Source organism: Mesorhizobium sp. P2_E10 (genome assembly GCF_056404235.1).
Window position 1 is genome coordinate 112809 of the sequence record NZ_JBFUEK010000006.1, and the last position, 56486, is coordinate 169294.

General features: G+C 63.3%; 53 protein-coding genes and 1 riboswitch (2 of these 54 cut by a window edge). Of the genes, 31 read left to right on the top strand and 22 right to left on the bottom strand.

The annotated features are described in order from the left end of the window. The 7 genes from trhA to AC1D0N_RS17750 form a co-directional block, all read right to left on the bottom strand. Positions 1–305, bottom strand: the 5' portion of a protein-coding gene (trhA, locus tag AC1D0N_RS17720; RefSeq protein WP_477246085.1) for a PAQR family membrane homeostasis protein TrhA. Its footprint begins 388 nt before the window's first position; only the first 305 of its 693 coding nucleotides appear in the window; it begins with the start codon at positions 303–305; the stop codon falls past the left edge of the window. A 115-nt stretch (positions 306–420) separates the two neighbouring features. Further along, entirely contained in the window at positions 421–1221 is an 801-nt protein-coding gene (locus tag AC1D0N_RS17725; protein ID WP_477246087.1) for an inositol monophosphatase family protein, read from the bottom strand. Between the two features lie 86 nt (positions 1222–1307). Beyond that, positions 1308–1874: an elongation factor P gene (efp, locus tag AC1D0N_RS17730; protein WP_477246089.1), complete on the bottom strand. Its 567-nt coding sequence runs from the start codon at positions 1872–1874 to the stop codon at positions 1308–1310. A gap of 127 nt (positions 1875–2001) precedes the next feature. Beyond that, positions 2002–3078 (bottom strand): tetratricopeptide repeat protein, encoded by a 1077-nt coding sequence (locus AC1D0N_RS17735; protein ID WP_477246090.1) that lies wholly within the window; start codon positions 3076–3078, stop codon positions 2002–2004. Continuing rightward, positions 3050–3697 (bottom strand): thiamine phosphate synthase, encoded by a 648-nt coding sequence (locus AC1D0N_RS17740; RefSeq protein WP_477246092.1) that lies wholly within the window; start codon positions 3695–3697, stop codon positions 3050–3052. The genes AC1D0N_RS17735 and AC1D0N_RS17740 overlap by 29 nt, the downstream gene beginning before the upstream one ends. Positions 3698–3782: 85 nt before the next feature. Beyond that, complete coding sequence (locus AC1D0N_RS17745) at positions 3783–4358, bottom strand: PH domain-containing protein (RefSeq protein ID WP_477246094.1); 576 nt, start codon at positions 4356–4358, stop codon at positions 3783–3785. Positions 4359–4469: 111 nt separating this feature from the next. After that, positions 4470–5375: a DMT family transporter gene (locus AC1D0N_RS17750; RefSeq protein ID WP_477246096.1), complete on the bottom strand. Its 906-nt coding sequence runs from the start codon at positions 5373–5375 to the stop codon at positions 4470–4472. 130 nt (positions 5376–5505) lie between these two features. On the opposite strand from AC1D0N_RS17750, the gene AC1D0N_RS17755 reads away from it, so the two are divergent. Both AC1D0N_RS17755 and AC1D0N_RS17760 read left to right on the top strand, forming a co-directional pair. Next, positions 5506–5958, top strand: a complete 453-nt coding sequence (locus AC1D0N_RS17755; RefSeq protein ID WP_477246098.1) for an Lrp/AsnC family transcriptional regulator — start codon at positions 5506–5508, stop codon at positions 5956–5958. Between the two features lie 93 nt (positions 5959–6051). Then, on the top strand, positions 6052–6822 hold the full coding sequence (locus AC1D0N_RS17760) for a sulfite exporter TauE/SafE family protein (RefSeq protein ID WP_477246100.1): 771 nt from the start codon (positions 6052–6054) through the stop codon (positions 6820–6822). Between the two features lie 43 nt (positions 6823–6865). Here the strand turns inward: AC1D0N_RS17760 and AC1D0N_RS17765 are convergent, their stop codons facing one another. Next, entirely contained in the window at positions 6866–7417 is a 552-nt protein-coding gene (locus AC1D0N_RS17765; protein ID WP_477246102.1) for a DUF2269 family protein, read from the bottom strand. A 552-nt stretch (positions 7418–7969) separates the two neighbouring features. Here AC1D0N_RS17765 and rcdA point away from each other — a divergent pair. From rcdA to AC1D0N_RS17790, 5 genes are all read left to right on the top strand, one after another. Then, entirely contained in the window at positions 7970–8500 is a 531-nt protein-coding gene (rcdA, locus tag AC1D0N_RS17770; RefSeq protein ID WP_477246104.1) for a protease adaptor protein RcdA, read from the top strand. A gap of 205 nt (positions 8501–8705) precedes the next feature. Continuing rightward, on the top strand, positions 8706–9215 hold the full coding sequence (gene ruvC / locus AC1D0N_RS17775; protein ID WP_477246106.1) for a crossover junction endodeoxyribonuclease RuvC: 510 nt from the start codon (positions 8706–8708) through the stop codon (positions 9213–9215). A 10-nt stretch (positions 9216–9225) separates the two neighbouring features. After that, complete coding sequence (gene ruvA, locus AC1D0N_RS17780) at positions 9226–9846, top strand: Holliday junction branch migration protein RuvA (protein WP_477246108.1); 621 nt, start codon at positions 9226–9228, stop codon at positions 9844–9846. Between the two features lie 43 nt (positions 9847–9889). Further along, a complete protein-coding gene (gene ruvB, locus AC1D0N_RS17785) occupies positions 9890–10927 on the top strand; it encodes a Holliday junction branch migration DNA helicase RuvB (RefSeq protein WP_477246110.1) in 1038 nt (345 codons plus the stop codon). A 134-nt stretch (positions 10928–11061) separates the two neighbouring features. Further along, positions 11062–11973 (top strand): metallophosphoesterase, encoded by a 912-nt coding sequence (locus tag AC1D0N_RS17790; protein ID WP_477246112.1) that lies wholly within the window; start codon positions 11062–11064, stop codon positions 11971–11973. Here AC1D0N_RS17790 and AC1D0N_RS17795 read toward each other — a convergent pair. Then, positions 11970–13220: a glycoside hydrolase family 5 protein gene (locus AC1D0N_RS17795; protein WP_477246114.1), complete on the bottom strand. Its 1251-nt coding sequence runs from the start codon at positions 13218–13220 to the stop codon at positions 11970–11972. The genes AC1D0N_RS17790 and AC1D0N_RS17795 overlap by 4 nt on opposite strands. Before the next feature lie 56 nt (positions 13221–13276). Between AC1D0N_RS17795 and ybgC the strand changes: the two genes are divergently transcribed. The 10 genes from ybgC (at position 13277) to ppk2 (ending at position 24499) form a co-directional block, all read left to right on the top strand. Then, complete coding sequence (gene ybgC, locus AC1D0N_RS17800) at positions 13277–13750, top strand: tol-pal system-associated acyl-CoA thioesterase (RefSeq protein ID WP_477246116.1); 474 nt, start codon at positions 13277–13279, stop codon at positions 13748–13750. A 300-nt stretch (positions 13751–14050) separates the two neighbouring features. Further along, complete coding sequence (tolQ, locus tag AC1D0N_RS17805) at positions 14051–14761, top strand: protein TolQ (protein ID WP_477246118.1); 711 nt, start codon at positions 14051–14053, stop codon at positions 14759–14761. A gap of 9 nt (positions 14762–14770) precedes the next feature. Further along, positions 14771–15226 carry a protein TolR gene (gene tolR, locus AC1D0N_RS17810; RefSeq protein WP_477246120.1) on the top strand — a complete coding sequence of 152 codons (456 nt, stop codon included), beginning with the start codon at positions 14771–14773 and terminating at the stop codon, positions 15224–15226. A gap of 8 nt (positions 15227–15234) precedes the next feature. After that, positions 15235–16389, top strand: a complete 1155-nt coding sequence (locus AC1D0N_RS17815; protein WP_477246122.1) for an energy transducer TonB family protein — start codon at positions 15235–15237, stop codon at positions 16387–16389. Between the two features lie 40 nt (positions 16390–16429). Next, entirely contained in the window at positions 16430–17740 is a 1311-nt protein-coding gene (gene tolB / locus AC1D0N_RS17820; RefSeq protein WP_477246124.1) for a Tol-Pal system beta propeller repeat protein TolB, read from the top strand. Positions 17741–18011: 271 nt separating this feature from the next. Further along, positions 18012–18518, top strand: coding sequence for a peptidoglycan-associated lipoprotein Pal (pal, locus tag AC1D0N_RS17825; RefSeq protein ID WP_477246126.1), 507 nt, complete (start codon positions 18012–18014; stop codon positions 18516–18518). A 280-nt stretch (positions 18519–18798) separates the two neighbouring features. After that, on the top strand, positions 18799–19908 hold the full coding sequence (gene ybgF, locus AC1D0N_RS17830) for a tol-pal system protein YbgF (protein ID WP_477246128.1): 1110 nt from the start codon (positions 18799–18801) through the stop codon (positions 19906–19908). Between the two features lie 57 nt (positions 19909–19965). Further along, positions 19966–21333 carry a tRNA lysidine(34) synthetase TilS gene (gene tilS / locus AC1D0N_RS17835; protein ID WP_477246614.1) on the top strand — a complete coding sequence of 456 codons (1368 nt, stop codon included), beginning with the start codon at positions 19966–19968 and terminating at the stop codon, positions 21331–21333. A 122-nt stretch (positions 21334–21455) separates the two neighbouring features. After that, the gene (gene ftsH / locus AC1D0N_RS17840) at positions 21456–23384 is read left to right on the top strand and encodes an ATP-dependent zinc metalloprotease FtsH (RefSeq protein WP_477246130.1); all 1929 of its coding nucleotides are present in this window, start codon (positions 21456–21458) and stop codon (positions 23382–23384) included. Between the two features lie 182 nt (positions 23385–23566). Further along, positions 23567–24499, top strand: a complete 933-nt coding sequence (gene ppk2, locus AC1D0N_RS17845) for a polyphosphate kinase 2 (protein ID WP_477246132.1) — start codon at positions 23567–23569, stop codon at positions 24497–24499. 52 nt (positions 24500–24551) lie between these two features. Here ppk2 and AC1D0N_RS17850 read toward each other — a convergent pair whose 3' ends face one another. Next, a complete protein-coding gene (locus AC1D0N_RS17850) occupies positions 24552–25004 on the bottom strand; it encodes a hypothetical protein (RefSeq protein ID WP_477246134.1) in 453 nt (150 codons plus the stop codon). Positions 25005–25245: 241 nt separating this feature from the next. Further along, a complete protein-coding gene (locus AC1D0N_RS17855) occupies positions 25246–26253 on the bottom strand; it encodes a hypothetical protein (protein WP_477246136.1) in 1008 nt (335 codons plus the stop codon). A gap of 368 nt (positions 26254–26621) precedes the next feature. Here AC1D0N_RS17855 and glmM point away from each other — a divergent pair, with 368 nt between their 5' ends. The 7 genes from glmM (at position 26622) to AC1D0N_RS17890 (ending at position 36770) form a co-directional block, all read left to right on the top strand. After that, complete coding sequence (gene glmM / locus AC1D0N_RS17860; RefSeq protein ID WP_477246138.1) at positions 26622–27974, top strand: phosphoglucosamine mutase; 1353 nt, start codon at positions 26622–26624, stop codon at positions 27972–27974. A gap of 255 nt (positions 27975–28229) precedes the next feature. Further along, complete coding sequence (locus AC1D0N_RS17865) at positions 28230–29081, top strand: outer membrane protein (protein WP_477246140.1); 852 nt, start codon at positions 28230–28232, stop codon at positions 29079–29081. 187 nt (positions 29082–29268) lie between these two features. After that, entirely contained in the window at positions 29269–30141 is an 873-nt protein-coding gene (locus tag AC1D0N_RS17870) for an outer membrane protein (RefSeq protein ID WP_477246142.1), read from the top strand. Between the two features lie 198 nt (positions 30142–30339). Continuing rightward, positions 30340–31515: a phosphoserine transaminase gene (locus AC1D0N_RS17875; protein WP_477246144.1), complete on the top strand. Its 1176-nt coding sequence runs from the start codon at positions 30340–30342 to the stop codon at positions 31513–31515. Positions 31516–31690: 175 nt separating this feature from the next. Next, positions 31691–33289, top strand: coding sequence for a phosphoglycerate dehydrogenase (gene serA, locus AC1D0N_RS17880; RefSeq protein ID WP_477246146.1), 1599 nt, complete (start codon positions 31691–31693; stop codon positions 33287–33289). Between the two features lie 413 nt (positions 33290–33702). Beyond that, positions 33703–35001 (top strand): adenylosuccinate synthase, encoded by a 1299-nt coding sequence (locus AC1D0N_RS17885; protein WP_477246148.1) that lies wholly within the window; start codon positions 33703–33705, stop codon positions 34999–35001. Positions 35002–35075: 74 nt separating this feature from the next. Continuing rightward, the gene (locus AC1D0N_RS17890) at positions 35076–36770 is read left to right on the top strand and encodes a hypothetical protein (RefSeq protein WP_477246150.1); all 1695 of its coding nucleotides are present in this window, start codon (positions 35076–35078) and stop codon (positions 36768–36770) included. 34 nt (positions 36771–36804) lie between these two features. Here AC1D0N_RS17890 and AC1D0N_RS17895 read toward each other — a convergent pair whose 3' ends face one another. From AC1D0N_RS17895 to AC1D0N_RS17910, 4 genes are read right to left on the bottom strand one after another with little or no spacing between them, the layout of a single operon-like run. Then, positions 36805–37104, bottom strand: coding sequence for a CcdB family protein (locus AC1D0N_RS17895; protein WP_477246152.1), 300 nt, complete (start codon positions 37102–37104; stop codon positions 36805–36807). Further along, on the bottom strand, positions 37104–37346 hold the full coding sequence (locus AC1D0N_RS17900; RefSeq protein ID WP_477246154.1) for a type II toxin-antitoxin system CcdA family antitoxin: 243 nt from the start codon (positions 37344–37346) through the stop codon (positions 37104–37106). The genes AC1D0N_RS17895 and AC1D0N_RS17900 overlap by 1 nt, the downstream gene beginning before the upstream one ends. A 57-nt stretch (positions 37347–37403) precedes the next feature. Continuing rightward, positions 37404–39224: an ABC-F family ATP-binding cassette domain-containing protein gene (locus AC1D0N_RS17905; protein WP_477246156.1), complete on the bottom strand. Its 1821-nt coding sequence runs from the start codon at positions 39222–39224 to the stop codon at positions 37404–37406. A 1-nt stretch (position 39225) separates the two neighbouring features. Further along, positions 39226–39870: a thiamine diphosphokinase gene (locus AC1D0N_RS17910; RefSeq protein WP_477246157.1), complete on the bottom strand. Its 645-nt coding sequence runs from the start codon at positions 39868–39870 to the stop codon at positions 39226–39228. Between the two features lie 87 nt (positions 39871–39957). After that, positions 39958–40072, top strand: a riboswitch (TPP riboswitch). 43 nt (positions 40073–40115) lie between these two features. Between AC1D0N_RS17910 and thiB the strand changes: the two genes are divergently transcribed. The 4 genes from thiB (at position 40116) to AC1D0N_RS17930 (ending at position 45395) form a co-directional block, all read left to right on the top strand. Then, the gene (gene thiB / locus AC1D0N_RS17915; protein WP_477246159.1) at positions 40116–41129 is read left to right on the top strand and encodes a thiamine ABC transporter substrate binding subunit; all 1014 of its coding nucleotides are present in this window, start codon (positions 40116–40118) and stop codon (positions 41127–41129) included. A 193-nt stretch (positions 41130–41322) separates the two neighbouring features. Then, complete coding sequence (gene thiP, locus AC1D0N_RS17920) at positions 41323–42900, top strand: thiamine/thiamine pyrophosphate ABC transporter permease (protein WP_477246616.1); 1578 nt, start codon at positions 41323–41325, stop codon at positions 42898–42900. After that, positions 42897–43676: a thiamine ABC transporter ATP-binding protein gene (thiQ, locus tag AC1D0N_RS17925; RefSeq protein ID WP_477246161.1), complete on the top strand. Its 780-nt coding sequence runs from the start codon at positions 42897–42899 to the stop codon at positions 43674–43676. Before thiP ends, thiQ begins: the two co-directional genes overlap by 4 nt. A gap of 312 nt (positions 43677–43988) precedes the next feature. Continuing rightward, complete coding sequence (locus tag AC1D0N_RS17930) at positions 43989–45395, top strand: M48 family metalloprotease (RefSeq protein WP_477246163.1); 1407 nt, start codon at positions 43989–43991, stop codon at positions 45393–45395. Between the two features lie 96 nt (positions 45396–45491). On the opposite strand, the gene AC1D0N_RS17935 is transcribed toward AC1D0N_RS17930, so the two are convergent. The 3 genes from AC1D0N_RS17935 to AC1D0N_RS17945 form a co-directional block, all read right to left on the bottom strand. Next, complete coding sequence (locus AC1D0N_RS17935; RefSeq protein WP_477246164.1) at positions 45492–47753, bottom strand: caspase family protein; 2262 nt, start codon at positions 47751–47753, stop codon at positions 45492–45494. 209 nt (positions 47754–47962) lie between these two features. Next, positions 47963–48826 carry an RNA polymerase factor sigma-32 gene (locus AC1D0N_RS17940; protein ID WP_477246166.1) on the bottom strand — a complete coding sequence of 288 codons (864 nt, stop codon included), beginning with the start codon at positions 48824–48826 and terminating at the stop codon, positions 47963–47965. Next, a complete protein-coding gene (locus AC1D0N_RS17945; protein WP_477246167.1) occupies positions 48823–49107 on the bottom strand; it encodes a hypothetical protein in 285 nt (94 codons plus the stop codon). The genes AC1D0N_RS17940 and AC1D0N_RS17945 overlap by 4 nt, the downstream gene beginning before the upstream one ends. A gap of 60 nt (positions 49108–49167) precedes the next feature. Between AC1D0N_RS17945 and AC1D0N_RS17950 the strand changes: the two genes are divergently transcribed. The 3 genes from AC1D0N_RS17950 (at position 49168) to AC1D0N_RS17960 (ending at position 51525) form a co-directional block, all read left to right on the top strand. Then, the gene (locus AC1D0N_RS17950; protein ID WP_477246169.1) at positions 49168–49941 is read left to right on the top strand and encodes an amino acid ABC transporter substrate-binding protein; all 774 of its coding nucleotides are present in this window, start codon (positions 49168–49170) and stop codon (positions 49939–49941) included. A 148-nt stretch (positions 49942–50089) separates the two neighbouring features. Further along, the gene (locus AC1D0N_RS17955) at positions 50090–50770 is read left to right on the top strand and encodes an amino acid ABC transporter permease (RefSeq protein ID WP_477246171.1); all 681 of its coding nucleotides are present in this window, start codon (positions 50090–50092) and stop codon (positions 50768–50770) included. After that, positions 50767–51525 (top strand): amino acid ABC transporter ATP-binding protein, encoded by a 759-nt coding sequence (locus tag AC1D0N_RS17960; RefSeq protein ID WP_477246173.1) that lies wholly within the window; start codon positions 50767–50769, stop codon positions 51523–51525. The genes AC1D0N_RS17955 and AC1D0N_RS17960 overlap by 4 nt, the downstream gene beginning before the upstream one ends. Positions 51526–51695: 170 nt before the next feature. Here AC1D0N_RS17960 and AC1D0N_RS17965 read toward each other — a convergent pair whose 3' ends face one another. The 4 genes from AC1D0N_RS17965 to AC1D0N_RS17980 form a co-directional block, all read right to left on the bottom strand. Further along, positions 51696–52277 carry a CarD family transcriptional regulator gene (locus AC1D0N_RS17965; RefSeq protein ID WP_112559634.1) on the bottom strand — a complete coding sequence of 194 codons (582 nt, stop codon included), beginning with the start codon at positions 52275–52277 and terminating at the stop codon, positions 51696–51698. A gap of 371 nt (positions 52278–52648) precedes the next feature. Continuing rightward, positions 52649–52987: a ferredoxin FdxA gene (gene fdxA / locus AC1D0N_RS17970; protein ID WP_258606784.1), complete on the bottom strand. Its 339-nt coding sequence runs from the start codon at positions 52985–52987 to the stop codon at positions 52649–52651. Positions 52988–53136: 149 nt separating this feature from the next. Then, on the bottom strand, positions 53137–53523 hold the full coding sequence (locus AC1D0N_RS17975; protein ID WP_477246175.1) for an RNA-binding S4 domain-containing protein: 387 nt from the start codon (positions 53521–53523) through the stop codon (positions 53137–53139). Between the two features lie 27 nt (positions 53524–53550). Further along, on the bottom strand, positions 53551–56486 hold the 3' portion of the coding sequence (locus AC1D0N_RS17980) for a helicase-related protein (protein ID WP_477246177.1). The gene runs 505 nt beyond the window's last position; 2936 of the gene's 3441 nt are visible here — the last part of the coding sequence; the start codon falls outside the window, past its right edge; it ends in the stop codon at positions 53551–53553.

Genomic DNA, 56486 nt, shown 5'->3' on the forward strand with positions numbered 1-56486 from the left:
AGGTAGATCGCGGCATGGTCGAAGCGCCTCAGGATCCATTTTGCCGGTGACGACACCGGCCACAGATTATAGGCCAGCGACACCGACAGCACGGTCAGCAGCGAAATCACGTAGAAGGCGGCGGCGACATATTCGCCGGGACCGGCATGGAAGGCGGCCAGCGCCAGCAATGCCGAACCGGCCGATATCGCCAGCACGATGCCCACTGCATGGACGATGCCGTCGGCGATCATTTCGGCGCGCGAATAGTGCCAGCGACCCACGAAAGGGATTTCAATCTGGGATTCTGGCCGCGCGTCCGTCATGAATGATCCTGCATCCCCCTTATCTGGGCGCTTGCCGGACAGTATTTCAAGCTTTGGTTGCGGTTTTGCGACCGCGGCGCTTCAGCGCGCCGGGATCCTTTGGGCGCCAAGGTCCTCAGCGCGGCGTGACCGGCTTCTTGATCGTCTTCAACAGCGCGCGGTGGATGACCTCGTTGCCGGCGACGACCGAGCCGGCGTCCAGCATGTCCTGGCCGCCATCCATGTCGGAGACAAAGCCGCCGGCCTCGCGGATCAAAAGAATGGCGGCGGCCATGTCCCAGGCCGACAGGCCAACTTCCCAGAACCCGTCCATGCGGCCGGCGGCAACATAGGCGAGATCGAGCGAGGCGGAGCCGAGGCGACGGATGCCGGAAACCTCGGCCATCACATTGCGCAGCTCGACGAGGAAATTGCCGTGCTGGCCGTGCCCGAGATGCGGCACGCCGCAGCCGATGACGGTGTCGACCAGCTTGGTGCGGCCGGCGACGCGCAGCCGGCGATCGTTCATGAAGGCGCCGCCGCCGCGTTCGGCGGTGTAGAGCTCGTCCATTGCCGGATTGTAGATGACGCCGGCGACGATCTGGCCCTGGCGCTCCAGCGCGATCGAGATCGCAAACTGCGGAATGCCGTGCAGGAAATTGGTGGTGCCGTCGAGCGGATCGACGATCCAGCGGTGCTGGCCGTCGTCGCCTTCGATGGCGCCACGTTCTTCCATCAGGAAGGCGTAACCCGGCCGCGCCTTCGACAGTTCGGCAAACAGGATGTCCTCGGCCTTGCGGTCGGCCTGGCTGACATAGTCGCCCGGCCCCTTCATCGACACTTGCAGGTTCTGCACTTCGCCGAAGTCGCGCGACAGCGAGCGGCCGGCCTTCATGGCGGCCTGGACCATGACGTTGAGAAGTGCGGAGCGTGCCATCGTTGTTCTTCCTGCTGCTGCGCTTTAAGCTTTGTTTCGATGCATGTCGGTGACCCAAAACCGGGGCCACTTTTGGGCGACATGCATCAGTCCGCGCGGCGTACGTAGGTGATTTCGTTGGTGTCGACGATGATGCGCTCGCCCGAACCGATGAAGGGCGGCACCAGCACGCGGATGCCGTTTTCCAGCACCGCCGGCTTGTAGGAGGATGCGGCCGTCTGCCCCTTCACCACCGGGTCGGCCTCGGTGATGGTCAGCGTCACATAGTCGGGCAGCGAAATGCCGATCGGCCTGTCTTCATAGAGCTGAACCGTGACCATCATACCGTCCTGCAGGAACGCAGCACGATCGCCGACGAAGTCCTTGTTCAATTCGAGCTGCTCGTAGCTCTGGGTGTCCATGAACACCAGCGCGTCTTCCTGCGCGTAGAGAAAGGAAAAATCCTTCAGGTCGAGCCGGATCTGTTCGACCGTCTCGGCCGAGCGGAAGCGCTCGTTGAGCTTGGTGCCGTTGATGAGGTTCTTCAGTTCGACCTGGTTGTAGGCGCCGCCCTTGCCGGGCTTGACGGTGTTGGTCCTCACCGCCACCCACAGGCCGCCATCGTGCTCGATGACGTAGCCGGGACGGATTTCGTTGCCATTGATCTTGGCCATGATGATTTTTGATCCGGAATGAGATGTTCGCCGCTGCGAATTTCGGCCTCCAAGACCACAAATCGCCTGAAGAGGCAAGGGAGGCCGCCTAGAGGGGGTAGGTCGGGGGTAGCCCAGGGGGTAGGCGTCAGGGCAGGCGGTTTGCCCTCTGCAACGCCTGCTTGGTCTGGTCGTCGGTCAGCCCTTGCAGGAAATCGTCCATCTCAGGATCGATAAGCCCGGCGCGGCGGGCAACGATGTACCAGGCGCCGGCGAGGATGAGATCCGGATCGGTGCCGATGCCTTGCATATAGAGTTTTGCGACGCGATTCTGGGCGGCGACATTGCCGCCCTCGGCAGCCTGTTTCATCCAGCCGAAGGCGGATTTCAGGTCGCGCGCGCCGCCACGTCCCTCGATCATCCAGGCGGCAAGATCGATCTGCGCGGTGTCGTAATTCTGCCGTGCGGCCTGCGCCAGCAGGCGGCGGGCCTGGGCGTCGTCGCGCGGCCTGCCGCCGGCGCCATTGGCATAGATCTGCGCCATCGCATATTGCGCATCGGCAAGGCCAGTGGCGGCGGCCCGCTCATAGTAGGAGACCGCCTTTGCGATGCCGGCATCACCGGGGTCCTGCTCGACCAGCAACTGTGCGAAATTGAACTGCGCCAGCCGATTGCCGGCCTCGGCGGCAGCCTGCATCAACGCGTAGGCTTCTTTCTCGTCCTTCTTGACGTAGCGGCCGTCGAGCAGCATCAGCGCATACTGGAATTGCGATTCCGGCACGCCCTGCTCCGCCGCAAGCGCATACCACTTGGCGGCCTCCGCCGCGTTGAGCGGCACGCCCAGCCCGCGCGACAGGATCTCGGCCAACAGCGTCTCGGCCGCCGGATCGCCATTTTGCGCGCGGGTCAAAGCGAGGTTGTAGGCCGTCTTGTAAAGCCCGCGCTGAAAGGCGCCGTAGGCCGGGTCCGACGGCTTGGCGCCAAAACGGTCGGGATTGATGGCGTCGGCTGACGGCAGCGGCGCCGGTTCGGCGGTGGTGGCGGGCTGTGGCAGCGGCTTGTCGATGGGTTTGTCGACGTGCACGCCGATGTCTGGCTTGGGCTGCGGTAGCGGAATGGTCTGCGCGGCGGTGGCGGCGCCCTGCATCATCAAGACCGCAATCAGGGCCTGGAGAGGAAGCATTGGCGAGGACATTTCAGTCCTCGAAACGCGGCGCGGTTTCATCGAGAAGCACGTTGGCACCGGCGACAGCTGTCTTCGGGTCGACGCCCTCGGCAAAGACGGCGCTGGACAGCGCCACGAATTCGGCGCCGGTGGCGGCCACCGCTGTCACCGAAGCGAGATCGGACCCGGCCATGACGATGCACGGGATCTGGATCACGTCCGCCCAAAATTGTCCAAGCGACAGGTTGCGGGGGTGGGGCTCCGGCTTGTTGTCGTAGCCGAAGCGGCCGAAGAAGATGTAGTCGGGCCTCAACTCGCCGAGCTCCAGCGCATCGTCGCGGGTCTTGGCGCCGCCGGTGCCGACCATCATCTTTGCCTGGAAATGTCCGATCGTCTCGGCAAGTTCGGCCTTTCCAACCTCGACATGGATGCCGTCGGCCTGGACGCGGCCGGCAATGCGGGTGTCGCCGGCAATGATGACCGCGACGCCAGCCGCTTGCGCAACCGGCACGATCTCTTCGGCCAAGGCCTGGAAGGAGGCTTCGTCCATGCCGTTTTCGGGCAGGATCAGCGAGGCGACGTCGCCGCCTTCGAATGCCGCCGTAATGCTTTGCGCCGACACGCCTGGCGGCGCGATCAGCACGATGCGGCAGCGGTTTGGAGGTGTTGCTTCGTTCATAGGCCTTCGATCCCGGTTTTCGCCTATGCCGGGCGAAGATGGTTGGATTGCGGCATAGAGCAAAGTACAGGGATTGAACAGGCTGCTAGCCAGCAGGGGGCGATCGATGACCGGAGCGGATATCGCTGCTGGCTTTCATTATCAGATCGAACACCTTCGACGGGCTTTCGACCCCGAGAAATTGCGGGACGGGGTCAAGGGCCGGAAACCAGCCGCCCATCCTTGGATATCCGAAGGGAGTTGCCACCGATCCGAAGCGCAAATTCCCTCGTGTCGCTTTCTCACCGGTCAGTTGCACATCGGGAAGGCGCTCCAAATCGAGCGACCTGAAATTGGAAAACGGTGCGGTCCGCATAATGAGAATGCGTCTGTCCGTGACAGCGTAGGAGATCCTGCGTCGCAACCATGCATCGAAGGCAAATCTGCCAAAGACCATGAAGAGCCCGATGCAAACGAACATCGCTCCCCAGGCATAGAAGAAGAATGGCGCACCTTGCCTTGCCGCCGAGACCGTCCAGAAAATAGCAAACCCGCACCAAAGCAGGCTGAACGGAATGAGAAATACATCGCTAGGTACGAACAGCAGACCTTGCGCGGGAGATCCGGTCCACAAGATACGCTCGCGAGGCAATAGCCGATTCTGAAAGGATACGCTGTCCAAGCCGCCACCCGTCGCATGCGCCTGAAACGCTCATCGCATGAGTCAGGGTCCGGCGCAAATCCCGCAGCGTGTCTGCCGCAAGATCACGCGGCTGTGAGGCGGCGTCGTGATTTATCCGCTTGCCTGGGCATTCGCTGTCGGCGACTTCGACTTCCACAGCGTCCAGCCGAGATTCATGCCGGCTGCGGCGATCAGGATGGCGGTGGCGCCGACGATCTGGAGGGGATGCAGCCGATGGCCGAAGGCAACGACGTCGACCAGGATCGCGACCACCGGGTAGATGAAGGACAGCGAGCCTTGCAGGTGCGTCGGCAGCTTCTGGATGGCGCCATACATCAATATGTACATGAAGCCGGTATGGACGACGCCAAGCGTCACCAGCATGGCCCAACTCCACGGATCGGTGGGAAGCTGGGTGAGATTGGCAAAGGGCGCGAGCATGACGACGCCGACGCAAACCTGGATGAGTGCGATCAGGTGTGGTGGCGTGCCCTTGAGCTTCTTGGTGACAATGGCGGCGACCGCCCAGAAGAAGGCCGCCCCCAGCGCCATGGCGATGCCGGTGAAATAGTTGGTGCCGACGTCGCCTGCATCAGGCGTGGCCTGCACAATCAGCAGCATGCCGGCGAAGGCGATGCCAAGCCAGGTCAGCTTTGTGATGGTCAGCCGTTCGGAGAAGAACAGCGCACCGAAGCCGACCAGCATGAAGGGTTGGGTGTTGTAGACCGCCGTGGCGATCGAGATCGAGGCACGCGAAAACGCGCTGAACAGCAACAGCCAGTTGATGACGATGGCTGCGCCGCCGAGAGCGGCGATGCCGATGACGCGCAGCGACAGCCTGCCGCGCAGCAATCCAAGGGCGGCACAGATGACCAGCAGCGTTACCGCACCGAAAGCGCAGCGCCAGAACACCACGTCCATGATCGGCTGGCCGGAGAGCACGACGAACCAGCCGATGGTGCCCAGGATCGCCATTGCGGCGGACATTTCGATCGTGCCGCGTAGCGTGTTGTCCATCAGAAACCTCAACAGTTTGAGGTTTCATATTCTCATGCCTAATCGACCCTTTCTATGGTTCACGAAGGGGCGTATAGGGAAGGTCGCCTTATTATATAAGGGAAATGGCGTTTTCTCCTAAGGAACAGAAGTGCTGGACGAGCTGGACAGGAAGCTTCTCGAGATCCTGGTCAAGGATTCACGAACCTCGTTGAAGGAGCTGGCTGCCCAGGTCGGGTTGTCGTCGCCGAGCGTCTCGGAACGGCTTCGGCGGCTCGAGGAACGCGGCGTCATCCGCGCCTTCACCATCGAGATCGATCCGCAGGCGCTCGGTTTTACGCTGCAGGCGATCGTTCGCATCCGGCCTTTGCCGGGCAAGCTGCACATCGTGCAGAAGCTGATCGAGGAGATTCCGGAATTTGGCGAGTGCGACAAGGTCACCGGCGATGACTGTTTCGTCGCCCGGCTGTTCGTGCGCTCGATCGGCGATCTCGACCAGATTCTCGACCGCATCGCCGACAAGGCCGAGACCAGCACCGCCATCATCAAGGGGCAGCCGATCCGCCGCCGCCCGCCGCCGCTGGCGCCTATGCCGAATATGTGACGGGCGCTGGCGCGCCGCGCGATATTTGCAGTCGCGGCGCGACCATTTCTGGTCTATTCCAGAATTCACGTCTTCCCTCCAACCTCCCTCCCCATGTCAGGTCTGCTCGCCGATCCCTGGTTTTATGCCGCCGCCATTCCGGCGGTCATTCTCGTTGGTCTGTCGAAAGGCGGCTTTGGCGGCGCCGTCGGCTTTGTCGGCGTACCGTTGATGGCGCTGACCATGCCGCCGGTGCAGGCCGCCGCTATCCTGCTGCCGATCCTGTGCCTGATGGACATCGTTTCGGTGTGGACATGGTGGGGCGTCTACGACCGCAAGATGCTGGTCGACATGATGCCGGGCGCGGTGATCGGAATCGGCCTCGGCTGGCTGACGGCAGCCCTCGTCACCGAAGAGATGGTGCGGCTGATTGTCGGCGCGGTGGCGCTGATTTTCGTGCTGCGCTGGCTCTATCTGCAGTTCCGTCACGGTGCCGATCATGCGGCTGCCCCCAACCGCATCGCTGCCGCCTTCTGGGGCACCGTCGCCGGCTTCACCAGCTTCGTCGCCCATGTCGGCGGCCCGCCCTTCCAGGTCTATGCGCTGCCGATCCGGCTCGATCCGAAGGTGCTGTCGGGGACGTCGGCGATCTTCTTTGCCGCCACCAATGCGCTGAAGCTGGTGCCCTATTTCGCGCTCGGCCAATTCGACACCGCCAATCTGACGGCTTCCGCCGTGCTGATGCCGCTGGCGCCGCTGGCGACCATCGCCGGCGCCTGGCTGGTGCGGCGCATGCGCCCGGAGGTCTTTTATCCGTTCACTTACGCGACCGTGGCCGTCGTGGCGGTCAAGCTTCTGTGGGACGGGATCGTGGGGCTTATGTGATGCAAGCGGCTGCCTTGCAGGCCGCTCGCATCATCCGATGGCCTCAGGCTGCGCTCGGCACCAACTGGCGGCTGCCGCTGAAAGCCAGCACCGCGCCCGCCATGATCACCAGCACCATGCCGGCGAGAACGCCGATGTCGTGCGCGGTCGGCTTGAGCACCATGTCGGCGACGATCACCAGCATCACCGCATAGTCGAAGCGCGCCGCGCTCATCATGTGCTGACCGATGGCGAGAACGGCGGGCGTTACGCCATCCTTGGCGATCATGGCGCCCATCCGCTCGCCGGTCGGCTTGAAGATGAACATGCCGATCGAGAAGGTCGTGGCATAGCCGGCGAGACCGATCAGGATCCACAGGTCGGTGAAGCCAACCCAGAAGCTGCACATGACGAGCCCGAAGAGCAGTGTCAGCATCGACATCGGTGCAAAGAAACGACCGCCCAACTGTCCGCTGGCGCGCATCGCCTGCAGCTTGTCCTCGATGTTGCCAGCGCGCTCAGCCATCACTCCGAGCAGGAACAGGACGAAACCGCCACCGACCCACAGGGTCGCCGAAACGATGTGCAGAAACTTGACGATCGAGTACCAGTCCATGGTTCTCTCCTTTGATTTTTTGATTGCGGGCAACGCTGGGGTTGCGCTGCGTGGGTTCGAGGAGCGGGCGTTTAGCGCGGCGCGTGTTTCGCAACGATGTCGCGTGGGCAGCCGGTTTGTTTCGGCGTTCAGCAAGCGTGGCCGAAATGGCAGGGAGTGTGTGAGGGTCCTGACGCGATTCCGGGCACCGGAGCAGCTGTGCTGTTCCGGCACAGAAGGGTGGCGCTCGATCGAAAAATATCCGCTCCGTTAAGGCTTCATTAAGCTTTACGGGCGTTTACTACGTTCATCCAGTTATCTGGATTCTTACCGAGTGGTTGGAGCCACTTCGTTTGACGCCTCCCTGTTAAACTCCTGAGAGCCGCCTTATCCGCGGCTCTTTTTTTGTCCGCTTTTCCGGGGTCGTCCGGCACCGGCGGCGGCGTTAACCGTTTGTTAAACATGTGCTTGCCTTCACCGGTGACGAAGCGCATTTTCAAGCTTCAGTCATTTAGGGTGCAGGCGGGACGGCGATGAAGCCGAATCAGCCAGCGGGTAGCAGGGGCGTCTCCAATGAACGAGCCTTCGAAGGGCGTTGCGAAAACCATCAAACTGGCGGAACGTCGGGTTTTCTCCCAATCCTTCAAGCCGCTCTACCAGGAGGGTATGGGCCTGGTCGAGCAAGCGGCAGAATATCTCGACGGCAAGGGCCGGGCCGAGGCGAAGAAGCTGTCAAGGTTGGCGGCGACGCTCTATGCCGCCGAATCGATGCGGCTGACCACACGGCTGATGCAAGTCGCCTCCTGGCTGCTTTTGCAGCGGGCCGCGAACTCCGGCGAGATGACCCGCGACCAGGTCGCTTCCGAAAAATCCAAGGTGCGTCTCGACACCGCTTCTGCGCATGATGAAGCGGCCGGCTGGAGCGAACTGCCCAAGGATTTCCTTGACCTCGTCACCCGCTCGTTGCGGCTGCAGGCGCTGGTGCGCCGCATGGACGAGGAAATCTACGGCGGCACGATGGTCGACACGCCGCCCATGGGCCGCCGCGCCAATCCGGTTTCCGACCAGATCACGCTGCTCAACACGGCTTTCGCCCGCGGCTGACAGCCTGCTTTATGATTCTACTCTGACGGCCATCTGACGCGGTTTTCTGCGCTTCCGATGCTCACATACTTATGTGCGTTCCGCTTCGGTTTTCGAAAACCGCGCCATCTGTCTCCTCAGAGCGAATTCTCAAACAGCCTGTTCGTTGTTTCTGGTTTGTTCACATTTCGCTGGCATCGCTGTCCGCCGGAGGTAAAGTCGGCGTATGGGGGAAGCGATTCGCATCATCGGCATCGATCCGGGGCTCAGGCGCACCGGCTGGGGCATCGTCGAGAGCCTCGGCAACTCCTTGCGCTTCATCGCCTCCGGCACCGTGCGGTCCGACGACAAGGCGGCGCTGGCGACGCGGCTGTGCCAACTGCATGACGGGCTCGCCGACATCCTGCAGCAGGCCATGCCGCACGAAGCGGCGGTCGAACAGACCTTCGTCAACAAGGACGCGGTGGCGACGCTGAAGCTCGGCCAGGCACGCGGCATTGCCATGCTGGTGCCGGCGCGGGCCGGACTTCTGGTTGCCGAATATGCGCCCAACGCCGTCAAGAAGGCGGTGATCGGCGTCGGCCATGGCGACAAGAAGCAGATCCATATGATGGTGAAGGTGCTGCTGCCAAAAGCCATTTTCGACACCGAGCATGCCGCCGATGCGCTAGCCATCGCCATCTGCCACGCGCACCACCGGCAGAGCGTCGCCTACAGGATGGCGGCGCTGGCATGAGGGATCGCCCATGATCGGCAAGCTCAAAGGCACGCTGGACGAGATCGACGAGGATTTCTGCCTCGTTGACGTGCATGGCGTCGGCTATGTCGCCTATTGCTCGGCGCGCACGCTGGCGGCGTTGCCGGCGCCCGGCGAGGCGGTGGTGCTGTTCATCGAGACCTATGTGCGCGAGGACATGCTGCGGCTCTATGGCTTCCAGTCGGTGCTGGAGCGCGAGTGGTTCCGGTTGCTGATGAGCAATGTGCAAGGCGTCGGCGCCAAGGTGGCGCTGGCCATCCTGTCGACGCTGGCGCCGACCGATCTCGCCAATGCCATCGCGCTGCGCGACATCGCCATGGTCAGCCGTGCGCCCGGCGTCGGCAAGAAGGTGGCCGAGCGCATCGTCACCGAATTGAAGAACAAGGCGCCGGCTTATGCCGGTTCCGCCTCGGGCACCATCGGCCTCAAGCAGGAACTCGGCGAAGGCGTCGCACCGGCGCCGATCACCGATGCCGTCTCGGCGCTGGTCAATCTCGGCTATTCGCGCGACACGGCAGCCAATGCGGTGGCGGCAGCGCTGAAGACCGCCGGCGAGGATGCCGACGCCTCGAAGCTGATCCGCTTCGGGCTGAAGGAACTGGCGCGGTGAGGCGTGGCTTGTCCCGTTCCCAGCGCTATGCGAGGAAGGTCGCATGAGCCTTTCGCCACGCCTCATTGCTCCGGAAAAACGCGGCGAGGATGCCGAGCAGACCCTGCGGCCACAGACGCTTGGCGAGTTTGTCGGCCAGGCGGCGGTGCGGGCCAATCTCAAGGTTTTCATCGAGGCCGCCAAGGGCCGCGGCGAGGCGCTCGACCATGTGCTGTTCGTCGGGCCACCAGGTCTCGGCAAGACGACGCTGGCGCAGATCATGGCGCGCGAACTCGGCGTCAATTTCCGTTCGACCTCCGGGCCGGTCATCGCCAAGGCCGGCGATCTGGCGGCATTGCTGACGAATCTCGAAGACCGCGACGTGCTGTTCATCGACGAGATCCACCGGCTCAATCCTGCTGTAGAGGAAATCCTCTATCCCGCGATGGAGGATTTCCAGCTCGATCTGATCATCGGCGAGGGGCCGGCGGCGCGCTCGGTCAAGATCGATCTCGCCCGTTTTACCCTGGTTGCCGCGACCACGCGGCTCGGGCTTTTGACCAATCCGCTGCGGGATCGTTTCGGCATTCCGGTGCGGCTCAATTTCTATTCGGTCGAGGAATTGGAGCAGATCGTGCGCCGTGGCGCCCGCATCCTGCAAATGCCACTCGGCGACGATGGCGCGCTTGAGATCGCCCGTCGCGCCCGCGGTACGCCGCGCATCGCCGGCCGGCTGCTGCGCCGGGTGCGCGATTTCGCCAGTGTTGCCGGTGACGGCCATGTCGGCCGCCAGATCGCCGACGAGGCGCTGACGCGGCTGGAGGTCGATGCGCTTGGCCTCGATGCGCTCGACCGCCGCTATCTCTCGATGATTGCCCGCAACTTCGGCGGCGGACCGGTCGGCATCGAGACCATCGCCGCCGGCTTGTCGGAGCCGCGCGACGCCATCGAGGACATTATCGAGCCCTATCTGATCCAGCAGGGGTTCATCCAGCGCACGCCGCGTGGCCGCGTGCTGACCGCCAATGCCTGGCGGCATCTCGGCCTCGACGCGCCGAAGGATCTGGCGCAGCAGCAGATCAGCCTGTTCCAGGAAGAGTAACCAATATTTCTGCCGCCGGCTTCGGTCCTGCGCAAAATCTCCTAACCTTCGCCGGCTTGCCGGCGCATTGCTTAGTTTTAACGAGCTTGGCGGTGTCGGTGCGGATTGCGCCAATCAAGTGCCGGAGTTGAGCAATGATCACCAGACGCGGGTTCCTGAAAATCGTCGGGGGTTCGTTCCTGTCGGTCGCTTCGCTCGGCGCCTATGCGGTCGGCATCGAGCCGATGCTTTTGACGCATGTGAAGCGCTATGTCTTGACGCCACCGCACTGGCCTGCCGGGTTGAAGCTGCGCATTGTCGCGCTGGCCGACATCCACGCCTGCCGGCCCTGGATGACACCCGAGCGGATCGCTTCGCTGGTCGAGCGGGCCAATGCGCTGCAGCCAGACCTGATCGTTCTGCTCGGTGACTACATTTCGGGTATGCCGCTGGTGACGGACCAGGTGGAAGCGCCCCAATGGGCCTCCGCCCTGTCCGGCCTCAAGGCTCCGCTCGGCGCGCTGTCGATCCTCGGCAATCACGACTGGTGGTGGGATGTTGCCGCCCAGCAAGCGGGAGTCGGGCCGACAGTGGCGCGCAAGGCGCTGGAGAACGTTGGCATTCCCGTGCTGGAAAACGACGCCGTGCGGCTGGAGAAGGACGGGCAAGACTTCTGGATCGCCGGGCTTGCCGATCAACTCGCCTTGCGACCGGGCAAAGGGCGCAGCGCATTCGAGGGCCTGGACGACCTCGACGGTACGCTGGCGAAGGTGAGCGACCACGCGCCGATTATCCTGCTCGCGCATGAGCCGGACATATTTCCGAACGTGCCATGGCGGGTTTCGCTGACGCTCTCCGGCCATACCCATGGCGGCCAAGTACGGCTGTTCGGCTATTCGCCGGTGGTGCCGTCCCGCTTCGGCAACCGCTTTGCCTACGGCCATGTCGTCGAGCACGACCGCCATCTCATCGTTTCCGGCGGGCTCGGCTTCAGCATCATGCCGGTGCGCTTTGGAATGCGCCCGGAAATCCTGCAGATCGATCTCGGTTCCGCCTTAAACGCTTAGTGAAGGGACTTGATCGCGTCCATCACGTTCGGTTCGGCTTTGTCGCCGTTGAAAGCGTCGACGATGCCGAAGGCGCCGCCGTAGCTCCATACCGACCACGAGAAGCCATGCGCTTCGGCGCGGGCGACCATATCCTTGACATAGGCAGCCCGGTACTCGGCCGGCATCACATAGGCATTGCCGTATTCCTGGCGGATCATGCCGAACTCGCCCAGCGTGATGTTTTCCGGCTTGATGCCGTTGGCCTTTGCCCAGGCTTCAACCAGGGTGAACGGCGCGTCCATCGCCGCGAGCAGCTTTTCTTTCGTATCCAGGGCGGCAACCTGCTCGTCGAGATAAGCAAGCAACCCGCTCCGCCGCGCCCATGGCGCGTCGGCCTTGATCCTGGCGCGGATGGTGTCGAGCGTCACGTCGAGCTGGGCGCGCGGCACCGCTGTCAGCGGATAGGGCAGGCCGGTCACATAGGGAATGAAATCGCCGGCCCAGGTCGCGCCTTGATGGGTGAGCAGGAACGGATCGTAGGAGTGGAAGGTCCAGATGACGTTGTCGTCGGGGATCGTTTTCGGATCGATCTTCGTCAGCGACGCCGCGTTGGAATAGCAGGCGCCGGTCAGGATCAGCGTCAGCCGGGTGGCCGAAGCACGCGTCGCTGCGAACAGTTTTTTCTGCCGATCCGGCCACAGGCTGGTGCCGTCGCTGTCGCAGTCGACGATCGGCTCGTTCATCGGTTCGAAGGCGACTTTCGTGGGATCCTCTGCGGCCAGCGTGTGGGCCATCTTGCGGATAATCTCGACATAGGCGTCGAAGGTTTGCGGATCGTCCATCACCTCGCCCATACCGACCTTGCGGCTGGCGCCGGACGGGATCAGGTGCATGTCGACGATCACCTTCAGCCCCGCACGGTTGATCATGCGTACCGAGTCCAGCACGCTGGCATAGAGGTCGTCGCGCAGCGCCGGCGTCTGGTCGGACAGGAAGGGCGACGGATCGACCGGCATGCGCAGGAAATCGAAGCCAGCGTCTTTCAGTGCCTTGAGGTCGTTCTCGCTGACAAACTTGCGCCATTCGGGATAGGGCAGGATGGCCCCTGGATCGCTCCATTTGTCCTCGCTTGGCCAGGTCGTCCACTGGTCGAGGTTGAGGCCGCGCTTCATCGAAAAGCTCGCGGCGTGGCCCGGCACGACCACACCGGCCAGTAGAAGCAGTGCCGCCATCAAGGTCTTGATCATCGTCGTCAACAGTGCCATCGGGTAGCTGCGCCACCACAAGCAGGTGCCCCGTCAGGGCCAAAAAGGAAAGCGCAATGGACGATCATGGTGAATCGGCGGCGCTCTCGGCCGGTCTTTCCGGCGCGCTGACGGCGTTCGGCCACCGGCTGATGGCACGGGTCTACTATGCCGACACCGATTTCTCCGGCGTCGTCTACCACGCACGCTATCTCGAATTCTTCGAACGCGGCCGTTCCGACTATCTCCGGCTTACCGGCGTCCACCACACCGAGCTTGCCGATGGCAAGCATGGCGAGAAGATCGTCTGGGTGGTGCGGCGCATGGAGATCGATTTCCGTGGACCTGCCCGCATCGACGACATCCTGACCGTCGATACGCGCACCGAGGAGATTTCCGGCGCCCGCATCTTCATGGCCCAGCAGCTGAAGCGGGGCGATGAGGTGCTGGTCGAGGCGCGGGTCGAGGCGGCAATCATCGGCGAGAACGGCAGGCCAAGACGTTTCCCCAGGGAATGGGTGGCAGCATTTCTGCCCAAGCCAAGCGCTTAGAAATCGCTTCTATCGTCATTTCCGGCAATCGAGCGAGGCGAGGCAGACCCTTTGCCTGGCGGCGAGGGCGCGGCAATGCGCCGCGCCTTATTTCCTAACCCATCCTTAACCATAACGGTTCATGAAGAGATTGGTGAAGATTGGAAGAATCCAAGCGCCTTCCTTTCACCAATATTTGCCCTGAAAAGGCCGCCAACGCTGCATTTTGGGGTTATTCCGCGAGCCTCGCGCGAACGGACCACAAGGGATGCCCAGGGGCCAGCCGCCAGCCATGCCCGGAAAATCTTTAAGGACGTAATCATGGAAAACATCGCACTCGCCGAACCGGGCGCGCAATTGTCGATTTGGGCGCTGTTCATGCAGGCCAGCTGGGTGGTCAAGCTGGTGATGATCGGCCTGCTCGGCGCTTCGATCTGGACCTGGGCGATTGTCGTCGACAAGCTTGTCGCCTACGCCCGCATGCGGCTCGCGCTCAACCGTTTCGAGCAGGTGTTCTGGTCGGGACAGTCGCTGGAAGAGCTTTACCGCACGCTCGCCGACCGCAAGACCGCCGGCATGGGCGCGATCTTCGTCGCCGCGATGCGCGAATGGAAGAAGAGCTTCGAGAAGGGCGCCAAATCGCCGCTCGGCCTGCAGACCCGCATCGACAAGGCGATGGATCTGGCCCTGACCCGCGAGATGGAGAAGCTGGAAGGGCGTCTCGGCTTCCTCGCCACGGTCGGCGCGGCCGCGCCGTTCATCGGTCTGTTCGGCACCGTCATCGGCATCATGACGTCGTTCCAGGCGATCGCCGGATCGAAGAACACAAGTCTTGCCGTCGTGGCGCCCGGCATTGCCGAAGCGCTGCTGGCGACCGCCATCGGCCTGCTCGCCGCCATCCCGGCGGTCATCGCCTACAACAAGCTGTCGTCGGACGCGAGCAAGATCGCGGTGCGCATGGAGGGGTTCTCGGATGAGTTCTCCGCCATACTCTCGCGCCAAATCGATGAAAAAGTCGCGCAGAAGGCCTGAGGAACGATCATGGGAATGTCTGTAAGCGCGGGTGGTGGACGCGGCGGACGCGGGCACAGGCGGCGTGGCCGTCATCATGGCCTGATGTCCGAGATCAACGTCACGCCGATGGTCGACGTGATGCTGGTGCTGCTGATCATCTTCATGGTCGCGGCGCCCTTGCTGACGGTCGGCGTGCCGATCGACCTGCCGGACACGCAGGCCAAGGCGATGAACGCCGACACCCAGCCGATCACCGTTTCGATCGATGCGGCCGGCAAGATCTTCCTCCAGGAAACCGAGATTCCGATCGACGAGCTGGTGGCCAAGCTGCAGGCAATCTCGAAAACCGGCTATGAGGAGCGCATCTTCATCCGCGGCGACAAGGCCACCGACTATGGCACGGCGATGAAGGTGATGGCCCGCATCTCGGCCGCCGGTTACAAGAATATCGGCCTCGTCTCGCTCCAGGAACAGGATCAATAGACAAGAAGATGAAGACCGGCCTCACCACATCGGTGATCTTGCATGCTGTCGTGCTCGGCTTCGGTCTGTTCACGCTGTCAGCGCCGGCTGCGCTTCCGACCGCCGCTGAGTCGGTCGCAGTCGACATCGTGCCGATGGAAGCGATGGCGCAAGTCCTGCAAGGCGACAAGAAGGCCGTGATGCACGAAAAGCCGGCGCCGTTGCCGACCCAGCGTCCCGATATCGTGCCGGCCGCCCAGAAGGTTGGCGAGAACAGTGTCGACACCGACAAGCCGGTGACGCCGGAAGCCAAGCCCAAGCCGGTCGACACCACGTCGGCTCCGCCGCCCGCACCGACACCGGTCGAGAAACCGAAGACCGAGGACGTGCCGAAGCCGCAGGAAAAGCCAAAGCCTATTCCGGCGACGGAAGTGGCGCCGGCGCCGCAGCCGAAGGAAGAGGTCAAGCCTGAGCCGGTCAAGCAGACGGACCCCAAGCCGACACCGGCCAAAGAGCCTACGCCGACGCCGCCGGAGGACAAGACCGCCGCGATCGAGCCGACGCCCGAGGTGAAGCCGGATGCGGTGGCTGAAGCCATAGCGCAAGATCCGCCCACCGAGGCGACACAGCTTCCGGATTCCGCGCCTGCGCCGGAAGCGCGGCCGAAGCCGCAGCCGGCGCAGGCCGAAAGCGCCAAGGCGCCGGAGCGCAAGGACGCCGACAAGCCGGTCAAGGAAGCCTCATCGAAGCCGAAATCGGATGACAAGCAGTTCAATGCTGACGAGATTTCCGCCCTCCTCGACAAGCAGAAGCCGTCGGGCGGTGGTGCCAAGCGCTCGACCCAACAGGCGTCGCTCGGCGGTGACAAGGACCAGGGCCAGAAGCTGTCGCAAAGCGAAATGGGCGCACTGTCCGATCAACTTGGCGGTTGCTGGACACTGCCGGTAGGGCTCGAGGGTTCGGAGAACTTCGTCGCGGTGGTCCTCTTCAATCTGGACGCCTCCGGCAAGCTCGATGGCAGGCCGACCGTCGAGAAATCGAGCGGAAACCGTCAGTTCGATGAGAGCGCCGTGCGTGCCGTTCAGAAATGCAACATGGCCGGCCTGCAGGTTCCTCCCGGTAAACAGGATATCTGGGCTCAGGTCCGGGTTACTTTCGATCCGAGGGAGATGCTTGGCCTCTAGGCCTGGCGTCCCCAGAATCAGTTAAGAGAAGCGAGAAGACATGAAATCCATCCTCAAGCCACTCCTGATGATCACAGCGATGGCGCTGGGCATGACTGCGAGCGCCATATTGCCGGCGTGGGCGCTGGTCGAGATCAACGTCAACAAGGGCAATGTCGAGCCGCTGCCGATCGCTATTACTGATTTTCAGGGCGGTGATGCGCTTGGCGCTCAGATTTCCGATATTGTCAGCGCCGATCTGAAACGCTCCGGCCTCTTCGCGCCGATCGACAAGAGCGCCTTCATCGAGAAAATCGCCAATCCGGACGCCGCCCCTCGCTTCGACGACTGGAAGGTCATCAATGCGCAGGCGCTGGTCACCGGCAGTGTCAACAAGGAGGCAGACGGCCGCATCCGCGCCCAATATCGGCTGTGGGATACTTTTGCCGGCCAGCAGATGTCGGGCGAGCAGTTCTTCGCCAACGACGCCAATCAGCGTCGCGTCGCCCATATCATCGCCGACGCCATCTATGAGCGGCTGACCGGCGAGAAGGGCTACTTCGACACGCGGGTCGTCTTCATCGACGAATCGGGCGCCAAGAACGCCCGCAAGAAGCGCCTCGCCATCATGGACCAGGATGGCGCCAATGTCCGCTATCTCTCCGATGGCAAGTCGATCGTGCTGACGCCGCGTTTCTCGCCGAACCGGCAGGAAATCACCTATATGTCCTATGAAAGCGGGCAGCCGCGGGTCTATCTCTTGCAGATCGAGACCGGGCAGCGCGAACTGGTCGGCAATTTTCCAGGCATGACCTTTGCGCCGCGCTTCTCGCCCGACGGCCAGAAGGTGATCATGAGCCTGCTGCGCGATGATGGCAATTCCAACATTTTCGCCATGGATCTGCGAAGCCGCTCGACGACCAGGCTGACCAATTCGACCGCCATCGACACTTCGCCGTCCTACTCGCCGGACGGCAGCCAGGTGGTGTTTACCTCCGACCGTGGCGGCCGTGCGCAGATCTATGTGATGGGTGCCGACGGTTCGGGCCAGAACCGCATCTCCTTCGGCGATGGCGTCTATTCGACACCGGTATGGTCGCCGCGCGGCGACCTCATCGCCTTCACCAAGCAGACCGGCGGCGAATTCCAGATCGGCGTCATGAAGACCGACGGCTCGGGCGAGCGCATCCTGTCTTCCGGTTTCCAGCAGGAAGGGCCGACCTGGGCACCCAACGGCCGGGTGCTGATGTTCTTCCGCGACTCTGCCGGAGGCCCGAAACTGGTTTCGGTCGATCTCACCGGCCGCAACGAACAGTCGATCCCGACCTCGAATTTCGCTTCGGACCCGGCCTGGTCGCCCCTGCTCGAATAAACCATGTTGGGGTTTTTCGGGCGAGCCTCCGCTCGCTTCGTTGCAACTTGGCAACAGTACCTCAAAAGCCCCATTTTGGGGCTTTTTTCACGCCAAAGTCGCGTTTTGGCCGCATTTCCGCCTACGGTCCGCGACCATTGTGACATCAGGTCATTTCGGCTGTGGACGGCAGCCGAAACCAAATCTTAACCGTGTTTGTTGAATGCCGGTTAACCCAAACGTGGTTACTGGGTGATCAATGAAATCACTCGAAATACGAAGGAGAGGCGGCATGGGCCGTATCGCAGCACTTACCAGAAACCCGGTCATGATCGCGCTCGTCGCGATGCTCGCCATCACCGGTTGCGCCTCGAAGAAGACGCCGAACAGCGCCGCCGATCTCGGCCTCAACGGCGCCGGCGCGGCAACGCCCGGCTCGGCGCAGGACTTCACCGTCAACATCGGCGACCGCATCTTCTTCGACACCGACTCGACCGCGATCCGCGCCGACGCGCAGACGACGCTTGCCCGTCAGGCGCAGTGGCTGAACCAGTACAAGCAGTATGCCATCGTCATCGAAGGCCATGCCGACGAGCGCGGCACGCGCGAGTACAATCTGGCGCTCGGCGCCCGCCGCGCCGCCGCCACCCGCGACTTCCTGGTGGCAAAGGGTGTTTCGGCCCAGCGCCTGAAGACGATTTCCTACGGCAAGGAACGCCCGGTCGCGGTTTGCGACGACATCTCCTGCTGGTCGCAGAACCGCCGTGCGGTCACCACGCTCAGCGGCGCCGGTTCCTAGCGCATGATCCCGAAAATCGGTTTCGATTTTCGGAAAGGGATCGTGCGCCAGGTCAAAGTGCTTCAGCGTCCTTTGCGCGTTCGAAAGAACGCGCGGCGCTGAAGTCGGCAAAAATACAACACATCCATGCGAAAGGCGGCCAAATGGCCGCCTTTTTCATATCTGGACCAGCGAAACAAAATTTGGCCGAAGTCTCACGTCCTGCTAAGAGCCGAGGGTGCCTGACCGGTCCACCCCGACCGGAAAGGCGCATACCAACGATTTTCACGGCGAGAGGCACATGCATTTCAGAACGGTCTTGAGCGGCACCCTTGCGCTGCTGCTCGTATCAAGCGTCGCCGCTCCGGCAAGCGGCACCGGGCAACCAGCGGAAAGTGGTTTTTCCTTCCATTTGCCCACCCTCGGCATTTTCGGCGACAATAAGAAACCGGATCAGCAGCAGGTCGCCCAGCAGTCGGACGGCACCACCGCCACGGCGCTCGAGGAGCAGCTGCGGCAGATGAACGGCAAGATCGAGGAGCTTAACTTCCAGGTGCTGCAGATGCAGGAGCAGATCCGCAAGCAGCAGGAAGACAACGAGTTCCGCTTCCAGCAGTTGGAAGGCGGTTCGCAAGGCGCACAGCAGCCTCCGGCACAGAAAAAGTCGGACGCCACGACCACCACCGACGACAGCGTCGCCGAGGCGCCGGCGACGCCGGCGCCGGCGCCGGCCGATGCCGGCACGGCGCCCGCCAGTGATCAATCCGCAGGCGGCCAGAGCGTTCAGGATGTCATCATCGAATCGCCGACCGGCGATCCCGGCACCACGGTGCAGGGCACGCCGCCGAAGACCTTCGGCACCATCACCGTCGACAAGAACGGCAATGTGGTCGACGCCAACGGCAACACGCAGGCCACCGCACCGGCGGAGACTGCCGTTCCCCCGACAGAAGCCCCGGCCGCCGGCGCCAAGGCCGGCAAAACCGCCAAGGCCGATGGCACGGTGGTCGCGGCGCTGCCCTCCACCAACGATCCGGAAGAGCTTTACCGCAATTCCTACCAGTTCATCCTGTCGGGTGACTACAGCACCGCCGAGGAAGGGTTTCGCGACCATATTTCCCGCTTCCCCAAGGACGCCAAGGCGGCGGACGCGCATTACTGGCTGGGCGAGTCGCTGCTCGGCCAGCAGAAGTACCACGACGCGGCCGAGGTTTTCCTTGCCGCCAGCAAGGACTACCCGAAAGCCAAGAAGGCGCCTGACATGCTGTTGAAGCTCGGCGTGTCGCTGGTTGGCCTCAAGCAGAAGGATGTAGCCTGCGCCACCTTCGGCGAGATCGGCAAGCGCTATCCCGACATTTCCGGCGCGCTCAAGGAACGCGTCAAGCAGGAGAAGGCGCTCGCGGCGTGCTAGCCTTTCCCTTGCATGTCGTTGTCCCAAAACCGGGACCACATTTGGGCGACATGCATGATGCTCGATACCGAGCCTGACCTTTCGGATTTTTCGCAGATCGACTTTACCAACGGCGCTGTTGCGGCCGTGTCCGGCGGCAGCGATTCGACCGCCCTTCTCCTTCTCCTCAAGAACCATCTCGAGCGTACCGCACTGGCAACCAAGCTGCTGGCGGTGACGATCGACCACGATTTGCGGCCGGGTTCGGCAGCAGAGGCGCAAGCCGTGGCTGGGCTCTGTGCCGGGCGCGGCATTGCACATCGCACTCTGCTCTGGTCCGGGCCAAAGCCATCGACCGGGCTGCCCGCCGCCGCACGCGAGGCGCGCTACCGGTTGCTGGCACAGGCCGCGCAAGCCGCTGATATCGGCCTGATCCTGACTGGCCACACCGCCGACGACCAGGCCGAGACGGTGCAAATGCGGCACGCGCGGGAGGAGGGCCGAGGGCCTGCTGAAACGGCAGGCCGCGGCCTCGCCGGTATGGCGCCGGCAACCCTCTACGATTGGCGCATCTGGATCTTACGGCCGCTGCTTGGCGTGCGACGGACGGCATTGCGCGCGTTCCTCCAGCGCGAACATGTCGGCTGGATCGAAGACCCGACCAACACTGACAGGCATTTCGAACGGCCGCGCATCCGCGCGGCGCTCGCCGGTGACGATGGGCAGCGGTTTGCGGCGGCGATCGCCTTGGCCAGGCAGGCTGCCACCGAACGCGAACAGCTTGGCCATCGCGCGGCCGGGCTGATCCGTGCCTTCGCCAGCCAGCCGACCCCTGGTCTCATCCGTCTCGACCCCGGCTTTGCCACCGCCAGCGATGGCCTGGCTGCAGTCTACGCCTTGCGCATCCTGCTGGCCGCTTGTGGCGGCGTTTCCTTTCTGCCGGACCTGGCCCGCAGCGAAGCGCTGTTCGACAGCTTAAGGGCCGGGCCGCTTTGCGCCACATTGTCGCGGACGGTGGTAGACGCGCGGCGGGCCGGCATCTTCCTGCACCGTGAAACCCGCGATCTGCCACCCGCGGCACCTGCGGCGAACGCTGCCCTTTGGGACGGTCGCCGGTGGATCACATCGGGTGACATTTCGGATGGATTGTTGATCGCGCCGTTGGGAGCGGCTGCTGCGGCCAGGCGCACTCTCGCCGAAGACGGCACGCCACCGAGCCTTGTCCGCGCCGCGCTCGCCGCTGAGCCAGCGTTTTGGCGCGACGGGGAATGGCTTGGTCTGGCGCAGGACAGCCCGGTGTTGCGGGCAATCGCGGCACATCCGGTCGTTGCGCCTTTTGCCCGCTTCCTGCCGTCCTTCGATCTGGCACCGGCCAGCGCTGTGGCCAAGCTGATCGGCGCGCCCCCCGTTCCGGCCCCGCCTTTCCACGGCCACACTGCCGGTTGATCATGGGCGAAAGCTTAACCCAGACGTGCTGTTATGCTTGGCAAGGGGAAGCGCTCTCCCTATGTTAGGCCTAAGTTTCCTCTCATGACTGTGTCCGCCAGCGGACGCCAACGGGACAATTGATGAATCCGAATTATCGCAATCTCGCGCTCTGGGCGATCATAGCGGTCCTGCTCATCGCACTCTTCAATCTGTTCCAGACGCCGCAGACGCGTGGAGCCTCGAGCGACGTCCCCTATTCGCAGTTCCTGCAGGAAGTCTCGGCGGGCCGGGTCAAGACGGTAACGATCGCCGGCGCCCGTATCTCCGGCACCTACACGGACAGCGCAAGCGGCTTCCAGACCTACTCGCCTGGCGATCCGCAACTGGTGTCGAGGCTGCAGGAGAAGAATGTCACCATCAATGCCCGTCCTGAATCCGACGGTTCGAACACGCTGTTCGGCACCCTGATCGGCTGGCTGCCGATGCTGCTCATCCTCGGCGTCTGGATATTCTTCATGCGCCAGATGCAGTCCGGCTCCGGTCGCGCCATGGGCTTCGGCAAGTCGAAGGCCAAGCTTCTGACCGAGGCGCATGGTCGCGTCACCTTCCAGGACGTCGCCGGTGTCGACGAAGCCAAGGAAGATCTGGAAGAGATCGTCGAGTTCCTGCGCGACCCGCAGAAGTTCCAGCGGCTGGGCGGCAAGATTCCGCGCGGCGTGTTGCTGGTCGGGCCTCCGGGAACCGGCAAGACGCTGCTTGCGCGCTCGGTCGCCGGTGAAGCCAACGTGCCGTTCTTCACCATTTCCGGTTCGGACTTCGTCGAGATGTTCGTCGGTGTCGGGGCATCCCGTGTCCGCGACATGTTCGACCAGGCGAAGAAAAATGCGCCCTGCATCATCTTCATCGACGAAATCGACGCGGTCGGTCGCCATCGCGGCGCCGGTCTTGGCGGCGGCAATGACGAGCGCGAGCAGACGCTGAACCAGTTGCTGGTCGAGATGGACGGCTTCGAGTCCAACGAAAGCATCATCCTGATCGCCGCCACCAACCGGCCCGACGTGCTCGACCCGGCGCTGTTGCGTCCAGGCCGTTTCGACCGCCAGGTCGTGGTGCCGAACCCCGACATCGTCGGCCGTGAGAAGATCCTCAAGGTGCATGTGCGCAACGTGCCGCTGGCGCCCAATGTCGATCTCAAGGTCATCGCGCGCGGCACGCCGGGCTTTTCCGGCGCCGACCTGATGAACCTCGTCAACGAATCCGCCCTGATGGCGGCGCGCCGCAACAAGCGTCTCGTCACCATGGCCGAATTCGAGGACGCCAAGGACAAGATCATGATGGGCGCCGAGCGCCGCTCGTCTGCCATGACGCAGGCCGAGAAGGAGCTGACCGCCTATCACGAGGCCGGCCACGCCATCCTCGCGCTCAATGTGCCGTCGGCCGATCCGCTGCACAAGGCGACGATCATCCCGCGCGGCCGGGCGCTTGGCATGGTCATGCAGTTGCCGGAAGGCGACCGCTACTCGATGAGCTACAAATACATGATCTCGCGCCTCGCCATCATGATGGGTGGCCGCGTTGCCGAGGAGTTCAAGTTCGGCAAGGAGAACATCACCTCGGGCGCCTCCTCCGACATCGAGCAGGCAACCAAGCTGGCGCGCGCCATGGTCACCCGCTGGGGCTTCTCCGACAAGCTCGGCCATGTCGCCTATGGAGACAACCAGGAAGAAGTGTTCCTCGGCCATTCGGTGGCGCGTACGCAAAACGTCTCGGAAGAGACGGCGCAGATCATCGACGCCGAAGTGCGCCGGCTGATCGACGAGGCCTATGTCTCGGCCAAGTCCATCCTGACCAAAAAGAAGAAGGAATGGATCGCGCTGGCGCAAGGCTTGCTCGAATACGAGACGCTGTCGGGCGAGGAGATCAAGCAGTTGATCGCCGGCCACAAGCCAGCCCGCGACCTTGGCGACGACACGCCGCCGAGCCGTGGCTCGGCCGTGCCGAAGTCCGGTGGCCGCCGCAAGAAGGGCCCGGAGCCCGAAGGCGGCATGGAGCCACAGCCGTCAAGTTAGGGTCTGGCCAGGACAGGTTTTTCAAAACGCTGCGGCTCAAACCGCGGCGTTTTCTTTTGGGGCAGGACATTTCCATTCGGGCGTTGCACCCCATCGGCTTGACTCCCCTCACAGTCGGTATTGAATCGATTAGCCGGCTGCCGCCGGATCAACCGGCGCGGCTGCGTGGGAGGTGTGATCAAATGGGCAAGAGGGACAAGCAGGCCAGAAATGCTCCGGTCGGAGGCGATATCCATCTCGACGCGGTCGAGGGCCAGGCAAAGGAAGCAGCCTGGCAATTGCCGAACGGCGATGCCGGCGGGGGCAAGAAAAAGAAGAAGAAGAAGGCCAAGCAGGCCAAGGCCAAAAAACCCTACCGCTATGTCGACGAGCTGGTCCGGCTGCAGTTCGAACTGATCAAGCTGCAGGATTGGGTGCAAAAGGAAGGGCTGAAGGTCGTCGTGATCTTTGAAGGCCGCGACGCTGCTGGCAAGGGCGGTGTCATCAAACGCATCACCGAAAGCCTCAATCCGCGCGTCTGCCGGGTCGTCGCACTGGGCACGCCGACCGAGCGCGAACGCAGCCAATGGTACTTCCAGCGCTATGTCCAGCATCTGCCTGGCAAGGGCGAGATCGTGCTGTTCGACCGCTCCTGGTACAACCGCGCCGGTGTCGAGCGCGTCATGGGCTTCTGCACCGATGACGAATATAGCGAATTCCTGCGCTCATGCCCGCTGTTCGAGGAGATGCTGATCAAGTCCGGTATCACCCTGATCAAATACTGGTTCTCGGTTGGCGATGACGAACAGGAGCGCCGTTTCAAGGAACGTATCGACAATCCGATCAAGCGCTGGAAGCTGTCGCCCATGGACCTGAAGTCGCGCGAACACTGGGTCGAGTATTCGCGGGCCAAGGACATGATGCAGAAATTCACCGACACCGATCAGTCGCCGTGGAACATTGTCGATGCCGACAACAAGAAGAAGGCGCGGCTCAACTGTATCAGCCATCTGCTGACGCGGATTCCGTACAAGGAAATCCGTCCGGCGAAGATAAAGCTCAGCCCGCGTCAGAAGGACGACGGTTATGTCCGTCCACCCAAGACCAGCCAGCACTGGGTACCGACCGTCTACTGATCTTGCACAAAGAAAAACCCCGCGAACCTGGACAGGTCCGCGGGGGCCTGTATCAGCTCTTCAGCTTGGCGTTGCAGAGGCTGTAATAGCCGCCGCCCTTCTGGATCCAGCGAAGGCCGTTCAACGTACCTGCGTCCTTGTTGCCGTGGTAACCCTGCAAGCAGGTCTTCATCCGCGCCTTCGCGGGCTTTTCGGTCTTGAACTCGGCGGCGAGGGTGGTCGGGAATGTCACGCCCGCCGGCGCTACAGTGGGGGCGACCGCCGCGCTGGTTTCCTTCTTCGGCTGCGGCTCGGTTTTGACCGTATCCGCGCTGGCACTCTCCGCAGCTGACGTAGCGCACTTCTCCGTGCGGAAAGCGGTCCAATCCATGCCGTTCAGAGTGCCGCCTTCCTTGGCTGTGCGATAGGCCTCGCCGCATTCCTTCATCGTCAGTGCGCTTGCAGGGGCGACGCTCCAAGCAACCCATGCCGTCACAGCCAATGCCGCCAATTTCAATCTGGACATAAGACCCTCCTGGTTGACAAAAGTTCGATGTCCTTTTGTATACTGTTTGTTCTGCATATGTTCAATTGGAATCTTTGCAAACCACCGATAAGTCTGGCGGTGGGCAGTGTGGGCGAATAGATGACGCCGACAGCTTCCGCGATATGTAGACGCGAGCAAAGCCGGGCGTATTCGAGCGCAACAAAAAGGCCCGCGCATGTTGCAATGCGCGGGCCTTTGTCTGGAGAATATGGCTACGCGATCAGCTCTTCAGCTTGGCGTTGCAGAGACTGTAGAAGCCGCCGCCCTTCTGGATCCAGCGCAGGCCATTCAGCGTGTTAGCATCCTTGTTGGCGTAGTAGAGCTCGAGGCAGGTGTGCATGCGGCCCTTGGCCGGGGTCTCGCTGGCGTATTTCTTCGAGATCGCCGTCGGGAACTTCACACCTTTGGGAGCGGTGACCGAGGGCTTCTCGGGCTCGCTGGTATAGGTCGCCTCGCTCGGAGCCGGCACGGTGTCGTCGTCATCTGCGCCGGCGCCGCATTCGGCCTTGCGGAAGTCGTTCCACTTCTTGCCGCCCAGCGTGTTGGCGGTCTTGGCCGCCTGATACTTGGCGCTGCATTCGGCCATCGTCAGGCCTTTGCCGGCGTCGGCTGCCTTGGTCGTTGCTTTCACGGGTTCAGCCGTGGCCGACGCGCCGGCAGCGCATTCGGTCTTGCGGAAGTCGTTCCACTTCACGCCGCCCAGCGTGCCGGCGGCCTTGGCCGCCTGATACTTGGCGCTGCACTCTTTCGTGGTCAGGCCCTTTGCCTCGTCGGCAGGCGCGGCAGCCGCCTTGGTCGCTTTGGTCGTCGCCTTGGCTGGCTCGGCTGCAGCGGACGCGCCGGCGGCGCATTCGGTCTTGCGGAAGTCGTTCCACTTCATGCCGTTCAGCGTGCCGGCGGCTTTTGCGGCCTGGTATTTGGTGCTGCATTCCTTCGCCGTCAGGCCCGGCGCCGCGTCGGTGGCGGCAGCCTTGGTGTCGGTCTTGGCCGCGTCGGTGGCCTTTGCCGTCTTCTTGGCCGGCTTGGTATCGGTGGTGGTGGCGCTGGCGTCGGTGCCGCATTCAGCCTTGCGGAACTGGTTCCAAGTCGCGCCGTTCAGCGTGCCGGCATCCTTGGCGGTGTTGTACTTGGTGCTACACTCGGCCATGGTCAGCGCATTGGCTGGCGCCGCCAGAAACAAGGTCACGACGGCGAGGCCCGTCAAAGTGGCTAGTCGGTGGATGAGCATAGCGTTTCTCCGTTGCTGCAGCCCATAATATGTCCCTTGCAGATCATTAGCTCTCAACGATCGGTTGCGCCAGATACAACTGGTGCGGATGCAGCCAGAAACTGCACTCCTCCCGATAAGGTGATGAAATTGTTGTGTCCTGCGCCGTCGACGCAAGCTGTTCCTGGGGGAATCTTCACCGGCCGGCACGCCGTGGCCGGGTGTATTTCCGAAACCCCGTATTGCCATGGTAAGCTGTCGAATCATTTTGACAGCCGCCACAATGCTTTTCTAAGGAATCGTAATATATAATCATACAATGTGATGATCGGATGCGGCCCAATTGTGGCACTACGGGCGGCTGAAAAACCGACGGGGATCTGGCAAGCATGGCAGGGCGTTATTTCGGCACGGACGGCATTCGCGGGCGCGCCAACAAGTTTCCGATGACGGCGGAGATCGCCATGCGGGTCGGCATGGCGGCCGGCCTGTCGTTTCAACGCGGCAGCCATCGCCACCGCGTCGTGCTCGGCAAGGATACAAGACTTTCCGGCTATATGATCGAGAACGCGATGGTGTCGGGCCTGTGTGCCGCCGGCATGGACGTGTTCCTGCTTGGCCCCATTCCGACGCCTGCCGTCGCCATGCTGGTGCGATCGCTACGCGCCGACATCGGCGTGATGATCTCGGCCTCACACAATCCCTATTACGACAACGGCATCAAGCTGTTCGGTCCCGATGGCTACAAGCTCTCCGACGAGATCGAGGAGCGGATCGAGGGAATGCTGGACAAGGACATCGAACTGGCGCTCGCCGATTCGGACGGGCTTGGCCGCGCCAAGCGCGTCGATGGCGTGCATGACCGCTATATCGAATTCGCCAAGCGCACTCTGCCTCGCTCGATGTCGCTTTCGGGCCTCAGGATCGTCGTCGACTGCGCCAATGGCGCCGCCTACAAGGTGGCTCCGGCAGCCCTTTGGGAACTGGGCGCCGAGGTCATCGCCATCAATGTCGAGCCCAACGGTCTGAACATCAACAAGGAGTGTGGCTCTACGCATCCGGCCGGGCTGCAGAGAAAGGTGCATGAGGTGCGTGCCGATATCGGCATCGCGCTCGATGGCGATGCCGACCGCGTCGTCATCGTCGACGAAAACGGCGCCATCGTCGATGGCGACCAGATCATGGCGCTGATCGCAGAGTCCTGGCACCAGAGCGGCCGGCTGGCCGGTGGTGGCGTCGTCTCGACGGTGATGTCCAATCTCGGCCTCGAACGCTTCCTCGGCGGCATGAACCTGCAACTGCACCGCACCAAGGTCGGCGACCGCTACGTCGTCGAGCACATGCGCGCGCACGGGCTGAATGTCGGCGGCGAACAGTCGGGCCACATCGTGCTGTCCGATTTCTCGACCACCGGCGATGGCCTGGTCTCGGCGCTGCAGGTGCTGGCCTGCATCAAGCGGCAGAACCGGCCGGTCAGCGAATTGTCGAAGAAGTTCGAGCCGGTGCCGCAACTGCTGAAGAACGTGCATATTTCCGGTGGCAAGCCGCTTGAGGAGGCGCCGGTCAAGGCGGCAATCGAAGAGGCCCGCAATCGCCTCGGCAAGGCCGGGCGACTGGTCATCCGGCCCTCCGGCACGGAGCCGCTTATCCGTGTCATGGCCGAAGGCGACGACCCGCAACTGGTCGAGGCCGTCGTCAACGACATCGTCGAGGTCATTTCGGAAACGCGTAGCGCCGCCTGATCCCGGCGTGTCCAGGGGACGCGCAGCGCTGTCGGTTCGAGACGTTGCAAAGCCCGCCTGAAGGCGGGCTTTTTTTTATCCAGTCGACGCAATGCCGCGCCTTGGGCAGGCAGTGTCTTCCCGCTAAAATTGTATAGATTCGTGGTTAATCGACACGGTTAAACGCCTTTTAACCTTTGCAATTCATTATCCACAACTGAGGTCAATCACATTCGGGCGGGTTCGATGGTCCGAGAGTTCTCAGGGGTGACAAGCATGTTCAATACAGCACGAAAGGCTCTCTTTGCCGCGCTGCTCGCGGGAATGGCCGGACCAGTATTCGCCGCCGATTTGGCGGAGCCGCAGGTCGAAGAGGCCCCGCCGCCGGTTGCCTACGAGCAGCCCGCCGATTTTGGCGGCTGGTACATTCGCGGTGACATCGACTATCACTGGTCGAAGTTCGGTGGCGGCGACTACACCACCTACAATGCGGCACCGCCCCAGCTTCCCGGCAGCTTTGCCACCGGCTCGCTGAAGAGCGCTTTCTCGGCCGGCGCCGGTGTCGGTTATCAGATCAACCAGCATTTCCGCACCGATCTGACGGCGGACTGGATGTCCAGTTCGAAATTCCGCGGCTCGACCAGCGGCTTCTGTAATACGCCCGCTCCCGGCACGCCTTGCGTTTCGACCGACACCTCGTCCTATTCGGCGCTGCTGCTTCTCGCCAACGCCTATGTCGATATCGGCACATGGCACGGTGTGACGCCCTATGTCGGCGCCGGCATCGGCGGCGCCTGGGTCAAGTGGGACACGCTGCACAACAGCGATGCCGACGGCGATTTCTTCCATAGCGGTGGAAAGGGCTGGCGCTTTGCCTATGCCGCCATGGTCGGCGCTTCCTACTGCCTGACCGACCGGGTCAAGCTCGATGTCGGCTACCGCTACAGCCACATCAATGGCGGCAAGATGTTCGAATACGCCGCCGACAGCAATGTCGGTCCGGGCTACGACCGCGGCATCAGCGTCCACGAAGTGCGCGGCGGCCTGCGCTACCAGTTCGGCAGATCGGATTGTGCCCCGGCGCCGGAGCCCTACGTCCCAGAGCCGCAGCCGATCTACACCAAGTAGTCGCTTCGAAATCCTCAAGCTTGCGAACCGCCCGGCCTTGCCGGGCGGTTTTCGTTTGAGCCGAAAGCTCATCGAAATCAATTCGGTAACTCTCCGTTATCCTTAACCGGCACTTAACCACTATGGTTAACAATGCTCTCAAACGGCGCTCGTGATTGCGATGCGCCAACTTCGGGAGCCGAGGACCATGACCTTTAGATCGCGTATCGCATTGATGCTTGCCGCAATCGTCCTTATGCCGCTGGCGCCCGTGCATGCCGCCGACTACGACCCGCCGATCTATGTCGATCAGGCACCGGACTATCAACCGGTCGAGGTCGGCTCCGGATGGTATCTGCGCGGCGATCTCGGCTATTCCTTCAGCCATCCGTTCACCGACGAAAGCAACGCGCTCGGCGTCACCAACTTCTCCCAGAGCAGCAGCCTTTTCACCGGCAGTGTCGGCATTGGCTACCATCTCAACGACTATCTTCGGCTCGAGCTGAATGGTGGAATCCTGCCGAGCAACGAGTTCGGCGACCATGCATTGGTGCCAAACGGGTGCGCCGGAACGACAAACAGTCTGTTCCCTGACGGGAGTGGCGGGTTCATCATCGTTCCGGTGGCTGCGACCCAGGACTGTATGGCATCGAACTACGGTACCAACAAAGGCTACAGCGTCATGGCCAATGGCTATGCGGACCTCGGCACCTATGTTGGTATCACTCCGTACATCGGTGGCGGCGTCGGCATCGCCTACAACAGGTATTTCAAGACCCAGGGCGAGCGCGATTGCGTTGAAATCGCCCCTGATGCGACGTCGGGCGCTGGCGGCTTCGCGTGTAACGATCCGGCCGGATACAAAGGGTCGGAAGACTCCCAGGCCAAATTCAACCTCGCCTATTCGATCGGTGCCGGCCTGTCCTATCAGGTGTCCAAGAATGTCTCGCTCGACCTCGGCTACGAGTACTTTTCGATCCCGAGCGGTAAATATGTCGCTTATGACGGCGGCGCCTTCAACATCCACAAAGGCATCAGCTATCAGACGGTCAAGCTCGGCCTGCGCTACGACCTCTGGTAGGTGCGGCGAAGCTGAAGAATCAGAACGGCGGGTCTTGCGGCCCGCCGTTTGCTTATGCGGCCGGCATTTCGTCGCATGCGGCCAGTATCCTGGCCGCGACAAAAACTTTCCTCTTGACGCCTGAAGTCTGAACGCATATCGCCGTCCGTGGGCCACCCCTCCCCAACGAGGGGCCACTATCTGGAAGGATAGACCACGATGACGACGCATACGAAGCCTGGACTCCGTCCGGCAAACCCCAATTTTTCCTCAGGTCCCTGCGCAAAACGCCCCGGCTGGTCGGTCGAGGCGCTGAGAAATGCTGCGCTCGGTCGCTCCCACCGCGCCAAGATCGGCAAGACCAAGCTCGAACAGGCGATCGAGCTGACGCGCGAAATTCTCCAGGTCCCGGCAGATTATCGCATCGGCATCGTGCCGGCGTCGGATACCGGCGCCGTCGAGATGGCACTGTGGTCGCTGCTCGGCGAGCGCGGCGTCGACATGGTCGCCTGGGAGAGTTTTGGCTCCGGCTGGGTCACTGATGTGGTCAAGCAGTTGAAGCTCGCCGACGTGCGCAAGATCGAGGCTGGCTACGGCGAACTGCCTGACCTGAAAAAGATCGATTTCGACCGCGATGTCGTCTTCACCTGGAACGGCACCACGTCTGGCGTGCGCGTGCCGAACGGCAATTTCATCCCGGCCGATCGCAAGGGCCTGACCATATGCGACGCCACCTCGGCGGCGTTCGCACAAAGGCTCGATTTCCAGAAGCTGGATGTCGTCACCTTCTCCTGGCAGAAGGTGCTGGGCGGCGAGGGCGCGCACGGCATGCTGATCCTGTCGCCGCGCGCCGTCGAGCGGCTGGAGAGCTACAAGCCTGCATGGCCGCTGCCGAAAATCTTCCGCCTGACATCGGGTGGCAAGCTGATCGAAGGCATCTTCAAGGGCGAAACCATCAACACGCCTTCGATGCTGTGCGTCGAGGATTATCTCGATGCGCTTGCCTGGGCAAAGTCGATCGGCGGCCTCGAGGCCCTGATTGCTCGCGCCGACGCCAATGCCGCCGTGCTTGACGGCTTCGTCGAGAAGTCTTCGTGGCTCGGCCATCTTGCCGTCGAGCCGGCCACGCGCTCGAACACTTCGGTCTGCCTGTCCTTCACCGACCCGGATATCGCGGCACTCGATGCCGACGGCCAGGCGGCTTTTGCCAAGGGGCTGGTTTCGGTGCTCGATAAGGAAGGCGTTGCCTATGACATCGGCGCCTATCGCGACGCACCGCCCGGCCTGCGCATCTGGTGCGGCGCGACGGTCGAGACGTCCGACCTCGAAGCGCTGCTGCCTTGGCTCGACTGGGCCTTTGCCGCGCAGAAGGCGTCGCTGAAAGCGGCGGCCTAATCCCTCCCCCTTGAGGGGAGGGTGGCCCGAAGGGCCGGGTGGGGTCGTCTCCACCTGGCTCCACATCCCACCGAAAGAAGATTTGGCCGAGTCCGGCCGTACCGACCCCACCCCGGCGCTACGCGCCGACCTTCCCCTCAAGGGGGAGGGACGTCAATCGCAAAGGATCACGCCAATGCCCCGCGTTCTCGTCTCAGACAAACTCTCCACCACCGCCGTGCAGATATTCAAAGACCGCGGCATCGAGGTCGACTATCTGCCCGATCTCGGCAAGGACAAGGAAAAGCTGCTCGAAGTCATCGACCAGTATGACGGTCTTGCTATCCGCTCGGCGACCAAGGTCACTGAAAAGCTGATCAACGCCGCCACCAGGCTGAAGGTCGTCGGCCGCGCCGGCATCGGTGTCGACAATGTCGACATCCCGGCGGCAAGCCGCAAGGGTATCATCGTGATGAACACGCCCTTCGGCAATTCGATCACCACCGCCGAGCATGCGGTGGCGATGATCTTCGCGCTGGCCCGCCAGATCCCGGAAGCCAACGCTTCGACCCATGCCGGCAGATGGGAAAAGAACCGCTTCATGGGGGTCGAGATCACCGGCAAGACGCTGGGTGTCATCGGCTGCGGCAATATCGGCTCGATCGTCGCCACGCGCGGCGTCGGCTTAAAGATGCATGTCGTCGCCTTCGATCCATTCCTGTCCGACAAACGCGCCGAGGAGCTTGGCGTCGACAAGGTCGAACTGGACGAGCTGTTTGCCCGCGCCGACTTCATCACCTTGCACACGCCTTTGACCGACAAGACGCGCAACATCATCGATGCCGCGGCAATCGCCAAGATGAAGACAGGCGTGCGCATCATCAACTGCGCGCGTGGCGGGCTGGTCGTCGAGGCCGATCTGGTCGCGGCGCTGAAGAGCGGCAAGGTTGCCGGCGCCGGCATCGATGTGTTCGAGGTAGAACCGGCGGACAAGAATGAACTGTTCGGCATGGAAAACGTCGTGGCGACACCGCATCTCGGCGCTTCGACCGCCGAGGCGCAGGAGAATGTGGCGCTGCAGGTCGCCGAGCAGATGGCCGACTATCTGATCAAGGGCGCGGTCTCCAACGCCATCAACATGCCGTCGATCACCGCCGAGGAAGCGCCGCGGCTAAAACCCTTCGTCAAGCTCGCCGAAGTGCTCGGCGCCTTTGTCGGCCAGGTCACCGAGGACCCGATCACGGAGGTCGAGATTCTGTTCGACGGCTCGACCGCGACGATGAACACGCGCGCGCTGATCAGCGCCACGCTTGCCGGTCTGATCCGGCCGCAGGTCTCCGACGTCAACATGGTGTCGGCGCCGATCATGGTGAAGGAACGCGGCATCATCGTTGCCGAGGTCAAGCGCGACAAGTCGGGCGTGTTCGACGGCTATATCAAGCTGACGGTCAAGACCGAGCACAAGACGCGTTCGATCGCCGGCACCTGCTTCTCCGACGGCAAGCCGCGCTTCATCCAGATCAAGGGCATCAATCTCGACGCCGAGGTCGGCCAGCACATGCTCTACACCACCAATGCCGACGCACCCGGCATCATCGGCTTGCTCGGTACGGTCTGTGGTGAGAACGGCGTCAACATCGCCAACTTCCAGCTCGGCCGCAACCGGCCCGGCGGCGACGCCATCGCGCTGCTCTATCTTGATGCACCATTCCCGGAGAATGTGCTGGAACAGGTGCGGGCGCACAAATCGATCGACTCGGCCAAGCGGCTGCAATTCGATGTCGGCGGCGTATAGGCCGGATTTGCCATGAAGGATGGAAGGGCGCGAACCCGTTTCGCGCCTTTTCGTTTTCTAGACCCTCGTTGGAGCTGCCGATGCTTCACCGCCCTGCGGCCGCTATTTTCGGCAAGGCCGATGCCGCCCAACACCAGCGCCAGCGCCGCCCCACAGCAAGGTGGTGAACAGCAGGAACAGATAGGCGTTTCGATGCATGGCGAAATCCAGCCGGAGGAAGGCATGGCGAGGGTCGCTGCCGACCTATTGCGGCTGCTCAGCCAAGTAAATGATGCGAATAGCGAAAATTGTTGTGCCTCAGGGCGTTTTCGGCTGCAAAGAATGGTCGCGCCCGCCGGGTCTTGACGTTATAGAGGCCTGTCGTTTCGAACCGTCTTCAAGCCGCCATGGCGGCATCTCAAGGGAAAAGAAACATGGCCAATGTGGTGGTCGTCGGCTCGCAGTGGGGCGACGAGGGCAAGGGCAAGATCGTCGACTGGCTTTCGGAACGCGCCGACGTTGTCGTGCGCTTCCAGGGCGGCCACAATGCCGGCCATACGCTGGTCGTCGACGGCAAGGTCTACAAACTGTCGCTGCTGCCGTCCGGCGTGGTGCGACCAGGCAAGCTGTCGATCATCGGCAATGGTGTCGTCTTCGATCCGCACGCTTTCGTCGCGGAGGTGGCGAAACTGAAGGCGCAAGGCGTCGAGGTGACACCGGACCGCCTGAAAATAGCCGAAAACACCGCGCTTATCCTGTCACTGCACCGAGAGCTGGACGGATTCCGCGAGGACGCCGCTTCCAATTCCGGGACGAAGATTGGCACGACCCGTCGCGGCATCGGCCCCGCCTATGAAGACAAGGTGGGCCGGCGCGCGGTTCGGGTGATGGATTTGGCGGATTTGGAAACGCTGCCCCTGAAGGTCGACAGGCTGCTGACGCACCACAATGCGCTGCGTCGCGGGTTGGGCCATGCCGAAGTCACGCATGACGCCATCCTGCGTGAGTTGACCTCGGTCGCGGATGAGATCCTGCCCTATATGGACCGTGTCTGGAAAATCCTCGACGACAAGCGCCGCGCCGGCGAGCGCATCCTGTTCGAGGGCGCGCAAGGCACGCTGCTCGATATCGACCATGGCACCTATCCGTTCGTCACCTCGTCCAACACCGTCGCCGGCCAGGCTTCCGCCGGTTCCGGCGTCGGCCCGGGCGCCATCGGCTATGTCTTAGGCATCACCAAGGCCTATACGACGCGCGTCGGCGAAGGTCCGTTCCCGACCGAACAGAAGAACGAGATCGGCGAGTTCCTTGGCACGCGCGGTCATGAGTTCGGCGTCGTCACCGGCCGCAAGCGCCGCTGCGGCTGGTTCGACGCGGTGCTGGTGCGCCAGGCCGTCGCCGTCAACGGCATCAAGGGCATCGCGCTGACCAAGCTCGACGTGCTCGATGGCCTCGACGAGATCAAGGTCTGCACCGGCTACAGGCTCGACGGCGAGATGATCGATTACCTGCCGGCCAGCCAGGGTGCGCAGGCGCGGGTCGAACCGGTCTACGAGACGCTGGAGGGCTGGAAAGGCACCACCGCCGGCGCCAGAAGCTGGAACGATCTGCCGGCCCAGGCGGTCAAATATGTCCGCTACATCGAGGAGCTGATCGGCGCGCCGGTCGCACTCCTTTCCACCAGCCCGGAACGGGACGACACAATACTTGTGACCGACCCGTTTCAAGACTAGTTTCTCAGCCTTTCCGGGCATCGCGGCCGATTTGCGGGGGCCGGCCCAGGAACAAAATACAGGTCGACTGAAGCATGGCAGATTTTGTTGCTGTTCTGAAAAAGACGCTCGACAATCTCGGCGAAACGACGCCGGAGGTGCGTGCCAGGGTCTATGACAAGGCCCGCTCGACCATCGCGGCCAAGCTCGCGGCCATCACGCCGCCGCCGCCGTCGTCGGTCGCCGATCGTCAGAAGCGCGCGCTGGAAGATGCCATATCGAGCGTCGAGCGGGACTACGCCAGAACCGTGCCGGCGTCCGATCCGCTGGCGGAACTGGAACACATTTTTTCCTCCATCGACCGCAACAAGAACCAGCCGAGCCACACCAGGCAGCCGGTGAAAACCGAGCCGGCCTGGCAGCCGGCGGCACCAGCTGCCAAGCCGGAGCCGAGCTGGCAGAAAGCGACTCCGGTCCCGTCGCAGAAAGCGCCTACGGCCCCGTCGCCTTTCGACCCCGACGACAACCGTCTTCCGGACTTCGACGCGGCGTCGAACGACAAGGGCGATGTCTTTGCCAATGACGAGGAGCCCGTTGAGAATACATTCCAGCGCCTGCGTCCGGCCGAGCGTAAGCGCAGCTATGGCGGGCTGATTGCCGCCGCCGTCGCGTTGCTGGTGATTGCCGGCGGCGGCTATGGCATCTGGCTGAACAAGGATGCGTTCGGGAAGATGTTCAGCGGCAATGGCGCCGTTGTCGCCAAGGTCGAACCGGCGAAACCCGCCCCAGCCAAACCGGCGACCACCGATGCCGCGGCACCGGCTGCTGCAGATGCCGAGGGAACGAAGTTCACCCAGCGCCTGACGCCCGAAGGTAGCGAGGTCGACCCGGGTCCGGCGGCAGGACAAAGCGGCATTGGCGAGGGCGAATCCGTCGCCGCGCTGACCACACCGCCTCCGCCCGCACCTGCGCCAGCGACGCCTGCTCCGCCTGCCGGCGATGCTGCAGCCACGGCTGCGCCAACTGCGCCGCCGCCCGCCGATGTGGCTGCCCCGGCGACGCCGCCCGCCGCGGGCGCCGCGCCGGCAACACCGCCCGCCGAGGGTGCCGCGCCGGCAACACCGCCAGCCGCAGGCGCCGCGCCGGCGGCACCGACCGACGCTGCAGCGACTCCGCCGGCGCCAGCTGCCGCCGCCCCGACGACGCCGGCAGCGGCACCTGCCGAGACCTCACTGCCGGTCGGCCAGAAGGCAATCTTCTATGAAGAGCGCACCAGCACGGCCCAGGGTTCGGCCGAGCCCGGCAGCATCGTCTGGTCGCTGGTGCAGGAATCGCCCGGCGGTGACCTGCCGCCGGAACCGGCGATCCGTGCCGAAGCGACCATCCCCGGCAAGGACATCCAGTTGCGCATGACCATCCGCCGCAACACCGATCAGACGCTGCCGGCCAGCCACATCATCGAGATGATCTTCCTGACGCCGGACGGTTTTGAAGGCGGTGGCGTCGACAACATCCTGCGCGTCGCCATGAAGAGCTCGGAACAGGATGCCGGCAGCCCGCTGATCGGCATTCCGGCCAAGATCGCCGACGGCTTCTTCCTGGTGGCGCTCAACGACACCAAGGCGGACGAAGACGCCAATCTGACCTTGCTCAGGGGCCAGGACTGGATCGACGTGCCGGTGGTCTACAAGACCGGGCGGCGGGCGCTGCTGACCATGGAAAAAGGCATTCCCGGCGAGAAGGTGTTCGACGAGGCGATCAAGGCCTGGCAGGCGAAGACGGCGGGCTGAGGAACGTGTGTCTCGCCCTGGCTGTTGCCTTCGTTCAGAAGCCCTGGAACAGCATGTCGAGCGCGGCGACAATGTCGTCGTGATGTCTGGAAAGGTTTCCCTCTGGGTCCCTCAATTCGGAAGCGCTGAAGGCCGACATAAACTGTGTGACCATCACATGGTCTTTGCCGTTTACAACGAAGGTCGGGTTTAGTCGGCGGCCAGGAAGCGGGGCAATCCTGGGCTGCATCAAAGGAACGACGACCCTCGTGTTCAGTCCTTCAAGAATGTCTGACTGCACATCGAGAAGATAGCCGTCGCTCTCGGTATTTCGATAGAAATCGTAACGTGCCATCAGAACGGCCGGTGTTTAGCCAATGGCAGTCCGTTCCTTGTGACATATTCGTTGGAGCTTTCGATGGCGCCCTTGTTTTCTTCCTGCCATCGACGCGTCTTTTCCGCTGCAATCGCTTTCGCGATACCGGCCTCGGCAGCTCGGGAGATGTTGATACCCAGCGCTTTGGCGTCTTTGATCAACTGAGAGTCAATGGACGTGTTGACGGACGTCCTCTGAGTTTTTGGCGTCGATTGAAGCATGGAGGCAACCTCATTTATGCGCATAATATACGCGCATAAATGAGGGCATGCAATCGTCTACCCCTCCATCTCCTCGCGCAGCATCTCCAGCTCCAGCCATTCTTCCTCGAGCGCCGCCAGCGTGGCGCGCTCCTTGTCGAGGGCGGCGATGGTCTTCTGGAACGAGGCCGGATCGCGCTCGTAATAGGCCGGATCGGCGATGTTGTTCTCCAGCCTGGAGATTGAAGCCATCACAGCTTCGATTTTCTTGGGCAGGGATTCCAGCGCGAATTTCTGCTTGAACGACAGCTTTTTCGCCGGCCCCTTTGGCACAGAGGCTTCATTTTTGGTCGTTGCCGACGCGTCACCGGTTTCGGCCTTCGCTCGCGCCTTGCGATCGTCGAGCTTGGTGCCGCCACGCTGCGCCAGCATGTCGGAATAGCCGCCGGCATATTCGATCCAGTGGCCGTCACCGTCCGGTGCAATCAGGCTGGTCACGGTGCGGTCGAGGAAATCGCGATCATGGCTGACAAGGATGACGGTGCCGGCAAAACCGGCGACCAGTTCCTGCAACAGTTCCAGCGTCTCCATGTCGAGGTCGTTGGTCGGCTCATCAAGCACCAGAAGGTTTGCCGGCCGCGCCAAAACGCGGGCCAGCAGCAGACGCGCCCGCTCGCCGCCGGAGAGCTCACGCACCGGGGTGCGCGCCTGTTCCGGCTTGAACAGGAAATCCTTCATGTAGGAAACGACATGGCGCTGCTCGCCATTGATGACAAGGTTTTCACCGCGCCCGTCGGTGAGATATTGCGCCAGCGTTTCTTGCGGATCGACGGCTTCGCGCTTCTGGTCGAGCGTGGCGATTTCCAGATTGGTGCCGAGCCGCACCGAGCCGACATCCGGCTTCATCTCGCCGGTCAGCATCTTGAGCAGCGTCGTCTTGCCGGCGCCGTTCGGCCCGACCAGGCCGACGCGGTCGCCGCGCTGGATGCGGGTCGAAAAGCCCTTGACCACGGTGAGGTCGCCAAAGCTCTTCTCGATATTTTTCGCCTCTATCACCAGCTTGCCGGATTCGGCGGCGTCGCTGGCCACCATGTTTGCCGCGCCCTCGGCGCCGCGATGGCCGCGAAAGCGCTGGCGCATGGTCTGCAATTCGCCGAGCCGACGCATGTTGCGCTTGCGCCGCGCCGTCACGCCATAGCGCAGCCAGTCCTCTTCGCGCACGATCTGGCGGCCGAGCTTGTGCTGCTCGCGCTCTTCTTCTTCCAGCACCACGTCGCGCCATTCCTCGAAATGGCCAAAACCCTTGTCGAGACGGCGGGTCTGGCCGCGGTCGAGCCAGATGGTGGCGCGCGACACGCGCTCGAGAAAGCGGCGATCGTGCGAAATGACCACCAGTGCCGAGGAGGTGCGGGCGAGCTCCTCTTCCAGCCATTCGATCACTGAGAGATCGAGATGGTTGGTCGGCTCATCAAGCAGCAAGATATCAGGCTCCGGCGCCATGACGCGGGCAAGGGCGGCGCGCCTTGCCTCGCCGCCGGAAAGGTCGTTCGGCCGTTCCTCGCCGGACAGGCCGAGATGCTCCATCAGATAGGTGGCGCGATAGGGATCGTCGGCGGGTCCCAATCCTGCCTCGACATAGGCGCGGACGCTGGCGAAATCGTCCATGTCGGGCACTTGTGGAAGGTAGCGCACGGTCGCCGAGGGTTGGCGGAACACTTCGCCGTCCTGCGGTTCGATCAACCCAGCGGCAATCTTCAAGAGCGTCGACTTGCCGGAGCCGTTGCGGCCGACCAGCGCGATCTTGTCGCCGGCCGATGCCGTCAGCGCAGCGCCATCGAGCAGCGGCGTGCCGCCGAAGGTCAATTTTATCCCGTCGAGATTGAGAAGCGGCGGCGCCATGTCAGCTTTCTGGAAGAGGGTAGGGGTGGGCGAGCAACAGTGCGCGGCCACCACCCAGTGCAATTTCGAGCCGGCCCTTGACCTCGTTGGAAATGGTCAGCGAGGAGCCGAAGGCAACCTCGACATGGGCGAGCGGCCATTTGGCGCCAGTGACGGTCAGGCCGGACAGATCGGAAAAGCCAAGGATCGAAAACAGCGTGCCGTCGGCATAGTCGAAACCGGCCTTGCCCGGCAGCAACGGGATGCCCTCCTGCGCGCCACTGGTCAGAAGCACCTGCGTACCGGTCTCGGCCAGGTGGATGCTGAGCGCCAGATGCAGGAAAGCATGGTCGGCGCGTTTGCCGCCAAAGGCGCCGGCCAGCACCAGGCTGGTTGCCCCGCGTTCGAGCGCGGCGGCGATGGCCAATTCGCCGTCGGTCTTGTCTTTTTCCGGCGGAAACACCTGGCGGGGCACCGACGCCAGATCGTCCGGCAGATCGGCCGGCACGGAATCGAAATCGCCGACCCAGAGTTCCGGCATCACGCCCAGCATCCTGGCATGGCCGATGCCGGCATCGGCGGCAATGACGCGCGTGCCTTCGACCTGGCGGTCGAGCAGCGGCGTGCGGATGAGATCGCCGCCAAGCAGGATGGTGAATGTGCTCATATCCGGTGGCCCTTACCAGCCCGGCACGAGAAACGGAAGGCGGCAAACTCCCACTTGCGCGGTCGATCGGCCGGGCCTATGTGTCGAAACGCTCTAACGGGGTGCCGGACGCAATCTTCGCGGACCGGCTGAGAGGCAGATTTGCCAACCCGCTGAACCTGATCCGGTTTGTACCGGCGGAGGGATTAGACGTTTCGGATAGCCCGACGCCTCAATTCCTTTCAACGCGAACGAAGGAGGCGCCGATGCGCACGCTTTTTTACTCTCTTGTCTCAGCAACAGTTTTTGCGGCATCTGTTTTTGCCACGTCCGAGCCGGTATCGGCCCAGGAAAAGCTCACCGTCTACACCTATGAGAGCTTTACCGCCGACTGGGGTCCGGGCCCCGCGGTGAAGAAGGAATTCGAGGCCGAATGCGCGTGCATCCTCGACTTCGTCTCGGTCGCCGACGGCGTGGCGCTGCTCAACCGCGTCAAGCTGGAAGGCGCCGCGACCAAGGCCGATATCGTGCTCGGCCTCGACACCAATCTCACCGCCGAGGCCAAGGCCTCCGGCCTGTTTGCGCCGCATGGCGCGGTGACGGATGTCAACGTGCCCGGCGGCTGGAGCGACGACACTTTCGTGCCGTTCGACTATGGCTATTTCGCCGTCGTCTACGACACCGAAAAGCTAAAAGTCCCGCCCAAGAGCCTGAAGGAATTGGTCGAAGGCAGTGCCGACGAGAAGATCGTCATCCAGGATCCGCGTACCTCGACGCCGGGTCTCGGCCTGCTTTTGTGGGTGAAGTCGGTCTATGGCGACAAGGCGCCGGAAGCCTGGGCCAAGCTCAGGGCAAAGGTGCTGACCGTGACGCCGGGCTGGAGCGAGGCCTATGGCCTGTTCACCAAGGGCGAGGCGCCGATGGTGCTGTCCTACACCACCTCGCCGGCCTACCACGTGGTCGCTGAAAACACCGAGCGCTACCAGGCGGCTTCCTTCGAAGAGGGCGAGTATCTGCAGATCGAGGTTGCCGGCATCACCACGACAGGTGCGAAGAATCCGCTGGCGGAAAAGTTCATCGCCTTCATGACCGGGCCGAAATTCCAGGATGTCATCCCCGAGACCAACTGGATGTTCCCGGCCGGAAAGACCGACAAGCCGCTCAACCCTGCCTTTGACAAACTGGTCAAGCCGGCCAAGACCTTGCTGTTCAGTCCCGAGGAGGTCGCGGCCAACCGCAAGGCCTGGGTGGATGAGTGGCTGGCGGTGATGAGCAAATGAGCGCGCTCTTCACCCTCCCCCTTGTGGGGAGGGTCGATCCGCGAAGCGGAGCGGGGTGGGGGTCGCGACGCTGAGCCCAGCCTCACCCCCACCCCGGTTCGCGGACACCGCTTCGCGGCATCCGCGCTCCGACCCTCCCCACAAGGGGGAGGGTGGAAGGCGCGCGTCCTCTGACCCCCGCGTCACCGCCGGCATCGTCGCGCTCGCCGCAATCGCGCTGCTGATCGGCGGTGCATTCGCCGGGCTGCTCATCGAAGGCGCTCACGATTTCTCGGGCGCATGGGCAGCCTTCGATCCCTATCTCCTGCGTGTCGCCCGCTTCACGCTGTGGCAGGCGGCGCTCTCGACCCTGCTTTCCGTAGTGCCGGCGCTGTTTGTGGCACGCGCGCTGTCGCGGCATCCGCACTTCCTAGGGCGTGGCTTCATCCTGCAGTTGTTCGCCGTGCCGCTGGCGCTGCCGGCCATCGTCGCTGCACTTGGCATTCTCGCCCTTTATGGCCGCGCCGGCTATTTCGCTGGCGTGCTCGGTGCGATCAGCGGCCAAAGCTGGCCCGGGATATATGGCCTGTCCGGCATCTTGGTCGCCCATGTGTTCTTCAACCTGCCGCTCAGCGTGCGGTTGTTCCTCGAGGCGCTGGGGACGGTACCGGCCGACCAGTGGCGGCTGGCCAGCCAGCTTGGCATGGGCGCGGCGCCGGCCTTCCGGCTGATCGAGTGGCCGACATTGCGCGCGGCCCTGCCGGGCGTCGCCGGGCTCGTCTTCATGCTCTGCATCACCTCCTTCACCATCGTGCTGATCCTGGGTGGCGGGCCGGCCGCGACGACGCTGGAGGTCGCCATCTACCAGGCGCTGCGCTTCGATTTCGATCCCGCGCGTGCCGTCACGCTAACGCTGCTGCAGATCGCGCTGACCTTTGCCGTGGTGCTGGCCCTGACGCGGCTTGGCGCCAACATCGTCGGCGACGCCAATCTGCCGGTGGCATCGCGCCGCTATCTTTCGGCTGGTGTGACGGAGACCATGCTAAATGCCACGTTGATCGTCGTTGCTCTGCTGTTCGTCGCCGGACCGATGGCGGCGACAGTGATGTCGGGCCTCGACGCCGATCTCGGCCGTCTCGCCGGCGAAAGTGCGGTGCGGCAGGCGACGCTGACCAGCGCTGTGCTGGCCTTCCTGTCGGCGCTGCTTTCGGTGGCGCTGGCGCTGTCGCTGATCATGGCGCGGCGGGCGTTGTCACTGAGCCGACGCGTTGGCGCCAGAACGGTGCTCGAACACGCCGCCGACACCGGCGCCGGCTTTGTTCTTGTGGTGCCGCCGATCGTCATCGGCGCGGGTTGGTTTTTGGCCCTGCGCACGGTCAGCGATGTCTTTGCCATTGCTCCGATCATGGTCGTGACCGTCAACGCGGTGATGGCGATGCCGTTTGCCCTTCGCGCCGTCCGCCCCGCCTATGATGCGGCGAGCGAACGCCATGAGCGGCTTTGTTTACTGCTCGGCATTTCCGGCTGGAACCGGCTGCGGCTGATCGACTGGCCGTCGCTGCGGCGGCCGCTCGCCACCGGCTTTGCCTTTGCCATGGCGCTGTCGCTTGGCGATCTCGGCGTCATTGCGCTGTTCGGCAGCGATTCCGTGCAGACGCTGCCCTATCTGTTGTTGTCGCGCATGGGCAGCTACCGCACGGCCGACGGCGCTGGCCTGGCGCTGCTGCTTGGCGTGGTTTGTTTGGCGCTGGTGCTGGCGGCGGACTGGCTGGGACGGGGAGAAAAATCATGACGTCCGCGAACCAGGGCGCCGGCGACGAAAAAGGCGCGGCCGTGCGGTTGGACCAGGTCACGTTCAGCTACTCTGAAGTGCCGTTCTTATTCGACGTCGAGTTCGCGACGTCAAAAATCACCGCCATCATGGGAGCGAGCGGCTCGGGAAAGTCGACACTGCTCAATCTGGTCGCCGGCTTCGAGACACCGCAGTCGGGCCGGGTGCTGATCGGCGGCGCCGATGTCAGCGCCGAACCGCCCTCGGCGCGGCCGGTGTCGATGGTGTTCCAGGAAAACAATCTCTTTGCCCATCTTTCGGTGGAACGCAATGTCGGGCTCGGCCGCTCGCCTTCGCTCAGCCTGACCGAGGCCGACCGCGCCGCAATTGCCGAGGCGCTCAAGCGCGTCGGCCTTGCCGGCAAGGAGAGACGCCTGCCAGGCGAACTCTCCGGCGGCGAGCGCCAGCGAGTCGCGCTCGCCCGCGTTTTGGTGCGCGACCGGCCGGTGCTCTTGCTCGACGAGCCTTTCGCCTCGCTCGGCCCGGCGCTGCGCGACGACATGCTCGACCTGGTTGTGGGCGTTCATGCGGAACGGCAGATGACGGTGCTGTTCGTGACCCACCAGCCTGAAGACGCGCGCCGGGTCGGCCAGAACATGGTGTTCCTGGACAATGGTACGGTTGCGGCAAGCGGAGCTGCAGCTGATTTCTTCGCCGGGGCTGGCCCCGACGCCTTTCGGCGCTATATCGGCACGGGTCCGGGCGGATCACGAGATGTTGCCCGGAAGCGGACATAATTTACGGCCAAACCGGGTTAAGGCGAAGTGGCGCTTGCTTGCCATGGTCAAGGTAGTGTGGCTAGGTCCGCCCTGTACTGGTCCGGCACAGGCCGTGATTTGCCCCTACAGCGTCGTGTCCATTCGAACGACAAGGATGCTGTAGGTTTTTAATTTTGTGCATGATCCCAGCCGCGAACCTTCGGTCCGGGATCATGTGTTGAGAGCCGAAAGGAAGCTGTTCTGCCGACCGGCACAGACACAGTAAGACGCAGTCCGCTGGCGCGCTTTCTCACGCTGGCCGGCTTGGCCGTGGCGCTGGCAAGCTGCCAGATGTTCACGCCTCCGGACGTGCAGGAATCCGGCTTCCAGCCGTCCGACAAGCCGATCACGGTCGACAATGTTGCCGCCAACAGCAAGCTCGCCGAGCTGGCGAAGGCGCAGCACCCGCGCATCCTCGCCACCTATGGTGGTGAATATTCCGATGCCAAACTCGAGCGCATGGTCGCCAAGGTCGTCGGCAGGCTGACGGTGGTGTCGGCCAATCCGACACAGACCTATCGCATCACCATCCTCAATTCGCCCAACGTCAACGCCTTTGCACTGCCGGGCGGCTATCTCTACGTCACCCGTGGCCTGTTGGCGCTCGCCAATGATTCGGCCGAGCTTGCCGCGGTCATCGCTCATGAGATGGGCCACGTCACCGCCAACCATGGCCTGCAGCGCCAGCAGCTGGAGGCTGAGGAAGGGTTGGCGACCAAGGTCGTCTCCGACGTGCTCGGCGACAGCCCGAGTGCCAAGGCGGCGCTGATCCGTGGCAAGTTGAAGCTCGCCCAGTTCTCGCGCAATCAGGAGCTTGAGGCCGACGCGATCGGCATCAAGTCGATCGGCGAAGCGGGTTTCGATCCGTTTGCCGCCGGCCGCTTCCTGCAGTCGATGTCAGCCTATACCGATTTCCGCTCGATCAGCGGCGCCACCGATGCCAGCCTCGACTTCCTGGCGACGCACCCCAATACGCCGCAGCGCATCGATCTGGCGCAGCGCCATGCCCGCCAGTTCGGCGCGCCCGGTGTCGGTACGCGTGATCGAGATTCCTTCCTTGCCGGCATAGATGGCCTGCTATACGGCGACACGCCGGAGGAAGGCTATGTGCGCGGCCAGACCTTCATGCATCCGGGGCTCGGCGTGTCCTTCTCGGTGCCGGACGGTTTCATCATCGACAATTCGGCCGCGGCGGTGACTGCCACCGGCCCCGGCGACATGGCGATCCGCTTCGACGGTGTCGCGATCGACAAGAACCGGCCGCTGACCGACTACATCCGCAGTGGCTGGGTGGCCGGTCTCGTCGAAAGCAGCGTCAAGCAGGAAACGATCAACGGCAACGAAGCGGCGACCGCGCATGCCGGCGCCGAAGGCTGGCAGTTCGATATCGCGGTGATCCGTGCCGGCGGCCAGGTTTACCGGCTGCTGACGGCGGCACCGTCCGCCAGCACCGCGCTGGACCCGGTGGCGCGCTCGGTCAGCGGCTCGTTCCGCATCCTGAGTGCGGCCGAGAAGGCGGCGCTGAAGCCGTTGCATATCCGCGTCGTCACCGTGCAGCCGGGGCAGACCATGGGGTCGCTGTCGGCGCAGATGGTCGGCGTCGATCGCAAGCTCGACCTGTTCCGGGTGCTCAACGCGCTGTCGCCGGGGGCCGCTGTTTCGGCCGGCGACAAGGTCAAGATCGTCACCGACAAGTAAGAATCGGACGGGCAGGCGGTGCTATAGCCCGCCAGCGGGTGGTGGCGAAGGTGATTCCACTCACATCGCCTGGTCAGCCGCCAACGACCGCCGCCGTCAGCCAGGGCTGCCGCCGCCGCTTTGCCTGCCACTACCGCCATTGCCGTTACCGCCGCCACGCCAGGGCGGCGCAGTGAATGGATCGGGTTCGTTCGGTACCGGTCCGAGAAGTTTCGGGAGGTACTCCCTTTTGGGCTTGGCGACCTTGGGCGGTTTCGTGCGAATGACCTTTATCTTCGTGATTGTTTTCGTTTCGGGCGTGCAGGCGGCGATCGCCAGGGCATTGCGCCCGGCAGGACCGAGAATGCTCATCGCATAGATGTTCTGCCGTTCGATACCGGCCCTGAGGAAGGCGACGGCACGGGCCGAGTCGGCGGGCACGCCATTGCGGCCGTCCTTGAAGATCACGGCGAGGTCGTTCATGGCATTGCTATGCCCTATCGCCGCCGCCTTGAGCAGCAGGTCCAATCCCTTGCCGGTATCGCGCTTCACGCCGAGGCCATTGAACAAGGACCGTCCCCACGCCGTCATCGCGTAAGGGTCTCCCTTGGCGGACGCTTCTGAATAGAGGCCATTGGCTTTCGTGACATCCGCAGGCGTCCCTATTCCGGACGAGGCGATGCGGCCGAGTTCGAAGACGGCCCGGACATGTCCCCGGTCGGCAGCCTCCTGGATCGCCTTGCTGGCTTCGTCGACCTTGCCTGACGCCAGCAAGGCACGGCCCAGTTCGTAGTGGAAGCGGGCGATGTCGGGGTAGGCCTTGACCGCCGCCTGGCAAAGCTCGACCGCGTTGCCGCCGATCTCGTTGGGCAGCAGTCCTGGGACCACACCTTGCAGGTCGAGGGGTTCGCCTGCCGCCTGGTCGCAAGGGTCGACGCTTGGCGACAGCGTCATCGTCGCCCGCTTCGACGAATTGTTGGCTCGGATTTCGAAGCCGATCTCGACGGCAGCTGTCGAACCGACCTGTGGCTCATAACGCAAATCACTGACTTCATTGGCCATCAGGCTCGATTGAGGCGACAGGATGCGGTCCGGCAGCGACAGCGTTCCCGTTGCCGGATAGCTGGCGAGCTTAAGGCTGATGCCTGGATCCTTTGCCGGCAGATCCAGCTTCAGCGGCACCGGGCCTATTCCGATCGGAACCTTGACATCGCGATCCCCGATCGCCTCGGCGGCCCCGGAGACATGGATGCCGCGCTCAAGCACCCGCTGCTTCTGCTCATTCTTGAGCGAGGCGATGATCTGCTTGCCGTCGGCGCCCTCGCCGCTTATGACCCGCAGCACCAGAACGCCTTTGGATTCGCCGCCCCAATCGTCATGCGTGGCGTAGGCCACCGTGTCCACTTGTTCCTGCGCGCCGACGCCCTTGGGAACCTCCATCTTCAGACGCGGCAGATCCTTGCCCTGGATCGGCTGGCCCACTTCGACGGGTTTGCCATCCAGCGTCAGCCGGCCGAGCGTCGGCGGGCTTTCAATGCTGACGGTGACCGCGCCGCCGTCGACGTCGACAGGCTGCGGCAGGTCCAGCGCGACAGGACCGGCGCCGGACGGCACGACCTTCTCCAGCACTGGCGGCAGCGAGGGCCGGGTCACGCGACGCATCAGCACGACGTCGTCGATCAGCGAGGAGTTTTCCCACGGAACCTGCTTGCCATCCGTGGCCTTGACGACATCACGGCGCACCGCGGCCATGACCGTGCGTATCTCCTGGTTCGGCGCCAGTGCCCGGCGCGAGAATGCCGACGAGAAGGGGCTGAGATCGCCGGTTCCGTCATAGGCGATTGCTCCCGGTTCCGTGGCAAAGGCGATCAACGTGTTCTGCGAGCCTTTGACTTGCGCGAGGCCGGTGCCGCCGGTGATGACCAGCTGGTCGCGCAGCCAATAGTCCTTGCGTGGGAACGGATTGTTGCGGCAGGCATCGAGAATGATCACCTGGATCTTGGATTTCGAGCGCAGCTGCTCAAGCACATCATCCAGCTTGACAGCCTGGACCTCGATGTCGGCTGCATCCTTAAGCGATGCATCGACCGGGATCAGGAAATTCTCGCCGCCGATCTGGAAGCCGTGGCCGGAGTAGTAGACGACGGCCAGATCGGCGCCGTCCGCGGCCGCGAGATAGTTGCGGAACTGCTCCTCGAACTGAAGCCTGGTGACGTCCTTGGCAAGGAACACATCGAAGCCAGCCTGCCGAAAAGTGTTCGACACATCGTCGGCGTCCTTGTCCGGATTCTTGAGAGCGGGAATGTCCCGGTACTCGGAATTGCCGATGACAAAGGCAACCCGCCGATCGGCTCGCGCATCGAATGTCGTGAGGCCCACAAGGACCAAGGCTCCAAGGATCGCGTAGCATCGCAACATGGCAAATCCCCATCCGCTATGACCTGTTCGGTCGCAAGAACGCAATTTGCAGCGGCCGGGTCTGTAAAAGGGGTCACAATCCACAAATATAGAGGAATGCCGCCATGGCGGCGATATATTCTTATATAATTAAAGTCTTACGTTGACCCTCAGAGACACCACAGGTGCGTTCAGGCGGCCGTCGCCAGGAACTCCGGGTTCTGCCGCACCAGCGCTATTTTCAGCTTTTCCATGGCGCGCGCCTCGATTTGGCGGACCCGTTCCTTGGAGATGCCGAGCGTCTCGCCGAGCGCTTCGAGCGTCGCGCCCTCGTCGCTCAGCCGGCGTTCCTCGATGATCCTGAGTTCGCGGGCGTTGAGCGCGCCGAGCGCCGTCTTCAGCCAGCCAGACCTGCGTTCGACATCGATGGTGTCGCCAGCGATCTCGTCGGGCAAGGGGTCGTCCGAGATCAGGAAATCCATCCGCTCGGTCGCGCCAGCGTCGTCGGCGAGCGGCGCATTGAGCGAACTATCGGGCGCCGAAAGGCGCGAATCCATCATCGCCACATCGGCTTCGGAAACGCCAAGCGCCACCGACACTTCGCGGTAGAGCGTGGCGTTGGAGATCGGCTCGGCGCCTTGCGCTAGTCGGGCGCGCAGGCGCCGCAGGTTGAAGAACAATGCTTTTTGCGCCGAACTGGTGCCGCCGCGCACGATCGACCAGTTGCGTAGGATGTAATCCTGCATTGAGGCGCGGATCCACCAGGTCGCATAGGTCGAAAACCTGACTTCGCGCTCCGGCTCGAAGCGTGCCGCCGCTTCCAGCAGGCCGACATGGCCTTCCTGGATCAGGTCGCCGAGCGGCAGGCCATAGTGACGGAATTTGGAGGCCATGGAGATGACCAGCCGCATATGCGCGACGGTGATCTGGTGCAGCGCGTGCTGGTCCTGGTTCTCCTTCCAGCGCAGCGCCAGGATGTGCTCCTCGTCGCGCTCGAGATAGGGAGCTTTCATCGCCGTGCGGACCATGGTCCGTCCTGCCGTGTCTTCCATCATGCGCCGCGCTCCCTGTTACGGGCATTGCGGACGGCTTGGCGACCGCGATCCCTGGTCTGGCGTCGGGTGGTTGAAATGGTGACGCCGTGCCCTACAACAGCCAAGAACGTGCCATGCGCGGGATTGGTTCCGCCGCTCATGTCGCGTGGGTTGTGCTGCCGGTAACAAGGTTGCAGCGACCCGAAGCGCGGCTGGTTGGCGCCAGCCGGCATGGTTTTGAGAATTCGGTTTCGGGCGCGGCCGATTTTTGAAATCTGGTTCCTTATTTTGCGGCTCGGCATCTGTCAGTTTCCGGCTCTCACAATGCGCCGGACACCGGCCAAGGACGGGATCACAGAAAAATGAAATGGCTCAACTCACTTGTCATCGCCGGAACGCTGCAGGTTCTGGCAATCACAACCGGCCACGCCGGTGCCAATCTCGACCAGATCAAGCAGGCCGGCACCATCAAGGTCGGCACGGAAGGCACCTATCCGCCCTTCACCTATCACAATGATGCCGGCGCGCTGGTCGGCTTCGACGTTGAGATTGCCAAGGCGATCGGCGACAAGCTCGGCGTGAAAGTCGAGTTCCTCGAGGGCAAATGGGACGGGTTGATCGCCGGCCTCGACGCCAACCGTTATGACACCGTCATCAACGAAGTCGGCATCACCGACGCCCGCAAGGCGAAGTACGACTTTTCCGATCCCTACATCGCCTCCAAGGCGGTGCTGATCGTGCGCGGCGACGACACCGCCATCAAGGCGTTCCCCGATCTCAAGGGCAAGAAGGTGGCGTCGTCGCTGACCTCGAATTTCGGCAAACTCGCCGAGGCCAACGGCGCCGAACTCGTCGGCACGGACGGCTTCGACCAGTCGATCCAGCTTCTGCTCACCGGCCGTGCCGATGCCACGATCAATGACAGCCTGTCCTTCCTCGACTTCAAGAAGCACAAGCCGGACGCCAATGTGAAGATCTCCGCGCGGCAGGAAAACGCCGAGTATTCCGGCGTCATCGTGCGCAAGGGCGATCCTGAACTGGTCGCCGCCATCAACAAGGCGCTGGCCGACATCAAGGCTGACGGCACCTACAAGAAGATCGCCGACACCTATTTCGGCCAGGACGTGTCGCAGTAACGGCATTCCCGGAGCGGGTAGCTTGCCCGGCCCGATCACAAATAGCGGCGGGCCGTCTTTGATGGCTCGCCGTTTTTCGCTTGATATGACAACCGATAGTCGCACTGCCAGACTGGGAACGGCAGTTGTGTGAGGGGAGGAGCCGTTCGTGCCGCACTGGCTGCAACTGATGCTGGACTCGTTGCCGACGCTGTTGTGGGCGGCGCTCATCTTCACCGTACCGCTAACGCTGCTGTCTTTCGTCCTCGGCTTGGCTGTTGGCCTGGGCGCAGCACTTGCCAGGCTGTTCGGACCGAAGCCGCTGGTCGCGCTTGTGCGCTTCTACGTCTGGATCTTCCGCGGCACGCCGCTCCTGGTGCAGCTGTTCCTGATCTTCTACGGCCTGCCGTCAGTCGGCATTCTGCTTGATGCCTTCACCGCGGCGCTGATCGGCTTCACGCTCAACATCGGCGCCTACACCTCGGAAATCATCCGCGCGGCCATCGGCTCGGTGCCGAAAGGCCAGTGGGAAGCCGCCTATTCAATCGGCATGACCTGGAGCCAGGCGATGCGGCGCACCATTCTTCCACAAGCCAGTCGGGTTGCCGTGCCGCCGCTCTCCAACACCTTCATCTCGCTGGTAAAGGATACGTCGCTGGCCGCGGCCATTACTGTGCCGGAAATGTTCCAGGCGGCGCAGCGCATCGTCGCCACCACCTACGAGCCGCTGATCCTCTATGTCGAGGCGGCGATCCTGTATCTGGCGCTGAGCTCGGTTCTCTCAGCCCTGCAGACGCGACTGGAAACCCGGCTTAACCGCTATGGCGGCTTTCTGGAGGCGCGCTCATGATTGGTCTCACCAGCATCGAGAAGCGGTTTGGCGACAACCTTGTGCTAAAGAGCGTCAGCGTCGCCATCGAGGAGGGCAGCGTCACCGCGCTTGTGGGTCCCTCGGGTGGCGGCAAGAGCACGCTTCTGCGCTGCATCAACCTCTTGGAAATCCCGACCTCGGGTACGGTGCGCATCGGTGATGAGACGCTGGAGTTTCGTCCGGGCGTCAAGGTCTCCACGCGGGATATCCAGCGGTTGCGGCTGCAGACCGGCATGGTGTTCCAGAATTTTCAGCTTTTCCCGCATCGCACCGCGATCGAGAATGTCATGGAGGGGCTGGTGACGGTGCTGAAATGGCCGACTGCCAAGGCGCGCGAGCGGGCGCTCGCGCTGCTCGAAAAGGTCGGCATGGCGCACAAGGCCGATGCGTGGCCGGCAACGCTATCAGGCGGCCAGCAACAGCGCGTGGCGATCGCCCGGGCGCTGGCGCCGTCACCGAAAGTGCTGCTCTGCGACGAGCCGACCTCGGCGCTCGATCCGGAACTGGCGCAGGAAGTGGTCGACGTGCTCGGTCAGCTCGCCAGCGAAGGCACGACCATGGTGATGGCGACGCATGATCTGAGGCTCGCCTCCAAGATCGCGCAGGAAGTGGTGTTTCTCGATGCCGGCGTCGTTGTCGAAAAAGGTCCGGCAGCCGTGCTGTTCAGCAATCCGGAACAGCAGCGGACCAAGCGTTTTATCGCGACGCTGAAGCAAGAGGCGGGCGAGGCGTAGGCAATCGCAGGGCCTTCTACCCCCCTTGTGGGGAGGCCCGGGTCGGGGGCTGCGCTGCACCCCCACCCCGCTGCTTCGCAGCGACCCTCCCCACAAGGGAGAGGGTTTACCCCAGAAACAAAAAACCCGGCGCCAGGCCGGGTTTTTCATGAATTCTGGGACGAAAGCGATCAGGCAGCTTCTTCCTGTTCGGATTCTTCGTTGTCGGCCTTGGCGCCGCGCTTCGGACCCTTGTTGAGGTTCACCTCGATGAGGCGCACCGCTTCGGTCTCCGACATGCGGTTGACGGCCGCGATCTCGCGCGCCATGCGGTCGAGCGCCGCCTCATAGAGCTGACGCTCGGAATAGGACTGCTCCGGCTGGTTGTCGGCGCGGTAGAGGTCGCGCACCACTTCCGAGATCGAGATCAGGTCGCCGGAATTGATCTTGGCATCATATTCCTGGGCGCGGCGCGACCACATGGTGCGCTTGACGCGGGCGCGGCCCTGAACGACCTTCAGCGCGCGCTCGACATAATCCTCTTCCGACAGCTTGCGCATGCCGATGGAGGTCGCCTTGGCGACCGGCACCTTGAGGCGCATCTTGTCCTTCTGGAAGTCGATGACGAAGAGTTCCAGCTTGTGGCCCGCAACTTCCTGCTCGTCGATCGAGACGATCTGGCCAACGCCGTGCGCCGGATAGACGATGTACTCGCCGGTTTTGAAACCGTGACGCGCCGCGGTGGACTTCTTCTGCGGGGTGATCGTTGCCATTACGCCCTGAACTCCTTCGTTGTGGTACCGGCGTCCTGCCGGCCCGAACTCGCCCGATCGGGATTACCGACCGTTAGCCGCACAACAGGTGAGCCCACCGGAAAAGCCGGGACCGGCAAACCGCACAGAATGCGACCGCCCGCCCCAGATCGCTCTGGTCCGGATTGAGAAACTCACCTTTCAGTGATTTGGGGCGTTTGCGCCATAAATCGACGTTGTGTCACCGGCATGTTGGGCTGATGTAACACAAAAAGTCGGAAGAATCAAGGTTTTGCTGCATTCGCGAAGGCCAAGCACAATCGCTGCCTGTCAAGGCAGGTGATGTGTCACGTCCGTTATGCAGCGTTATGCCGGCCAAACCGGCACTCTCGTCAGTCGCCTTCGCCGGGCTCGGCGGAGAAATACTTCTCGAATTTTCCAGCCTCGCCATCGAAGGATTTGGCGTCTGCCGGCGGCTCCTTCTTGGCGGTGATGTTGGGCCATTTCTCGGCGTATTCGGTGTTGACCTGCAGCCACTTTTCCAGACCCGGCTCGGTGTCGGGCTTGATCGCGTCGGCCGGGCATTCCGGTTCACAGACGCCGCAGTCGATGCACTCGTCGGGATGAATGACGAGCATGTTCTCGCCTTCGTAGAAACAGTCGACCGGACAGACCTCGATGCAGTCCATGTACTTGCATTTGATGCAGTTGTCGGTCACGACATAGGTCATCGGTCGGCTCCGGTACGTCCCATTTTTGCTGGGCTTTTTTGGTGAGGTAACGCCTTTGTCCGCCGCTGGCAAGGGCAGCCATTCCTGGCGGCATCAGCGCGCCCGGAATGGAATTCCACAACGTCGCTGCGGCGAAAGCCGGTTGTGGCTCAATCCTCGCCGATCAGCCAGTCAGTCTGGCGGCGTTGCTTCTTGGTTGGACGGCCGCTGCCTGCCTCGCGCAATGCCGGGATCGCGTCCGGCACGGCCTCGTCTTTCGGCACCGGCGGTGGAGACATGTCTTCGTAAAGCAGGCGCGCCTCCTCGGCAGGGCCGCGCCGCGTACCGGTGTTCAGCACCTTCCAGACGAAGATGCGCCGCTCCAGCGTGATGGTCAGGACGTCGCCGGGCTTGACCATATCGGAGGCCTGCGCTGCTTTGTCGCGATTGATGCGGACGCGTCCGGCGACCACCAGCTTGGCCGCCAGCGAGCGCGATTTCACCGCGCGCGAAAAGAACAGCCATTTGTCGATGCGCTGTCGGTCTCTGGCGACCACTGGGGCAACCATCGGAGCGGACCGAGCCTACTTCTTCAGCTGGTCGCGCAAGGCGGCGAGCTTGGCGAAGGGCGAGTCCGGGTCAAAGCGCACCGGGCGCTCTTCGCGCGGCTTGGGCTGGAAGGCGGGCTTTGCGCCCGGCGCGCCACCCTTGCCCTCCGGTCTGCCACCCTTCCAGTCGGACCTGTTATCGCGGCGATCGGGACGCTCGCCCTGCGGCTTGCCATCGCGGCGCTCTGCGCCTTCGCCTTGCGGCTTCGGCTTGAACTTCGAGCGGTCGAAGCGCGGCTTGCCGGCACCGTCGCGCTGATCGCGGCGTCCCGGATGGGCCGGCCGATCGCCCGGCGCGCCTGCCGGCTGCCCGCCGGCGGCGTCCGCCGGCGCGTCGCTGCGCGCGGCCTGGCCGTTGCGCGGACGGCCGCGGTTTTCGTGCTGACGATTGCGCGGGCGCTGGTCGAAGCGACCCTGGCGCCACAACAGGATGGGTTTTGGCGCTTCGGCCTCCGGCACAGGCTCGCCGGCGGCGGCTTCCGCCACCACGGCTGGCTCAGCCGCTGTATCTTCGCTCGCGGCCGAAGCCTCGGTTACCGGTTCTGCCGATGCTGCTTCCGCTTCGACGACTTCGACTTCCGCCTCGAGCTCTGCCGGTGCGGCTTCAACCCCGACAGCTTCGGCCTCAGCCGCTGGTTCCGCAGGGGTTTCTGCTGCGGCTTCGGCTACCGGCGGCGCGTCTTCCGCGACCGCAACCGGAGTTTCCGGCTGGGCGTCCGCAACGGCCTCCGCTGCTGCTTCGGCAACAGGCTCCGCGACAGCCTCGGCTGCAACCTCGGTAGCGGCAGCCGCATCAGGCTCCGAACCTTCAGCTGGCGCCTCGACAGCCGTATCGGCAGTCGCGGCTTCTGCCGCCTTGGCCTGCTCGGCGCGGGCAGCCTCTTCCGCCGCCAACTTGGCTGCGGCGGCTTCACGCGCGGCATTGTCCTGCGCTTCGAGCCGCGCCTTCACTTCGGCCGCCGGCTTGGGCTCGGCGCGATAGCCGAGGCCTTTGAGGATCTCTTCCATGTCGTCGGCGGTGGCGCCGAGGATGGACATCATCGGCGGCGTCACCATGAAGGCCTGGCCGTCATAGGCGCCGTCGGGGCGCTGGCCGAGACCGGGCTTCCAGTTGGTCGCCGGACGGATCAGGTCGGCCAGCCGCTCCAGAATGTCGATGCGCACGGCGCGACGGCCGAGATTGCGGTAGCCGGCGAGCTTGTAGAAGGTCTTGTCGAAAGCTGGGTCGATGACCACCGAGGTGCGGCCGGAAGCCAGCGCGTGGACCACGTCGCCAAACCCCGGCTTGTCCTTACCGTCATTCTTCAGCGCCCACAAAAGCGTCACCAGACCGGCCGGAGCCGGCTTGATCAACGCCGGCACGAAGACATGGTAGGCGCCAAAGCGCACGCCGAGGCGGCGGAGCGCGGCGCGTCCCTCCTGGTCGAGCGACTTCATCTCCTCGGCGATGTCGCGGCGGTTGATGAGGCCGAAATGCTCGACGAGCTGGAAGGCGATGCCGCGGCCGATGCCGGTGATCTGCTCGGCGTTCTTGAGGTCGACCAGCGGCTTCAGCAGGGATTCGATCTGCAAATTGACGAAGCGCTCGGCGCGCGCCGCGACCTTGTCGCGGGCGGGGCCGGTGAGCTGCTCGTCGGCCAGCAGCACGAGGCGCGGCTTCAGGGCTTCGTCGCCCGAAACCAGCGTGCCGATCGGCGCGCCAATCCAGCGCAGCGTGCCGTCCGAGCCGAGCGCGATATCACCATTGGACGAGGCACCGAAGCGTTCGGCGCGCGCCTCGAACTCGGCGGCAAGCGCCTTCTGGGCTGCCGCACGCACGGCCTTGGCGTCTTCGCCGCCGGCGCTCTGGTCGGCGGTGAAGCGGAATCCTTGCAACTCGCCGACATGGTGGCCTTCGACAAGGACGGTTCCGGTTGGGCTGATTTCGGCTTCAGGCATGGTATTTTCTCTAAGGCGCCGCATGAGGACGGAAGTCCTGCGGTCTACGAAGCGTTTCGTCAACCGCTCATGCAGCGCATCCGACAATCTGTCTTCGATTTCGCGCGTCTTTTCCTGCCAGTGTGCCTGATCGGCCAGCCAGCCGGGTCGGTTGGACACGAATGTCCAGGTGCGGATCTCGGCAATACGGTGCGACAGCGTGTCGATGTCGCCCTCGGTGGTGTCGGCGCGGCGCACCTGCTCGGCCATGTAGTTCTCGTCGACATGACCGTGCCTGGCCAGGTCCATGTAGATCGAGGCGATGAGGTCCGAATGCTGGGCCGGCGCGATCTTCCGGTAGTCGGGCAGGGCGCAGGCTTCCCACAGAAGCGCAACGCGTTTGGGGTCGGTGGCCAGCGCCTTTATGTCCTCGTCGCGGGACAAATACTCGAGCGCCTGAGCGTCGACCGCCGGCAGCGCCCGCGTCAGGCCTTCGACCGGCGCGTTGGTCTCGATCGAGCGCTTCAGCGCATCGAGGCTGGCAAAGTCGAAACGGGCAGAGCGCCATTGCAGCACTTTCACCGGATCGAACTCATGTCCTTCGATCCGCTTGACCAGTTCCTCGTCGAGCGGATCGACCTGGCCGGTGACGCCAAAGGTTCCGTCGCGCAGATGCCGGCCGGCACGACCGGCGATCTGGCCGAGTTCGGCCGCCGTCAAATTGCGGTACTGGTAGCCGTCGAATTTGCGGTTCTGGGCGAAGGCGACGTGATCAAGATCGAGGTTGAGGCCCATGCCGATGGCGTCGGTGGCGATCAAGTAGTCGACATCGCCCGACTGGAACAGCGCCACCTGCGCGTTGCGGGTGCGGGGCGACAGCGCGCCGAGCACGACGGCAGCACCGCCCTGCTGGCGGCGGATCAGTTCGGCAATGGCATAGACCTCGTCTGCGGAGAAGGCGACGATCGCCGTGCGCCGGGGCAAACGGGTCAGCT

Coding starts and splice junctions, on each gene's coding strand:
- AC1D0N_RS17725 (WP_477246087.1), bottom strand. CDS start 1,221: ATGGCACGCTCCGCACTTCTCAACGTCATGGTCCAGGCCGCCATGAAG.
- efp (WP_477246089.1), bottom strand. CDS start 1,874: ATGGCCAAGATCAATGGCAACGAAATCCGTCCCGGCTACGTCATCGAG.
- AC1D0N_RS17735 (WP_477246090.1), bottom strand. CDS start 3,078: ATGAAACCGCGCCGCGTTTCGAGGACTGAAATGTCCTCGCCAATGCTT.
- AC1D0N_RS17740 (WP_477246092.1), bottom strand. CDS start 3,697: ATGAACGAAGCAACACCTCCAAACCGCTGCCGCATCGTGCTGATCGCG.
- AC1D0N_RS17750 (WP_477246096.1), bottom strand. CDS start 5,375: ATGGACAACACGCTACGCGGCACGATCGAAATGTCCGCCGCAATGGCG.
- AC1D0N_RS17760 (WP_477246100.1), top strand. CDS start 6,052: ATGTCAGGTCTGCTCGCCGATCCCTGGTTTTATGCCGCCGCCATTCCG.
- AC1D0N_RS17765 (WP_477246102.1), bottom strand. CDS start 7,417: ATGGACTGGTACTCGATCGTCAAGTTTCTGCACATCGTTTCGGCGACC.
- rcdA (WP_477246104.1), top strand. CDS start 7,970: ATGAACGAGCCTTCGAAGGGCGTTGCGAAAACCATCAAACTGGCGGAA.
- ruvC (WP_477246106.1), top strand. CDS start 8,706: ATGGGGGAAGCGATTCGCATCATCGGCATCGATCCGGGGCTCAGGCGC.
- ruvA (WP_477246108.1), top strand. CDS start 9,226: ATGATCGGCAAGCTCAAAGGCACGCTGGACGAGATCGACGAGGATTTC.
- ruvB (WP_477246110.1), top strand. CDS start 9,890: ATGAGCCTTTCGCCACGCCTCATTGCTCCGGAAAAACGCGGCGAGGAT.
- AC1D0N_RS17790 (WP_477246112.1), top strand. CDS start 11,062: ATGATCACCAGACGCGGGTTCCTGAAAATCGTCGGGGGTTCGTTCCTG.
- AC1D0N_RS17795 (WP_477246114.1), bottom strand. CDS start 13,220: ATGGCACTGTTGACGACGATGATCAAGACCTTGATGGCGGCACTGCTT.
- ybgC (WP_477246116.1), top strand. CDS start 13,277: ATGGACGATCATGGTGAATCGGCGGCGCTCTCGGCCGGTCTTTCCGGC.
- tolQ (WP_477246118.1), top strand. CDS start 14,051: ATGGAAAACATCGCACTCGCCGAACCGGGCGCGCAATTGTCGATTTGG.
- tolR (WP_477246120.1), top strand. CDS start 14,771: ATGGGAATGTCTGTAAGCGCGGGTGGTGGACGCGGCGGACGCGGGCAC.
- AC1D0N_RS17815 (WP_477246122.1), top strand. CDS start 15,235: ATGAAGACCGGCCTCACCACATCGGTGATCTTGCATGCTGTCGTGCTC.
- tolB (WP_477246124.1), top strand. CDS start 16,430: ATGAAATCCATCCTCAAGCCACTCCTGATGATCACAGCGATGGCGCTG.
- pal (WP_477246126.1), top strand. CDS start 18,012: ATGGGCCGTATCGCAGCACTTACCAGAAACCCGGTCATGATCGCGCTC.
- ybgF (WP_477246128.1), top strand. CDS start 18,799: ATGCATTTCAGAACGGTCTTGAGCGGCACCCTTGCGCTGCTGCTCGTA.
- tilS (WP_477246614.1), top strand. CDS start 19,966: ATGCTCGATACCGAGCCTGACCTTTCGGATTTTTCGCAGATCGACTTT.
- ftsH (WP_477246130.1), top strand. CDS start 21,456: ATGAATCCGAATTATCGCAATCTCGCGCTCTGGGCGATCATAGCGGTC.
- ppk2 (WP_477246132.1), top strand. CDS start 23,567: ATGGGCAAGAGGGACAAGCAGGCCAGAAATGCTCCGGTCGGAGGCGAT.
- AC1D0N_RS17850 (WP_477246134.1), bottom strand. CDS start 25,004: ATGTCCAGATTGAAATTGGCGGCATTGGCTGTGACGGCATGGGTTGCT.
- AC1D0N_RS17855 (WP_477246136.1), bottom strand. CDS start 26,253: ATGCTCATCCACCGACTAGCCACTTTGACGGGCCTCGCCGTCGTGACC.
- glmM (WP_477246138.1), top strand. CDS start 26,622: ATGGCAGGGCGTTATTTCGGCACGGACGGCATTCGCGGGCGCGCCAAC.
- AC1D0N_RS17865 (WP_477246140.1), top strand. CDS start 28,230: ATGTTCAATACAGCACGAAAGGCTCTCTTTGCCGCGCTGCTCGCGGGA.
- AC1D0N_RS17870 (WP_477246142.1), top strand. CDS start 29,269: ATGACCTTTAGATCGCGTATCGCATTGATGCTTGCCGCAATCGTCCTT.
- AC1D0N_RS17875 (WP_477246144.1), top strand. CDS start 30,340: ATGACGACGCATACGAAGCCTGGACTCCGTCCGGCAAACCCCAATTTT.
- serA (WP_477246146.1), top strand. CDS start 31,691: ATGCCCCGCGTTCTCGTCTCAGACAAACTCTCCACCACCGCCGTGCAG.
- AC1D0N_RS17885 (WP_477246148.1), top strand. CDS start 33,703: ATGGCCAATGTGGTGGTCGTCGGCTCGCAGTGGGGCGACGAGGGCAAG.
- AC1D0N_RS17890 (WP_477246150.1), top strand. CDS start 35,076: ATGGCAGATTTTGTTGCTGTTCTGAAAAAGACGCTCGACAATCTCGGC.
- AC1D0N_RS17895 (WP_477246152.1), bottom strand. CDS start 37,104: ATGGCACGTTACGATTTCTATCGAAATACCGAGAGCGACGGCTATCTT.
- AC1D0N_RS17900 (WP_477246154.1), bottom strand. CDS start 37,346: ATGCTTCAATCGACGCCAAAAACTCAGAGGACGTCCGTCAACACGTCC.
- AC1D0N_RS17905 (WP_477246156.1), bottom strand. CDS start 39,224: ATGGCGCCGCCGCTTCTCAATCTCGACGGGATAAAATTGACCTTCGGC.
- AC1D0N_RS17910 (WP_477246157.1), bottom strand. CDS start 39,870: ATGAGCACATTCACCATCCTGCTTGGCGGCGATCTCATCCGCACGCCG.
- thiB (WP_477246159.1), top strand. CDS start 40,116: ATGCGCACGCTTTTTTACTCTCTTGTCTCAGCAACAGTTTTTGCGGCA.
- thiQ (WP_477246161.1), top strand. CDS start 42,897: ATGACGTCCGCGAACCAGGGCGCCGGCGACGAAAAAGGCGCGGCCGTG.
- AC1D0N_RS17930 (WP_477246163.1), top strand. CDS start 43,989: ATGTTCACGCCTCCGGACGTGCAGGAATCCGGCTTCCAGCCGTCCGAC.
- AC1D0N_RS17940 (WP_477246166.1), bottom strand. CDS start 48,826: ATGATGGAAGACACGGCAGGACGGACCATGGTCCGCACGGCGATGAAA.
- AC1D0N_RS17945 (WP_477246167.1), bottom strand. CDS start 49,107: ATGCCGAGCCGCAAAATAAGGAACCAGATTTCAAAAATCGGCCGCGCC.
- AC1D0N_RS17950 (WP_477246169.1), top strand. CDS start 49,168: ATGAAATGGCTCAACTCACTTGTCATCGCCGGAACGCTGCAGGTTCTG.
- AC1D0N_RS17960 (WP_477246173.1), top strand. CDS start 50,767: ATGATTGGTCTCACCAGCATCGAGAAGCGGTTTGGCGACAACCTTGTG.
- AC1D0N_RS17965 (WP_112559634.1), bottom strand. CDS start 52,277: ATGGCAACGATCACCCCGCAGAAGAAGTCCACCGCGGCGCGTCACGGT.
- fdxA (WP_258606784.1), bottom strand. CDS start 52,987: ATGACCTATGTCGTGACCGACAACTGCATCAAATGCAAGTACATGGAC.